Below are 57671 nucleotides of genomic sequence, written 5' to 3'. Positions count from 1 at the left end.
ATGACGAATGGCCACACCGCCCGGCGCCTTCGCGCACACGCTCCGGCTTTGGGTGACCGCCCTGCTGGTCGCCCTGACTTTCGCCGGCTGCGGCGGGGGCTCGTCCACCGCGCCCCCCGGGCCGGACGCCGCCATCAAGGCGCTGACGCCAGCCAACATCACCCCGCAGGACGGCATCTGGTGGAACCCCGCCGAAAGCGGCCGGGGCTACACGCTGGAGCTGCAGGGCAACCAGCTGATCCTGACCCTCTACATGTACGAGACCGGCGGGGTCTCCGTCTGGTACTCGGGCCTGCTCACGCAACAGCCCGACGGCGCGTTCACCGGCGCCATCCTGCGCTATTCCGGAGGCCAGACCCTGTTGGGCGCTTACAAGGCACCGACCGGCAACACCACACCAGCCAACGTTTCGCTGGCGTTCAGCTCGGCCACCAGTGGCGCGCTGACGATCCAGCCCACCAGCGGCGCGGCGCAGACCGTCGCCATCCAGAAATTCAGTTTCGGCACTGGCGGCACGGCCGCCGGCTTCCAGAACGGCGTGTGGTGGAACTCGGGCCAGAGCGGCCGCGGTTTCTACGTGGAGGCGCAGGGCGGCCAGCTCTCGATCGGCACCTATCTTTACGACGCCAGCGGCCAGCCCGTCTGGTACACCGCGGTCGCGCCCCTGGCCAGCGATGGCATGTCAGGCTCCGGCCAGCTGCTGCAGTTCGCGAATGGCCAGACGCTCACGGGCGCCTACAAGCCGCCGGCGCAATCGGCCAGCCATGGCACCGTGACCTTCGCCGCCTCGTCCGGGAACACCGCGCAGCTGACCCTGCCCGACGGCAGCAAGGTCGCCCTGCAGCGCTTCGTGTTCGGCGGCACCACGCCCACGGGCCGCGACCTCGCCTCGCTGCCCAGCCTGGACCTCACGCCCATGCTCACGGCGGCGGGCAGCTGGGTGCCCACGAGCACCACCTCGTCGTCACTCATCCCCTTCTGGGGCAACATCCGCACCGGCAGCAACCAGCTGGAAGGCGTGGCGATGGCGGGCTGGGCCTACTCCGGCTTCAGCAACACCGCGACCAGCGTGACGACCGTGCGGGCCGTCTTGCTGCAGCAGCAGGCTGACGGCCGCCTGCTCGAGGCATCGACGGCGGTCCTGGGGAACCCCGACACCAACGGCGCGGGCAGCGTGCTCACCGCCGACTTCAACGGCGATGGCCGCGAAGACCTGGTCTTCCCCGCCCACAATGAAAGCCCCTTCCTCTGGCAGGCGAGCACCGCGTTCATGTCGCGCGCCGACGGCGGTTTCAACCGCATCGTGTTGCCGGACGCCGTGATGAACCATGACTCGCGCGTGGTGCAGCTCGGCGGCCAGACCCGCATCATCGCCCGCTCGTTCGGCGGCAGCGGCCAGAACGGCCAGGGCGCCGGCTTCAACGTGGTCTACACCTGGAACGGCAGCAATTTCACCGTGGACGAGGGCATCGGGGACCCCGGCGGCATGTCGGTGGTGGCGGGCAAGTTCGGTCCCGATTCGCAAGACTGGGTCGCCATCGGCGACAGCAGCTTCGGCGCCACCCCGCCGACGAGCTGGTCGCCGACGAACCCGATGCTGAACTACATCTTCCGCTACGATGGCACGAAGCTGGTGACCCCGGGCATCCTGCTGCCCAAGCCCTACTTCAACGACAAGGCGGAATACGCCGGCTTCAGCAGCCAGTGGGATCCGCATTCGAAGACGCACACCTCGCGCCTGTACACCACCGACCTGAACCAGGATGGCCGGCCCGACATCATCGCGGGCCAGGAGATCTGGAGCGGCGCCGGCGGCCTGCAGCGCTCCGCGCTGCAATTGCTGGTGAACCAGGGCAACACCGTGTTCCACGACCAGACCGACGTGCTGGCGCCCGAATACGACAAGCAGTCGCGCCATATCGACTACACACTGCGGCTGGTCGACCTGGACGGCAGCGGCATCGATTCCATCGTGATGGTCAACACCTTCGGCTTCACGGTGACCCTGACGCAGCCGAGCGGCAACTTCCTGCTGGTGAACGACGGCACGGGGCGCCTCTATGCGGCGATGGGCAACGCGCAGTTCAGCGGCATGGCGCCCAGGATCATCGACTATGCGAACGCCAACGTCGGCGGCAACCGTTCCACCGGCCAGGCAGTGCCTGCGTTCATGCCGTATCGCACGCCCAATGGCCTGATCAACTACGTGGCGATGGTGAGCACCGTCTTGAAGGCGGCGCCCTTCCCCTTCGCGGGCTACTACTTCGTCAATGTCCCGCTCCAGATCAACCTGGCCACCGACTTCCGCCGCAGCCTGACGATCCCGACCCGCAACGGGAGCAAGAACATCCGCACCTGGGCCGGCAACGACACCATTCACCGCGCGCTGAGCGATCCGGATTGCAAGATCGATGGCGGGCTCGGGGTGAACACGGTGGTGTATCCGGGGAAGCGGGCGGATTGGGTGATTGCGCGGGTGGGGTCGACCTTCACCGTGCGGCCGGCGCAGGGCGGCGGGGGGACGGATACGCTGACGCGGGTGCAGAAGGCGCAGTTCGACGACCTGGCGGTGGAGCTGTCTTCGGTGCCCTGAACCGGTACTGATATGGCGCTTTGGATGCCGGTAGAATCTGCTCCTGCGCGGGTGTAGTTCAATGGTAGAACGGCAGCTTCCCAAGCTTCATACGAGGGTTCGATTCCCTTCACCCGCTCCAGATTTCCGCGGCTAGACGCCGGAAATCTTCCGCTCCCCCACCCCGGCCCGCAGGCTCATCGCCACCCCCGCGCTGTAATCCCGCGTGAGCACGGTGCTCACCTGGATCCAGTCCCCGCGCGCCTCGGTCGGCGTGAGCGTCACCAGCAGGTAGCCACGCTTGCTGGTTTCGGCATAGCGCAGGTCCGGCACCATCTCGGGAAACGCGTCTTCGAGGATGGTCGAGGAGATCAGGGGCAGCAGCCGTTCGAACCCCGGTGAGCTGACGGAGGCCGTCGCGAATTCCACACCCACGTTCGCACCAGTGGCGTCCGTCAGGTCACTGGCCCAGGCGTTGTGCGTGTCGCCAGCCAGCGAGATGAGATTCTTGTTGCGGCTCTTCGCCACGGCCAGCACCGACTCGCGGGCCGCGGGGTAGCCGTCCCAGGCATCGAGGTTGTAGGGCACGCGGCGCTGCTGCACCAGGGCGCGCTGGTTGTCGCTGCGCAGGTTCTCGGGGGTGGCCTTCGCGAGCAGGTATTCCGTCAGCGTGGCCAGGTCGAAGGTGCTCGCCACGGTCAGCGGCACCTCCATGCGGGCCATCAGCACCTGCTGCCCCAGCACCTCCCACGTGGCTGGCGAGGCCTGCATCTGCGCGGTGAGCCAGGCCGCCTGCTCCACGCCGAGCAACTGGCGGTCCGGGCCTTGCGCCTTGCCATCGACGAACTCGGCCAGCGTCTGCTGCTGGTCGCGGCCCACGAGCCGGGTGTCCAGCATGTGCAGCGACGCGAGCTTGCCGAAGCTGAAGCTGCGGTAGATCTTCAGCGGGTTCGACGGGTCGGGCAGGCGCGTGGGCAGCCACTCGTGAAAGGCCTGGACGGCCGCGGCACGGCGGGCCTCGAAAACGCCTTCGCCGTCGGAATGGTTCTCGGCCCCGCGCAGCCAGGTGTTGTTGGCGACGTCGTGGTCGTCCCACAGCGCGATCATCGGCAGCGTCGCGTGGAAGGCGCGCAGGTCCGGGTCACTCTTGTACTGCGCATGTCGCTTGCGGTAGTCGTCCAGCGTCAGGGTCTCGTGGCTCGGCTCGGACACGCGGTCGATCGCGATGGCGAGCTGCGAGGCATAGCCGAGCACCCCGTACTCGTAGATGTAGTCGCCCAGGTGCAGCGCATAGTCGATGTCGCCGCGGCGCGCGGCGTGGCCATAGGCGTTGAAGTAGCCCGCCGGGAAGTTGGCGCACGAGAACACGCCGAGCCGCAGGCGATCGATGGCGTCGGCGGGCAAGGTGCGCGTGCGGCCCTTGTTGGAGAAGCTCGTGCCGACGGCGAAGCGGTAGAAGTAGGTGGTCCCGGGCTGCAGGCCCGTGGCGTCGACCTTGACGGTGTAGTCCAGCTCCGGGCCGGTGGCGACGGTGCCCTGCTTGACGATGGCGCCGAAGTTCGAATCCAGCGCGAGCTCCCACGTGACGTTCACCACGCCGGGGGCGGCCATGCTGGCGCGGGTCCAGAGCATCACGCGGTCCTGCAGCGGGTCGCCGCTGGCGACGCCATGCGCGAAGGGCGCGCCGGCCGCCATGGCCGATTCGACGAGGGCATCGTTGCTGTCGCCGGCGCCGCCACCAGGATCGCCGCCGCCACCACCGCCGCAACCGACCAGGGCGCCGCCGGAAGCCACACCCACCGCCAACAGGAAAGCGTCACGGATCAGTGATCTTCGCGAGAGCCGGACGATGCGTTCTGCCGCGTCCTGCGTTTGCGCCTGCTGCTGGGTTGCCGCTCTCGTACCTGACGCCATCGCTTTCCTTCCGGCAAGCGACAGGCCTGCGGCTCAGGCATTTGAGCGTGTGCAAGGCCTTCGAACCGGTAGGAGAGGATGCAAGCGACGCGTCGGTGTCAGCCTACGAGAGTGCTGATTGGCGCGCCGCCGCGGCGCCCTCACCCCGGCCCTCTCCCGGAGGGAGAGGGAGGAAGGCACGACTATCTGAGCGTGGCCAGGTAAGCGGCCATGTCGCGCGCATCCTGCGGCGCCACGCCCAGCTCGGGCATCGCGGTACCGGGCTTCACTTTTTGCGTTTCCATGATCCAGCGGGCCATGTTCTCCGGCGTGTTGGCGAGGGTGCCGGCGATCAGCTGCCGCCGGCCCATGCCTTCCAGCGTCGGCCCCACATGCGGTGACGAGCCGGTGATGCCGGGGACGACGTGGCAGGCAGTGCAAGCGAATTGGTGCAATGCCTGGCGGCCGCGCTGCACGTCCACGGCCACCATGGGCATGGCCGTCGCGGGCCCCCGGCCACAGGATGGAGCGGCGGGTGAACGCTGGATCCACGCCGCGTAGTCCACCGCGTTCAGCTCCGGCAGGCGCTGCATGAAGGCGACCACATCCCACAGTTCGCTGTCGGCCAGCCGGTATTCCCAGGCAGGCATTCCACTCATCTTGATGCCGTGGCGCGTCACCCAGTACAACTCGCGCGGGCGCCAATGCTGCTTCGCATCGACCAGCGGCCCGGGCAGCGGCTGCATGCTCTTGCCGATGTCGCCCTGCGCGACGCCTGGCGCGCCGTGGCACTGCACGCACTTGTCGCGAAAGCAGGCGGCGCCGCGCAGGGCCATGCGCTCGTCGCTCAAGGGCGGCTCCTCGATGTCGCGGGCGCGCAGCCGCACCGACTGGCGCATTGCCAATTCCAGCATGGTGTGCGTGGGCTGCAGGTGCTGGCGCGTCGAGGCCACGTTGTAGAGGCCCCCGTAGACCACCACCGCGGCGGCCAGCGCGGCGGCGACGGCCAGCGCGGCCGTGGTGGCGGCGGCGGTCAGCAGCACTGTTCTCTTGCTATGCATGCGCCGCCGATTCTGGCCCACGGAAAGCGTCTGCGGGCCAGAATGCCAGGATGCCTTGCGATTTCCGTGCCGTTGCCGCGTGGCTCGCGCTACTGCCGAGTTGCGCCCTTGTGACCGCGCAGCCATCCGATCCGCAGCGCATCGAGCGCGGGCGCGCGTTGCTGACGCAATACCAATGCGGTTCCTGCCACACCATCCCCGGGGTGGCCTCCGCGGGCGGCGGCGTCGCGCAGCCGCTGCAGCGCTGGGGCCGGCGCAGCTACATCGCGGGCCGGCTGCCCAACCGTGCTGAAGTTCTGGCGCAGTGGATCGCCGCACCGCAGGCACTGGTGCCGGGCACGCTGATGCCGAGCATGGGTGTCGCGCCGGCCGATGCGCAGGCGATGGCGGCCTACCTGCTCTCGCTGGAATGAGCGCGCAGGGCGGTGTGCTGCAGGCCGCGGGAGAAGCTGCCGCCGCGATCCAGACGGTGAGCTGGGTCCTGATCGCCGGCGGCACGGTCATCTTCGCCGGGGTCATGTTCCTGCTGGCGTGGGCGCTGCGCCGGCGGGGCGGCCCCGTCCGGCCCGCCGTCTGGGTGCTGGGTGGCGGTGTGCTGTTTCCCGGGGTGGTGCTGGCCGCCCTGTTCGCCTGGTCGTTGCCACTCAGCCCGGCCTGGAAACCGGCGCCCCCGGCGGGCGCACTCGTGGTGGGTGTCACCGCGCACATGTGGTGGTGGGAAGTGCGCTACCGCGATCCGTCCACCGGCGCCGAGGTGTTCACCGCCAACGAGATCCGCATCCCCACCGGCCGGCCCGTTTACCTGGCACTCGCCAGTGCCGACGTCATCCACAGCTTCTGGATCCCGCAGCTCGCGGGCAAGATGGACATGTTGCCGGGCCGCATCCAGCACTTGCTGCTGTCGGCTTCGCAACCTGGTGTCTACCGCGGCCAGTGCGCGGAGTTCTGCGGGGAGCAGCATGCGCTGATGGCCGTCCACGTGGTGGCGCAGGAGCCGGCGGCGTTCGATCTGTGGCTGGCTGCGCAGGCGCGTCCGGCCGCGTCGCCAGCCACGCCGCGCCAGGCCGCGGGCCGGGATGCGTTCCTGGCGCAGCGATGCGATGCCTGCCACTCGGTGCGCGGCGTGGGTGCGGACAGCCGGCTGGGGCCGGACCTCACGCACCTCGGCGGCCGCATGCACCTGGCGGCCGGCACCCTGCCGAACACCGCGCAGGCGCGCGAACATTGGCTGGCGCACGTGCAGATGGTGAAGCCGGGCGCCCGCATGCCTTCCTACGACCGGCTCGATACGGAGACGCTGGGCGCGCTCGCGGAATGGCTGGGGGCGCTGCAGTGACCGGGTTGCCGAACGCTCTTCCCCGTCCCAACGGCGAACTCGAAGCCCTCGAGCGTGCCTGGCAGCCGCCGACCGGCTGGCGGATGCTGGCCGCGGTGAACAACAGCCACATCGGCCCTTACTACATCGCCACCGCGCTGCTGTTCTTCGTGCTGGCGGGCGTGCTCGCGCTCATCATGCGCGCGCAGCTGGCCGTGCCGGAGAACAGCCTGGTCTCCGCCGCCACCTACAACCAGCTCTTCACCATGCACGGCACGGTGATGATGTTCCTGTTCGCCGTGCCGGTGGTCGAGGCGATGGCGGTCTGGCTGCTGCCCAACATGCTGGGCGCGCGCGACCTGCCCTTCCCGCGGCTCTCGGCCTATGCCTTCTGGGCCTACGCCATCGGCGGGCTGGTGTTCTTCTGCACCATCTTCTTCGGCGCCTCGCCCGACGGCGGCTGGTTCATGTACCCGCCGCTGACGAGCAAGGCGCACTCGCCGGGCATCGGCGCGGACTGGTGGCTGCTCGGCATCGGCTTCATCGAGATCTCGGCGATCGCGGGCGCCATCGAACTGATCATCGGCATCCTGTTCACGCGCGCGCCCGGCATGACGCTGCGCCGCATGCCGGTGTTCGCCTGGGCGATGCTGGTGTCGGCGGTGATGATCGTCTTCGCCTTCCCAGCCATCATCGCCGGCACCATCCTGCTGGAGCTGGAACGCGCGTTCGACTGGCCCTTCTTCATTCCCGCGCGCGGCGGCGACCCGCTGCTCTGGCAGCACCTGTTCTGGTTCTTCGGCCACCCCGAGGTCTACATCATCTTCCTGCCGGCGGCCGGCATGGTGTCGATGATGGTGCCGACGATGGCGCGCACCACGCTGGTGGCGCGCCATGCCATCGTGTGGGCGCTGGGTGGCGTGGGCGTCATCAGCTTCCTGCTGTGGATGCACCACATGTTCACGGCGGGGCTCGGGCCTCTGGCGCTGCATCTCACGTCGGCGGCGAGCTTCCTGGTGGCGATCCCGAGCGCCGTGCAGGTGTTCGCCTGGATCGCGACCTTCTTCAAGGGCCGGGTGCAGCTCACGGCGCCCTCGCTTTTCCTCCTCGGCTTCCACTTCATCTTCGTCCTGGGCGGGCTCACCGGCGTGATGGTCGCGGTGCTGCCGTTCGACTGGCAGGTGCACGACAGCTACTTCATCGTGGCCCACCTGCACTACGTGCTGATCGGCGGCATGGTGTTCCCCCTGTTCGCCGGCATCTACTACTGGGCGCCCGCCTTCAACGGCCACCAGTTGTCCGAGCGGCTGGGGCGCCGGGCCTTCTGGCTGATGTTCGGCGGCTTCAACCTGGCCTTCTTCCCCATGCACATCGCGGGCCTGCAGGGCATGCCGCGCCGGGTCTACAGCTATGCCGACGGACTGGGCTGGAACCTGTGGAACGCGCTTTCGACCGCCGGCGCCTTCGTGCTGGCGGCCGGGGTGGCACTGTGCCTGGCGGACCTGGTCCGCACCTTGCTGCGCGTGAAAAAGCCGCACGGCAACCCGTGGGACGCCGCCTCGCTCGAATGGTTGCCGCAGGACAGCTATGGCGCACGCAGCATCCCGCAGGTCGGCTCGGGCGATCCGCTGTGGGACCGGCCAGCATTGTCGATGGAAGTGGAGTCCGGCCGGCACTGGCTCCCCGGCACGGTCTTCGGCGGGCGCGAGACGCTGGTGACCAGCCCGGTCAAGGCGGAGCTGCGGCACCTGTTGCGGTTGCCGGGCGACGGCTGGCTGCCTTTCGTGGCCGCGGCCGGGACAGCCGGCTTTTTCCTGCTGCTCACCGTGTCGTGGGTGTTCACTGCTTTCCTGTTCGGCGCCGTGTCCCTCGTGGCGATCATCGCGTGGTTGTGGGGCTCGGACCAGCCGCCGCCGGCCGCGCTGGCAAGGATCGGCGACAGCATCCGCATTCCCGCCGTGGCGACCGGCCGCGACTCGCATTCCTGGTGGGCCATGGTCGTCCTGCTGGTGGTGGACGCGAGCATCTTCGCCTCGCTGGGCTTTGCGCACATCCATGTGAGCATGGCGCTCGACGTGTGCCCGCCGCCCGGCGCGCGCCTGCCCACCGGGGGCTGGCCACCGGCGTTGCTGCTGCTCGCCGGTTCGGCGGCCATGGCGTGGGCCGCGCGGCGGCGGCTGGGCGTGGGCGGCCAGGGCTGGTTGCAGGCCGCGGTCGGACTGGGCATGGCGTGTTCCGTCGCCGCTTTCGGCCTGGACCTCGTCAGCCACCTGCAAGCCGGGCTCTCCCCGCGCGACCAGGCCTGGAGCGCCACCGTCGGCGCCTTGCTGGGCTGGCAGGCGTTGCATGCCTTCCTGCTGCTGTTGATGGGCGGCTACGTCATCGCGCGGTCGCTGTCCGGTGCGCTGCGGCCCGATGCGCGTGCCACCTTGGACAATACCGCTCTGATGTGGCACTACGTCAGCATCCAGGGCGTCGCCGCCATCGCGCTCGTGCGGTGGATGGCCCATTGAGGCGAATGCTCTTGTCCGCGCAGTCTGTTGGCTTTAGCCTAGCGGGATGAGCAGCAAGCCGGTCTGGGTGTGGTTGCCGGGCCAGTCGCAGCCCGTGCGTGCGGGCGTCCTGACGCTGGAGAACAAGATCGCCAGCTTTGGATATGACGAGGCCTATCTCGAAACCGCCGGCGCCCTGCCCCTGGACCCCGCCCACCTGCCCTTCACGCGCGCGCAGCGTGGCGCCAGCCCGTTGCGCCAGATGGGCATCTTCGGCGTGTTCCGCGATGCGCGGCCGGAAGGCTTCGGCCTGGGCCTGCTCGAAGCCGCCACGCAGGTCCACCGCGACGATCCGCTCGCGCTGCTGGAAGCGTCGGCCGGCGACGCCGTCGGCGCCCTGGCCATTTGCGAAGACATCGAAAGCAAAGTGGGTTTCACGCCACCCAGCAGCGCGCAGTTGTTGGCCGCGCTGGCAGCGCTGCCACGGGAGGCGCCCAGCTCGCGCGCAGCCGGCGACCCGGCCCTGGTCGCCGGCACCAGCCTCGGCGGGGAGCGTCCCAAGCTGACCGTGCTGCACGAAGGCCGGCTCTGGGTGGCCAAGCTGCAGAAGGCCAGCGACCCCGCGCACACGCCCGTGCGCGAGCACCTGGCCATGGAGGCAGCCAGGGCCGCCGGACTGCGGGTGGCGCCCACCTTGCTCCTGCGCGCGGGCGACCGCGAGGTGCTGCTGGTGCGCCGCTTCGATCGCGGCATCAGCGCCGAAGGGGCCATGCGCCGCCGTCTCTATGCCAGCGCGCGCAGCGTCTTGCGCCGCGGCCCGGGTGACCCGCGTTCCGGCGCCTCACGCTCCTACGTCGCCCTGGCGCTGCAGCTACGCCGCTGGTGCGGGGTGACCGGTTTCGACGCCGTCGAGGAGCAGCGCGAGCTGTTCCGGCGCATGGCTTTCAACGCCATCTGCGCCAACGGCGACGACCATCCGCGCAACCACGGGCTGCTGCGCCATTCCGCCGGCTGGCGGCTGGCACCGGGCTTCGACATCCTGCCCTGCAACGCATTCCATGGCCGGCAGGCCATGGCGGTCAATCGCGCGGGCCAGACCATTTCCACGGCGGAGGCCCTGGTCGCGGACTGCGACGTGTTCGGCTACAGCCGCGACGAGGCGCTGGCCTTCATCGACGAAGCCACCCGGGTGCTGCTGGAGACGTGGCCGCGACTCGCGGAGCGTGCCGGGTTCTCCAGCGAGCAATTGCCTGTGCGCTCGCCGATCTGGCTGCGGCGCGACGCCGTGCAAGCGGCGGCGCCAGGGCGGCAAAGCGAGCTGTCCCTCGCGTGGCGCTAGTCGCCTACGGCCGCGATCCGTCCTCCCGCTCACGCGCGAACTTCATCTGGTTGCTTTCGCTGGTGGTCGCGCCGATGGTGCGCGCGAGCTGCCGGCTGGTGCTGATGTACGCGTGGCCCATGCGGCTGTCGAAGTAGAGCGAATCGCCGCGCGCGAGGTGCACCACGTCCCCGGTTTCGAAGTGCACGTCGATCGCCCCACTCAGCACATAGACGAATTCCTCGCCTTCATGCCGGGCGAAATCCTCCGGCCCCTGGATGGCACGGGCATGCACGGTCCCGAGGATCGGGCTCATCTGCTTGCCGGCCGCCTGCGTGGCGAGGAACTCGTAGGTGAAGGAGAGGCCCCGGTAGGTCACGCCCTCGCCTGACCGGGTGACGATGGGCCCACGCAACGCCGCATCGGCCTGGCCCGCTTCGGAGAACAGCGTGCCCATGTCGATGCGCAGCGCGCGCGCCAGGGCCGAGAACTTCTCATAGCTCAAGGCCAGCTGGCCGCGCTCGGCCCGCGAGATGGTGGTGATGGAGACGCCCGACTTCTCGGCCACGTCGGCCAGCGTCCAGCCGTATTTCTTGCGCGCGGTGCGCAGCCGCCGGCCGAAGGTTTCGCGGTCCAGCGTGTGCGGCTGCGCGGGGGCAGGCGCGGGCGCGGACGGCTTCTTCCTGGCGGCGCGCTGGCGGGCAACGGTCATGGCGTGCATTTTGCGTGAACGCAAAATCGAGCGCCACCACTTTCGTCTACAACAGTGGCGTTCCGCACAAATAATTTGCGGATACGCAAATTGTGTTCTAGCATGGCCGCCATGGTTCACAAGGCCGACTACATCGTGGTGGGCGCCGGCATTGCCGGCGCGTCGGTCGGCTACTGGCTGGCGCCGCATGGCCGCGTGCTGCTGCTGGAGCGCGAATCGCAGCCGGGCTATCACTCCACCGGCCGCTCCGCCGCGCTCTTCATGGAAAGCTACGGCACGCCGCAGGTCCGCGCGCTCACCATGGCGAGCCGCGCCTTCCTGTGGGCGCCGCCGGAGGGCTTCACCGAGCATCCCCTGGTGTCGCCGCGCGGCGCCATGATGGTCGCCACGCAGGGGCAGGAGCACGAACTGCAAGAGCACTGGGACATCCTGCGGCCGATTTCGCCGCGCGGTCGATTGCTGGACGTCGCCGCGGCCTGCGAACTGACGCCGGTGCTGCGCCGCGAGAAGGTTCTGGGTGCCGTCTACGAACCCGACGCGGCCGACATGGACGTGCATGCCATCCACCAGGGCTACCTGCGCGGCGTGAAGCGCGCGGGTGGCCAGGTGATCAACGATGCGGAACTGCGCAAGCTCCAGCGCGTGGGCGGTGCGTGGCGCGTGACGGCCGGCCAGGACACGTATGAGGCGCCGGTCGTGATCAACGCGGCGGGTGCGTGGGCCGACGTGGTCGGCGCCATCGCCGGCGCCAGGCCCATCGGCCTGCAACCCAAGCGGCGCTCCGCTTTCATCTTCGCGCCGCCGGCTGGTGTGCCCAGCGCCGCCTGGCCCATGACGGCCAGCGTGACGGAAGACTGGTACTTCAAGCCCGACGCCGGCATGCTGCTCGGCTCGCCGGCCAACGTGGACCCGGTGGATCCGCAGGACATCCAGCCCGAAGAACTCGACATTGCGATTGCCATCGACCGCATCCAGTCCATGACGACGCTGGAGATCCGCCGCCCCACGCGCACCTGGGCCGGCCTGCGCTCCTTCGTCCCCGATGGCGACCTGGTCGGCGGCTGGGACGTGCAGGCGCCCGGCTTCTTCTGGGTGGCGGCCCAGGGCGGCTACGGCATCCAGACTTCGCCGGCGATGGGTGAGTCATGCGCCGCCCTGGTCCGAGGACTGCCGCTGCCGGAACGCATCGCCGGCTTCGGGCTCACCGCCGCGATGCTCGCGCCCGACCGCCTCCACCCACCCACCAAGGCCTGACCCCCAACATGCGCGTCTTCAGCGGCGGCATCGCCACCGAAACCAACACCTTCGCGCCCATGCCCACCGGCATGGCGTCGTTCAAGGACCGCGGATACTTCCCCGCAGGCAAGCATCCCGACCACTTCAACTTCTTCGCCGGTCCGCTGTGGGCAGCCCGGCTGCGCGGCAAGGACCGCGGCTGGGTGCTGAAGGAAGGCATGATCGCCGCCGCCCAGCCGAGCGGCACCACGACCCGCGCTGCTTACGAAGCGCTGCGCGCCGAACTGCTGAACGATTTGCGCCAGGCGTTGCCGGTCGACATGGTGGTGCTGGCCCTGCACGGCGCGATGGTGGCGGACGGCTACGACGACTGCGAGGGCGACCTGCTGATGCGGGTGCGCGAGATCGTCGGGCCTGACGTGGTGCTGGGCGCCGAGCTGGATCCGCACTGCCACCTGACGAGCGCCATGGTGGAGACGGCCGACGTGTTGGTCTGCTACAAGGAGTACCCGCATACCGATGTGCTCGAACGGGCGCTCGAGCTCGTCGATCTCTGCGCCGCGCGGGTCGAGAAGCGCATCCGGCCCACCGCCGCGCTGGTGGACCTGCAGATGTGCATCACCATGCACACCTCGCGCCAGCCAGCGCGCGGCTTCGTCGACCGCATCCAGGCGATGGAGGGCAAGGACGGCGTGCTGTCCATCTCCGTCGCGCACGGTTTCCCCTGGGGCGACGTCCCGGACATGGGCACCCGCATGCTGGTCTACACCGACGGCGATGCGGCCAAGGCGCAGTCGCTGGCTCGCCAGCTGGGTGACGAACTGATCGCGCTGCGCGACCAGCTGGCGCCGCCCAATCCGGACATCGACCGGGCGCTGGACGAGGCGCTTGCCTTCGACGGCAGCCCGGTCATCATTTCCGACGGCGCTGACAACCCGGGCGGCGGTGCGGCGAGCGACGCGACCTTCTTCCTCCAGCGGATGGTGGAGCGCGGGATCACCAACGCGGCGATCGGCCCGTTCTGGGACCCGGTGACGGCGCGCATCGCCGTCGAAGCGGGCGAAGGCGCGCGCCTGGCGCTGCGCGTCGGCGGCAAGGTCAGCCCGCTTTCCGGCGCGCCGCTCGACCTGGAGTGCACCGTCAAGCACGTGCGGCACGACCACATGCAGACGGGCCTGTCGAACACGCCGACGGCCATGGGCGAGAGCGCGCTGGTCGAATGCAACGGCATCGAAATCCTGCTGTGCAGCATCCGCAACCAGGCCATGGGAACGGACCTGTTCACGGGCATCGGTTGCGACCTCGCGGCGAAGAAGATCATCGTGGTGAAGTCGTCGCAGCACTTCCACGCCTCGTATTCCAAGGTCGGCCGCCACGTCATCTACGCCGCCGCGCCCGGCGCCGTGACGCTGGATCTCACCACCCTGCCCTACCGCAAGGTCCGCCGCCCCAAATGGCCGCTGGACGCCTGAACGCCTGACCACCTCGTCCCCACCCGGAGAACCGCCATGCAACGCCGCACCCTCGCTCCCCTCGCCGCCCTCCTGCTGGCCGCGGGCCTCGCGCTCGCACCCGCCGTCTCGCTGGCCCAGGCCAAGACCCTCAAGGTGGTCGCGCACGCCGACGTGAAGATCCTCGACCCGAGCTTCACCACGGCCTACATCACGCGCAACTTCGGCTACATGGTGTACGACATGCCGTTCGGCCTGGACGAGAAGGGCGCGCCCAAGCCGCAGATGGTGGACAAGTACACGACCTCCAAGGACGGCAAGCTGTGGACTTTCACGCTGCGGCCCGGGCTGAAGTTCTCCGATGGCTCGCCAGTCACCGCGGCCGACGTCGTCGCTTCGATGCAGCGATGGACGTCGAAGGACAGCATCGGCCGCGCGATGACGGCCATCTCCGCCGCCGAATGGAAAGCGGAGAACCCGACCACCTTCACGCTCACCCTGAAAGAGCCCTTCGGCATGGTGCTGGAGGGCATGGCCAAGCCCTCCGGCTTCCCGCCGATCGTGCTGCCCGAGCGGCTGGCCAAGCTGCCGACCACGACGCCGCTGACCGAGGTGATGGGCTCCGGCCCCTACATGTTCAAGCGCGACGAATGGGTGCCGGGCAACAAGGCGGTGTTCGTCAAGAACCCCCACTACGTGCCGCGCGCCGACGCGCCCAGCGGGCTGGCCGGCGCCAAGAAGGTGCAGTTCGACCGCGTCGAATGGCTGTACATTCCCGACGCCAACAGTGCCGTTGCCGCGTTGAAGAAGGGCGAGGTCGACCTGATCGAGCAGGTACCGCCCGACTACATCAACCCGCTGCGCGCCGACACCAACATCAAGCTCGCGCCGTCCGGCTCCTGGCAGGGCTGGATGGTGATGAATCAGCTGCACCCGCCGTTCAACAACCCGAAGGTGCGGCAGGCCGTGCTGAAGGCGGTCAACCAGGATCGCTTCATGGCGGCCATGGGCTACCCCAAGGACTTGCGCGTGACGCATTGCGCCACGTTCTTCATCTGCGGCAGCGCCAACGACACCGTGGCCGGTGCCGAGCCGTGGCGCACGCCGGACGTCGCCAAGGCCAAGGAGCTGCTGGCCGCCTCGGGCTACAAGAACGAGAAGGTCGTGCTGCTGGTGCCCAGCGACATCACCTACCTGAACGCCGAAGCGCTGATGGCGGCGCAGACGATGCGCAGCATCGGCATGAACGTGGACATGCAGACGTCCGACTGGGCGTCGATCGGCGCGCGGCGCGCCAAGCGCGACGCACCGGAAGCCGGCGGCTGGAACATGTACGTGACGGTGGCCGGCAGCTTCGACGCCGACTCGCCCATCACCAACGCCTACCTCAGTGCTTCCTGCGGCACCAGCCTGCCCGGCTGGCCCTGCGACAAGCCGCTCGACGAGCTGCGCAACGCCTGGCTGAAGGAAAGCAACCCGGCCAAGCGCAAGCAGCTGCTGGACGAATTCCACACCCGCGCCTACGAAGCGCTGCCCTACATCAACGTGGGCCAGTATTCGCCGGCCATGGCGATCCGCAAGGAGATCAAGGGCGCCGAGAAGATGTGGGGCGGCCTGCCGCTGGTCTGGCACCTGTCGAAGTAAGGCCGGGCCGTGGGCTACCTGCTGCGGCGCCTGGCCGCCACGCTGCCGGTGATGGCGGTGGTGGCCGTGGTCGTGTTCCTGCTGATCCACCTGTCGCCCGGTGACCCGGCGGCGCTGATCGCGGGCGATCTCGCCACGGCGGACGACATCGCCAAGCTGCGCGTCGCGCTGGGGCTCGACCAGCCGTTGTGGCAGCAGTTCTTCCTGTGGCTGGGGCGCATCCTCACGGGTGACCTGGGCACTTCGATCTTCACGAATGTGCCGGTCACCGAACTGCTGGCACAGCGGCTGGAGCCCACGCTCTCGATCGCCTTCTTCACCATGACGTTGGCCGTGCTGCTGTCGGTGCCCCTGGGTACGCTGGCGGCGCACACCGCCGGCAGCCTGCTGGACCGCGCGGTGATGCTGTTCGCGGTGCTGGCGTTCTCGGTGCCGGTGTTCCTGGTGGGTTACCTGCTGATCTATGGCTTCGCGATCCAGCTGGGGTGGTTTCCGGTGCAGGGTTATTCCCGCTTCGCCGATGGCGTCGGGCCCTGGCTGCGCAGCCTCGCGCTGCCTTGCATCAACCTCGCGCTGCTGTACATGGCGCTGCTGACGCGCATGACCCGCGCGACCGTGCTGGAAGTGCTGCAGGAGGACTACATCCGCACGGCCCGGGCCAAGGGGCTGGGCGTGCTGGCCGTGCTGGGGCATGCATTGCGGAATGCGGCGGTGCCGATCGCGACGACGGTCGGTGTCGGCATCGCGTTGCTCATTGGTGGCGTCGTGGTGACGGAAACCGTGTTCGCGATCCCGGGTGTGGGCCGGCTGGTGATCGACTCGGTGCAGCGGCATGACTACCCGGTGATCCAGAGCGTGCTGCTGCTGTCGGCGGGGGTGTATGTGCTGATCAACCTGCTGATCGATTTGAGTTACCGGTTCTTTGATCCGCGGATCAGTTATTGATGATGACGAGCCGCGCGCTGGATAAAAAACTCCTTCCCCCTCCGGGGGAAGGTTGGGATGGGGGCGCAGCGCCCCCATCCCAACCCTCCCCCAGAGGGGGAGGGAGCAATACCGAAGACCAGGCTCCTCCCCGCAAACGGTTCCGCTGGCTCCGCAAGAACCCCACCCTCATCCTCGGTGCGATCCTGCTCACTGTCGTCACCATCATCGCGCTCTGCGCGCCCTGGCTGGCCAGCCACGACCCGCAGGAGATCGACCCCAGCGTGCGCTTGCTCCCGGCATCGGCCGAACACTGGTTCGGCACCGACGCGCTGGGCCGCGACGTCTACAGCCGGGCGCTGCTGGGCGGCCGCATCTCGCTGGTCGTGGGGTTGACCGTGGCCGCGTTGGCCACCGTGTTCGGCGTGCTGCTGGGCCTCATCGCGGGCTTCGTGCGCTGGGCCGACGGGCCGATCATGCGGGTGATGGACGGCTTGATGGCGATCCCCGGCATCCTGCTTGCCATCGCCCTGATGGCCGTCACGCGGGCCAGCCTCACGACCGTCATCGTGGCCATCACGGTGCCGGAGATTCCGCGCGTCGTGCGGCTGGTGCGTTCGCTCGCGCTGACGCTGCGGGAACAACTGTTCGTCGAGGCGGCGCACGCCGTCGGCACGCGGCTGCCCGCGATCCTCTGGCGCCACGTGCTGCCCAACATGATGGCGCCGCTGATGGTGCAGGCAACCTTCGTCGCCGCCTCGGCGGTGCTGATCGAAGCGGCGCTGTCCTTCCTGGGCGTGGGCGTGCCGGCGCAGACGCCCAGTTGGGGCAACATGATGGCGGAGGGCCGCAACACGGTCGCCGTGGCCTTCCACATCATCCTGTACCCCGGCATCCTGCTGGCCGTCACGGTGCTCTCGATCAACATGGTGGGCGACGGCCTGCGTGACGCGCTCGATCCGCGGCTGGCGAGGCAGCTATGACAGTCCAGGCGCCTCTCCTCGAACTCGACAACCTGCGCACGTACTTCGACACGCTGGCCGGCACCGTGCGCTCGGTCGACGGCGTCTCGTTCACGGTGAACGCGGGCGAGACGCTCGGCGTGGTCGGCGAATCCGGCTGCGGCAAGAGCGTCACCGCGCTGTCCATCCTGCGGCTCGTGCCCCGGCCGCCGGGCCGCCACATGGGCGCGGTGCGCTATCGCGGCCAGGACCTGTTGCAGCTCACCGAGAAGCAGATGCGGCAGATCCGCGGCAACCGCATCTCGATGATCTTCCAGGAACCCATGACCTCGCTGAATCCGGTGCTGAGCGTCGGGCGGCAGATCGCCGAGAGCGTGCAGCAGCACCAGGGCCTGGGCCGCGCCGCCGCGATGCAGCGCGCGGTGGAGATGCTGAAGATCGTGCAGATCCCCGAGGCGGAGCGGCGCGCCAGCGAGTACCCGCACCAGCTGTCCGGCGGCATGCGGCAGCGCGTGATGATCGCCCTCGCCCTGGCCTGCAATCCCGAGCTGCTGATCGCCGACGAGCCGACCACGGCGTTGGACGTCACGATCCAGGCGCAGATCCTCGACCTGATCAAGCGCCTGCAGAAGGAGCTGGGGATGGGCGTGATCATGATCACGCACGACCTGGGCGTGGTGGCCGAAAGCTGCGACCGGGTCGTCGTGATGTACGCCGGGCGCAAGGTGGAGGAAGCCACGGTGTTCGACCTGTTCGACCGTCCGCGCCACCCTTACACCCGCGCGCTGATGGCGTCGATGCCGTCCATGAACGCGAAAGCGGCGCGGCTCACCGAGATCCCGGGCATCGTCCCCGCGCTGCACGACCTCGGCCGCGGCTGCGCGTTCGCGCCGCGTTGCGCTTACGCGATGGAGCGCTGTCGCCAGGAAGCGCCGCCGCTCGTCGCGCAGGGCGCTGGCCACATGGCCGCCTGCTTCGCCGTCGAGGAAGGCCGCGTTCCGGAAGCCGCGGAGGTGACCGCATGAGCGCCGTGCCCGTCACAACCGCACCGCTGCTCGTCGTCGACAACCTGCGCAAGCACTACGTCTCACCGCGCCAGTGGCTGCGCAAGCCGCGCCCACCCATTCAAGCGGTGGATGGCGTTTCGTTCACGGTGGCGAAAGGTGAAACCCTGGCCCTCGTCGGCGAGTCCGGCTGCGGCAAAACCACGACCGCCAAGTCCGTGATGCGCCTGATCGAGCCGACCTCCGGCTCCGTCCAGCTGGATGGCGAGGAACTGCTGGGCCTCACGAAGGAGCAGATGCGGCTGCGCCGGCGGGACCTGCAGATCATCTTCCAGGACCCCTACGCGTCGTTGAACCCGCGCCTGCGAGCAGGCGACATCGTGGCGGAGCCGCTGCGCAACTTCGGCGGCCCCACCGGTCCCATGTCACCGGCCGAACGGCGCGAGCGCGTGCAGTGGCTGTTTGCGCGGGTCGGGCTGCGCCCCGAGTCCGCGGCGAAGTACCCGCACGAGTTCTCGGGCGGCCAGCGCCAGCGCCTGGGCATCGCGCGCGCCCTCGCACTCAATCCGAAGCTGATCGTCTGCGACGAACCGGTGTCCGCGCTCGACGTGTCGGTGCAGGCGCAGGTGGTGAACCTGCTGATGGACCTGCAGGCCGAGTTCGGCATGGCCTACCTGTTCGTCGCGCACGACCTGGCCGTGGTGCGGCACATCAGCCACCGTGTGGCCGTCATGTACCTGGGCCACGTGGTCGAGGTCGCCGACCGGGCGACACTGTTCGCGGCGCCGCGCCATCCCTACACCGAGATCCTGCTGTCGGCCGTGCCGGTGCCGAACCCCCGCACGCCGGCCAAGCGGATCCTGTTGCAGGGGGACCCGCCCAGCCCCGCGAATCCGCCGACCGGCTGCCGCTTCCACACGCGCTGCCCGCTGGCGCAGGAAATCTGCAAGCAGCAACGGCCCGAGCTGACGCCACGCGACACCTCTGGCGGCACGCAGTGGGTCGCCTGCCATTTCCGCTGAACCCGCCTCCTTCACGAGAACGCCATGACACAGACCGAGCACTACGACCTGCTGATCCGCGGCGGCACCGTCATCGACGGCACCAAGGCACCGCGTTTCGACGCTGACGTGGCAGTCCAGGACGGCTGCATCGCCGCGGTCGGGGACCTGACCGGGGCGACCGCGGAGCGCATCCTCGATGCGAAAGGGCTGATCGTCGCGCCCGGCTTCATCGACTCGCACACCCACGACGACCAGGCCCTGCTCTCGCAACCCGACATGAGCTTCAAGGTCTCGCAAGGCGTCACCACCGTCATCGCCGGCAACTGCGGCATCAGCGCCGCACCGCTGAAGCGCGACATGGACCTGCCGATGCCGCTCAACCTGCTGGATTCCCCGGCCGAAGCGCGCTTCACCACCTTCGCGGCCTACCTGGACGCGCTGCGGCGCACCCCTTCCACCTGCAACGTGGCGGCGCTGGTGGGTCACTCCACCCTGCGCGCCGTGACCATGGGTTCGTTGGAACGCGAAGCCGACGCGAGCGAGATCGCCGCCATGCAGGCCCTGCTGGAGGAGTCCCTGGAAGCCGGCGCCATCGGCCTGTCCACGGGCACCTTCTACCCGCCGGCCGTCAAGGCCACCACCGAGGAGATCATCGAAGTCGGCCGGCCGCTGACGGCGCGCAACGCGCTGTATGTCACGCACATGCGCGACGAAGCCGCGCAGGTGATGGACGCGCTGGAAGAGACCTTCCGCATCGGCCGCGAGCTCGGGATTCCGGTGGTGGTCTCCCACCACAAGGTGCAGAACAAGGCGAACTTCGGCCGTTCGCAGGAGACGCTGCCCTTCATCCGCGAGACGATGGGCAAGCAGACGGTCTGCCTCGATTGCTATCCCTACACCGCCGGCTCCACCATGATCCGCACGGACCGCGGCATGCTGGATGGCCGCGTGCTGATCGCGTCGAGCGAGCCGCACCCCGAATGCGCGGGCCGCGACCTGGGCGACATCGCCAAGGAGTGGGGAGTCGACGAACCCGAAGCCGCGCGCCGCCTGCAGCCCGGCACCGCCATCTATTTCCTGATGGACGAGGCGGACGTGCAGCGCATCCTGGCCTTTGACGAAACCATGGTGGGCTCGGACGGCATTCCCGTCGGCGAAAAGCCGCATCCGCGCCTGTGGGGCACCTTCCCGCGCGTGCTGGGCCACTACAGCCGCGAGGTGGCGCTGTTTCCGCTGGAGACGGCGGTGTGGAAGATGACGGGGCTGACGGCGCGCAACTTCGGCCTGGCCGGCCGCGGCACCATCGCGGCGGGGCAGCACGCCGACCTGGTGCTGTTCGACGCCGGCACCATCCGCGATGCGGCGACCTATGACGAACCGACGCGCCTGGCGGAGGGAATCCACGCCGTCATCGTCAACGGCAGCGTCGCCTGGACCGGCGGCCGGCATACCGGCGCGCGCACCGGGCAGGTCCTGACCCGGGAACCGGAAGCACCCGGCGCTACCGCACCTGCAGAGCCTCCAGCACGGGGAGGCGCGCGCGCATGAACTCTTCCGCCTGACGCACCAGTTCGGCCAGGCTTTCGTCCGCGGAGGCGATCGGCCGGCCTTCCTTGACGATCTTCTCGCGGTTGGCCTGCAGGATGTCCAACGCGTATGCGGCGAGTCCGGCGGGCTCCTGCCGCCCCGCGTTGCGCGCCAGCATGAACAGCTGGTGGAAGCGTGGCATGGGCACGCCCGTGCCCGTCACCGGGCTGGCGAGGAAGAGCCCCTCCTCGGTGTTGCAGGAGCGCTTCATCAGGTGCGCGTTCAGGCGGTGGCAACGCTCCGCCACCTGGGTTTGCAGCGCTTCGTCCTGCGCGAACACGAGATCGCCCTTGGCATAGAGCATGCGCACGGCCTGCAGGAGCTGCGGCAAGCCCAGGCCCTTGGGCGCGAGCGCCTGCTCCAGTTCGGCAACGCTGTGAACCTGGTGGTCGGCCAACGCGTCCAGCACGGGCGCATAGAGCGCGGGCTGCAGTTCCACGTCCCCCACGGGCGCCTTCATCTTGAGCGCGACTTCGGCGCGCGGCACCACCAGCACGGGACGCATGCCACGCCATTGCTCCATCTGCTCCACCAGGCCGATGCGGCGCGCGCCCTTGACCCAGTAGTCGCGCCGGAACTGCTGGTCGACGAAGTAGTCCCGGGCCGTCTGCTTGAGGTTGGCATGCGGGATGGCACGCAGGAACGCCAGTTGCGCCGGCGTGAAATTGACCTCGTCGATATGGTCGCGGATGTACGCGGAACATGCGAACTCCAGCTTCGCGGGAGCCAGCCACTCCGCCAGGTCCGCGAACGGCATCGCGTTCCAGTTGCGGTTGAAGTATTCGTGCGCCAGGTAGGCGCGGTCGTGCGACCTGAGTTTCGCGAAGCGCGCTTTCACCTCGGGGTTGGCCTGGGCATAAGCCGGATTCAGCTCCAGCAGCTTCTCGCCGAACTCCAGCGCGCCTGCGATGCGCGCCGAGATGCCTTGTCCCGGCGAGCCCATCACGCGGGCGTGCTCGGCGATCAGGTGGCGCATCGGAACCATGTTCGCCCAGCCCGGCTGCGTGTTGTAGCTGATGTAGGCGACGCCGCCCGGCTTCAGCTTGCGCCGCAGGAAATCGACGATGACGCTCCGGTTCTCGTCGTTCACCCAGCTCCAGGTGCCGTGCAGGCCGATGAAGTCGAAGTCCGGCAGGTCCTCACGCAGGCAGAACTCGGCGAAGCCCTGGTCCTGCAGTTGCGCGCCGTGCCCGGCAATCGCGGTCAGCTCCTGGGCGTAGGCGGCCTGGGCCGGCAGGAAATCGGTGCCGTACCAGCGGGTCAGCGTGGCCGCGGCGTTGATGTTGGCGCCCAGCCCCTGGCCGTAGCCCAGTTCGCATGCGGTCCCCAGCGGAGGCAGCGCGAGGCCCGCACTGAGGAAGGCCAGGCGCAGGCGCTCCGCGCTGAGCTCGCCGTAGCAGCCGTACGTGTATCCAACTTCGGCCATGTAGCCGGAGGTCCAGTCACTCATTGTTCAGTTCACCTGAAAAGTGGCAGCCGGCCATTATTCCCATTCTTCGCGCTTAGAACGGACGTGCTCGTTTGGCTTTCACCCGTACACTCGTTCGCGTCGTTCCGGAAGCCCCCTTGAAACTCTTCTACGGCTGGCGCATGGTGGGCGCCGGCGCCATGATCCAGTTCCTCCACGCCGGCCTGTTGATGCAGGCTTTCGGCGCCTATGTCGCGGTGCTCTCGGAAGAACGCGGCTGGAGCAAGACGGCCCTGTCCGGCGGCGCCGCATTGCAATCGCTGGAAGGCGCCGTGCTCGGGCCCGCCCTGGGCTGGGCGATGGACCGCTTCGGCGCGCGCTCGATGGTGCAGGCGGGCATCCTCATCTTCGGCGCCGGCTTCCTGGTCCTCAGCCAGGTCGACACCCTCATGGGATTCTATGGCGCCGTGCTGCTGCTGGCACTCGGCACCTCGCTCTCCGGCTATTTCCCCCTCACGGTCACGCTGGTCCACTGGTTCCGCAAGCGCCGCGCCCGCGCGCTGTCGACCATGGGCCTGGGCCTCGCGCTCGGCGGCGTGGTGGTGCCGGCGGTGGCGTGGACCATGCAGGCCTATGGCTGGCGCACCACCGCCTTCGCTTCCGGCGTGCTGTCCATCGTGGTGGGTTGGCCGCTGGCGCGTGTACTGCGCCGGCATCCCTCCGACATGGGCGAAACGGAGGACGGCATCCCGCCCCAGCCCGCGGTGCCCGGCGCGTCCGCGGCCGACTTGCCGGAACGCCATTTCACGGCGCGCGAGGCGCTGCGCACGCCGGCTTTCTGGCTGCTGGCGCTGGGCCACGGCTTCGCGCTGCTGGTGGTGACGGCGGTGAACGTGCACGCGATCTCGCACATGAAGGAGGGGCTGGGCTACACACTGGGGCAAGCTTCCTTCGTCATCACGCTCATGACGGTGGCGCAGGTGGGCGGCGTGCTGCTGGGCGCGGCGGTGGGCGACCGCTGGGACAAGGCCCACATCGCCGCCGGCTGCATGCTGGCGCATGCGGTGGGGCTGTTGATGCTCACCTTCGCCGTGCATCCGGCGATGCTGGGGGCCTTCGCCATCCTGCACGGCATGGCCTGGGGCCTGCGCGGCCCGCTGATGCAGGCGCTGCGCGCGGACTACTTCGGCCTGCAAGCCATCGGCATGATCATGGGATTGTCGGCCTTCATCATCTCGGTGGGCCAGGTGGCCGGGCCGATGGTGGCGGGGGCGTTCGCGGACGCGACGGGGAGTTATCGCTGGGGCTTCACGGCGCTGGCGCTCGTGGCGGGGTCGGGGTCGCTGTTGTTCATGTTGGCGAAAAAGCCGAAGTAGGCGATTGCCGAAGCAAAAAAAAGAGCCCCTTGCGGGGGCTCCTTTTCGCGTGGGGCCGGCATGACTGCACCAGCCCTGCGACAAACCTGGATCAAGTTGGCATCAACGTGCGGGAGCCGGCACCACGACGATGGTGTCGCCGGTCTTGCCGCGCTGGCCCGTGGCGCCGGTGTCACCCGTGTTGCCGGTCGCGCCCATGGTCCCGGTGGCGCCCGTCGAGCCCGTATTGCCGGTATTGCCGGTGTTGCCGGTCGCGCCGGTGGCGCCGGTGAACCCCGTCGAACCGGTGCTGCCCGTGTTTCCGGTGCTGCCCGTATTGCCGGTGGCCCCGGTCTCGCCGGCAGGGCCGGCCGGGCCCGGAACGGCGACCGGCACGGGAACGGCGACCGTCGCGGGCGGCGTCACCACCACTTCGCGCTGGCAACCGGCGAGGCCGAGGGCAAGGATGGCGGCCGAGATGGCGAATGCGTATTTCATGAGATTTCCTGTCGAGTGTTGAAAGCGAAGCCACTGGCCTGGACAGAACATCTGCACGAGCGGGGTTCACCGGCGGAGACTAAGGGGCCGGACTCGAAACGAATGTGCGCTGGCGAACAGAAGGGGGTTGCGAGGAGCAGATTGCGGCATCGGCTTACACCGGCTTGTCAGTGAAAGTCCCGGCTCTTGTTGCCTTGCTGTCCCAGCCGGCCCAACAGCGGCGTGAGGTCGGTCATCCTTTGGGCGATCAAGTGCCGGACTTCGCCACCGCTGTCGACGTCCCGCTGCCAGATGCCGTGCACCGCCAGCAGGCGGGCGCGCAACAAGGCCTCACGCTGCGCCTCGCGGACGTGCTTCCAGACGATCACGTTCACCGGGCCGGTCTCATCCTCGAGCGTGACGAAGATCGTGCCCTTGGCCGTCTGCGGCTGCTGGCGCACGGTGACGATGCCGCAAGCGGCCACGCGGCGACCATGGGGCAGGTCGCGCAGCTGGTCGGCGCTCAGCAGCTTCATGCGGGCCAGGCGTGGCCGCAGCAACGCCAGGGGATGGCGCCGCAAGGTGAGTCCCATGGAGGCGTAATCGAAGACGATCTCCTCGCCCTCCCCCGCCGCCGGCAGCAGGAGCGCCTGCTCGTTCACGGGGGCGTCACGCAGCAAGGCTGGCGCCCTGCGCTGCGCCGAGGCGTCCCACACCTGCTGCCGTCGGTGGCCGGACAGGGAGCGCAGGGCATCGGCGGCGGCCAGGGCGTTCAGGTCCTTCAGGTCGAGGCCGGCACGCAGGGCCAGGTCTTCGGTACTGCGGAAAGCGCCATCGGCCGCCCTGGCCTCCGGGATGCGCTTTCCAGCGGCTTCGCTCAGGCTGCCCACCATCCGCAGGCCGAGTCGTACGACGGGCCGGCACATCTCGCCCGTGGCCGATAAATTGGAATCTGACCCCAATTCAAGGGTGCAGTCCCAGTCACTGTGGGAGACATCTGCGGGCAGGACTTGCACGCCATGCCGGACGCCATCCTGGATCAGTTGCGACGGCGAATAGAAGCCCATGGGCTGCGAGTTGAGCATCGCAGCCAGAAAGCACTCGGGCTCGTGGCATTTGAGCCAGCTGCTCTTGTAGGCCAGCAGGGCAAAGCTGTACGCATGGCTTTCGGGGAAACCGTAGTCGCCGAAGCCCTTCACCTGCTGGAAGATGCGCTGGGCGAAATCGAGGTTGTAGCCGTTGTCCAGCATGCCCTGGATCAGCATTCTTTCGAATTTGTCGACTCCGCCGGTGCGCTTCCAGGCGGCCATGGCGCGGCGCAGGGAGTCGGCTTGCGTCGCGGTGAAGCCGGCCGCGATCATGGAGATCTCCATGACCTGTTCCTGGAAGATGGGGATGCCGAGGGTGCGCTCCAGAGCCTTTTTCAGGCGTGGCGGATTTCCTGGCAGATCGAGCGAGGAGCGTTCGTACTCGATCGCTTCCTTCCTGGCGAACTTCTCCCGGGCCTTGAGGTACGGATGCACCATGCCCCCGGTGATCGGACCCGGCCGCACGATGGCGACTTCAACCACGAGGTCGTAGAAGGTGGTGGGCTTGAGGCGAGGCAGCATGGACATCTGCGCCCGGCTTTCGATCTGGAACACCCCCACGGTGTCGGCCCGCCGGATCATCTCGTAGGTCTTGGCATCCTCATCGGGAATGTCGTAGCGCGTGAAGGGCGTTCCCCGCCGCAGGCTCACCAGGTCCAGGCAGCGCTGGATGGCGGTCAGCATCCCGAGCGCCAGCACGTCCACCTTCATCAGCCCCATGTCTTCCAGGTCGTCCTTGTCCCACTGGATGACCGAGCGGTCTTTCATGCTCGCGTTTTCCACCGGCACCAGCCGCGTGAGCGTGGTCTGCGTGAGAACGAAGCCGCCGACGTGCTGGCTCAGGTGGCGAGGAAAGCCCTTGAGGCCGCGCGTGAGTTCCAGCCACAGGCGCGCCTCGTGAGGACGGATGCTGACGCCAAGCAATTGCGCGAGCTCCCCCAGCCGGTCTTCGGCCAGGTCGTCGTCGAACCAGTGGTGGTCCTTGGCGAACGCATCCACCAGCACGGCCGGTATTCCGATCGCCTTGCCGGCATCGCGGATGGCGCTGCGCGTGCGGTAGCAGATGACCACCGCGGCGATGGCGGCACGATCCCGCCCATACTTTTCATAGATGTACTGGATGACCTGCTCGCGCCGCTCGTGCTCGAAATCGACGTCGATGTCCGGCGGTTCCTCCTTGCGGTCCATGCTGATGAAGCGCTCGAGCAAAGGGTCGGTGATGGCGGGGTCCATCGCCGTGATGCCCAGGCAATAGCAGACCGCGGAATTGGCCGCCGAACCCCGCCCCTGGCAGAGGATCTTCCGCTCGTTGGCGAAGCGCACGATGTCGTGCACCGTGAGGAAGAACATCTCGTACTTGCACGCCGCAATGAGGGCGAGCTCTTTCTCGAGCAATCCGCTGACCTTGGCGGGGATGCCTGCGGGGTAGCGCTCCGCGGCACCGAGCATCGTCAGGTGCCGCAAGCCCTGCGTCGGCGTCATGCCGGCAGGCACCGTCTCCAGCGGGTAGTTGTACTGGACCTCCGTCAGGCTGAAATTGCAGCGCTCGGCCACCTCCAGCGTCCTCGCCATCAGCGCATGGGGGAAAGCTTCGGCGATGCGTTTGCGCTGCCGCAAATGGCGTTCCGCGTTGCCTTGCAATTCCTGTCCGCACTCCGCCACGGTGCGGCCCAGCCGCACTGCGGTGATGACGTCCTGCAGCGGCTTGCGCGAACGCACGTGCATGTGGACGTCGCCCGCGGCCACCAGGGGAACCTGCACCCGAGCTCCAGCGTCGGCTAACGTAGCCAGCCACAGGTCGTCGTCCTGCCCGAACGGCAGTTCCACGGCCAGCCAAAGGTGTCCGGCGAATCGTTCGCGCAACCAGGCCAGGCGTTCACACAGGGCGTCGAGTTCGAAACCGTTGCCTCGCTTCGGCGCGTACAGGATTTCGCAGCCGGTGAGCAAACTGAAATCGCTGGAGTCCCAGCCCACCCGGTATTCGCCCTTGGGCGCTTTCGTCGTGCGCGCATTGGTGATGAACTGGCACAGCCCACCCCAGCCATCGAGGTGCCGGGCGATGGCGACCAGCCGTCCGCCCGGCAAGTCGAACTCACTGCCGAAAAGCAGGCGGAATGGCCTGAGCCGAGCCTGCCCCAGCTTCTTTTCCATCGCGCGGACGAACTCCTCGTACTGCTTCCAGCCGGACCATGCACGCACGACCCCGGCGACCGAACATTCGTCGGTGATGGCCAGGGCCTCGTAGCCCAGGTTGTAGGCGCGGCGCACCAGTTCCTGCGGATGCGAAGCGCCGCGCTGGAAGCTGAAGTTGCTGATGCAATGCAGCTCCGCGTAGCGCGGCAGATCACCTGCCTCCGACAAGACAGGTGGCCATTCCTTGTCTTCGTCCAGCACGGGGCCGGGCTTGACCTGGTACTCAGGCATACAAGCCCTGCAGGAACCAGCGGAATTTCTGGGTGTGCTCCAGGTCGGCGGCAAGTGAAACGGGCCGCTCGCGGTAGATCCAGAGCAAGCCTGCCTCCTGGCTGCGAGCGACGAAGTAGTCGCGCAAAGCCGGCTCGCCGTTTTCCCACCAACCGGTTTCCACCCGGTAGAGCCGCGTCAAGCGCTCGAGCGGGCCGCCGAAATGCGGCTTGTCGTTGCGGACCTCCAAGGCCAGGGGTTGCGGCAACAGCCATGGGGGATACAGGGCGTCGGCCTGGGTGGCCGTTTGGGCCTCCGAATCCCGCGCTGGGGCCCATTGCTGCATCCGCTCAGGCCGCCAATCCGCATGTGCCATCGGCACCACGACGTTCTGCGGACCCAACCGCGCACTGAGGCGTTCGATGAACTGGTGCAGCTTCTCGCCCTGCCGGTTGTCTTCCGGCAGGAAGCCGCGGCTGTCGCCGTGCCAGGGTTGGGTTTCGAGCGACCGCAGTCGCAGATGATTGGCTGGCGCGGCGAGTTGCGCGCGTCCCAGGTGCTCGTTGACCAGCCGCCTCAGGTGCGTGATGTCCTGGGTGGGTTCGGCGGTGCGGACCGGCAGGCGCTCATGCGAAGGCAGCCGCTTGCCGTTCAACCGGCGCAGGTCGAGCGTCCACTCCAGTTCCAATGCCAGCACGCCCCGGTGCCTTGCCTGCAGCCACACCTGAAGCTGGGTCAGCAGCCGCTGCGCAGACCACATCAGTTCCGGTGCGGTGGTTGCCAGGGACACCAGTTCCAGGTTCATGTCGAAAGATTCGGGCAACGTGATCCACGCATACCTCTCCGGCCGTTCGGCATAGCCTGCATCGAGGGCGTCCAGCAAGGCGGAGCCGAAGCGCCTGGCCAAGCCTCCACGCGGGAGCGATCGCAAATCCCCCCAGGTGCGGCAGCCGATGCGCTCGAGAGTCGGCAGGTGTTCGGTGGCCGCAGTGAGTACGTCCAGCGGGAGACCATCCACGTTTTTCGGCCGCTCAATTCCTCGAGCCTGCAACCGCAGCGAGGCCAGTGCCACCAGTGCGGTTCGGCCTCGCGCCCAGGACACTTTGGACAAGGGGGTCTCTTCCACCAGGAAGCGCAGCAAAGCCTGGCGCCCGCCAAACAGCCGCTCGCTGGCCGAGACTTCGAGCAGCAGGGCTTCATCCACCCACGCCACCCGGGGAGTCACCTGCAGCGCGCGCCAGCCCCAGGCCTGTCGCTCGTCAGCCAGCGAGGGTGAGAGTGCGATCCAGTCCATGCGATCGGATGGGAGTGGGTGGTGCCGGCACAGTCCGGCGCTTCCGGGCTGCCAGCAGAGCGGCCAAACGGGCAGGATGAGCAGGCAGCGAGATCGGCTCCTGCAGCGGAGGCCCCTGCCGCTTGAAGACTTCCACCTGCATGTCCAGCGTGCCAACCACTTGCAGCCGCAGGCGTGCTGGCGACGCCTCCTGCCGTGACTGCAAGCCACGAAACACGAACAGCAATTTCCCATGCTGGTGAGCGGCCAGGTGCAGGCGGCGCAATTCAGGACTGCGCGCCTGCGGCAGCCAGGCCAGCACCGCGACCACGTCGGCGCAGCGCAAGGCCTGTTCCGTGGCCCAGAGACGGGCGGCACCTTTCTCGGCCTTGACCCACAGCAGGCGCTCGGCCGGCAGTCCCTGCCCCTGCAGCGCAGGCCCGAAAGGCTGGTATGGCGCGCCGACCAGGACGGTGGGGCCAACCTGTTGCCGGGAGGCTTGCGACAAGGCGGGCAGCAGGAGTTGCCACGCATGCTGGGCCGGTTGCGACTGCAGGATCTCCACCAGGCTCCCCACGGGCCAGCCGCCCCCCGGGAGTTGCGCATCCAGCCTGGGGTGCCCGGTGGCCACAACGGCTTCCTGCACGGCAAAGTCATCCGAGCTCCACACATCGGGGAGCTGAATGGAGGAAGCGGCAAGCCGCAGGCGAGGGGAAGACACGGGAAAAGTTGAGGAGAAAGAGTGGCTAGAATACTGTTCTTTTATACAGCACCTTCCCCTTCGATTTCAAGCTTCCGGCTTTTTCTTTGCCTCCGCCCTGCTCGGGTATGGGAAGCTCATTAAGATCGCCAGCCCATTCGCGAAAGCCGCCGTTGTTCAGCCGCTTCGAAAAGCTCGTCCACCCCTATCCGGAAGTCGAGCCGCCTGCCCTCCCGAAGGGCTTTTTCGCCTTCCTCTGGGCTTGCACGGAAGGCATGCGCAGCTACATCCTGGCCCTCGCACTGCTGAGCGCGGGCATCGCCGCCTACGAGGCCTGGCTTTTCTCCGTGCTCGGCCGCATCGTCGATTGGTTGTCACAGACTGCCCCTGCCGAGCTGTTCCAGACCCACCGCGGCGCATTCACCACCTTCGCGGTGATCCTCGTCGCCAGCATCGCGCTGATCGCCTTCGAAGCCTTGATGAAGCGCCAGACGCTGGCGATGAACTTCCCGTTGCGGCTGCGCTGGAACTTCCACCGGCTGATGCTCGGCCAGAGCATGTCGTTCTACGCCGACGAGTTCGCCGGCCGGCTCACCACCAAGGTGATGCAGACGGGTTTCGCCGTGCGCGAAATCATGTTCACGGGCACCGAAGTCGTGATCGGCATCAGCGTCTACTTCCTCACCATCATCGTGCTGGCCGGGGGCTTCGACGCCCGGCTGATGCTGCCCTTCATCGCCTGGGCACTGCTGTACGCCGGCTCCATCGCTTACTTCGTGCCGCGCCTGGGCAGGATCGGCAAGGCCTACGCGGATGCCAAGGCGATGGTCACGGGCCGAATGGCCGACGCCTACACCAACATCTCCACGGTCAAGCTGTTCTCGCATACCCACCGCGAGTCGGTTTTCGTGCGGCAGGCCCTGAGCGAGACCGCGCAAGTCGGGTATTCGCAGATGCGGCTGATCACCAGCTTCGAGATCCTCAACCACGCCCTGATCGTCGGCCTGATCCTCTGCGTGGTCGGGCAATCCCTTTCCCTCTGGTCGCAGGGGCAGGTGGGCGCCGGCGCAGTGGCGGCCGTGACCGCCATGGCGCTGCGCGTGGGTGGCATGTCGCAATGGATCATGTGGTCGATGGCCGGGCTGTTCGAGAACATCGGCATCGTGCAGGACGGCATCGCCACCCTCACCCGGCGTCGCCAGGTGGTGGATGCCCCGGGGGCGCAGCCGCTGGCGGTGACACGGGGCGAAGTGCGCTTCGAGAACGTGACCTTTGCCTATGGCGGCAAGACGCCGGTGGTGAAGGACCTCGACCTCACCGTTCGTCCTGGCGAGAAGATCGGTCTGATCGGCCGCTCCGGCGCCGGCAAGTCGACACTGGTGAACCTGCTGCTGCGTTTCTACAACCTGGACGGCGGCCGCATCCTGATCGACGGCCAGGACATCGCAGCGGTCACCCAGGACAGCCTGCGCGCCAACATCGGCATGGTGACGCAGGACACGTCGCTGCTGCACCGCTCGCTGCGCGACAACATCGTGTACGGCCGGCCGGGCGCCACCGAGGACGAAGTGGTGGCCGCGGCCCGCCGCGCCCAGGCCGACGGCTTCGTCGCGCACCTGCGCGACCCGCAGGGCCGCACCGGCTACGACGCGCATGTGGGCGAGCGCGGCGTCAAGCTGTCCGGCGGGCAGCGCCAGCGCATCGCCATCGCCCGCGTGATGCTGAAGGATGCGCCCATCCTGCTGCTGGATGAAGCCACCAGCGCGCTCGATTCGGAGGTGGAGTCCGCCATCCAGGCGAGCCTGAAGTCGCTGATGCAGGGCAAGACGGTGATCGCGATCGCGCACCGCCTCTCCACCATCGCTGCGCTGGACCGGCTGATCGTGCTGGATCAGGGCCGCATCGTCGAGGAAGGCGACCACCGCTCGTTGCTCGCACAAGGCGGCTTGTACGCGCGGCTGTGGTCGCACCAGAGCGGCGGGTTCCTGGGCGAGGAAGAGGTCGCCGAGCCCGACTATGCCTAAGGCATTGGGGCCCGCGGATTTCGCCGGTGACGCGGCCGAAGTTGCGGTCACTCTGATCGGAGCCACGCTGCTCGTGGACGGTGTGGGCGGCATGATCGTCGAAACGGAAGCCTACGACCGCGAGGACGCCGCGTCCCACAGCCATTCCGGCCCGACCCCACGCAACCAGGCCATGTTCGGACCACCAGGACGGGCCTACGTCTACCGCTCCTATGGCATTCACTGGTGCCTGAATTTCGTGTGCCGCGCAAGTGGCCATGGCGCAGGGGTGCTGATCCGCGCGATCGAACCCTTGAAAGGCATCGCCGAGATGCGCGATCGCCGCGGCCTGGAGGATGTGAAGCTGCTTTGCGCCGGCCCCGGGCGGGTTGGCCAGGCGCTGGGGATCGTCCATGCCATGAACGGGATGCGGCTGGATCGCCAGCCGTTTCGCGTCCTGGCCGCTGAAGGCCCGCGCGATGTGGTGGTCGGCCCCCGCATCGGGATCAGCAAGGCGGCGGAGGTCCCCTGGAGATTCGGGCTGGCGGGATCGAAATTCCTGAGCAGGCGTTTCCCTTCCCACTCGGCTATCATCCGCGCATGAACCCCGCCGTTCATCGCATCGCACCTCCGACGAGCCCGCCCGCGGCCGTCCTGGCGCGCGCCGGCACTCCGCCGCCGCCTGCGCGCTAGACCCTCCCCTCGCCTTTTCTTTTCTTGTGCGCCGACCCGCGCCGGCGGGACGTTGCGCCGTTCTCGAGGTGCATGCGATGAATCGTTCTCCCAATGCCTGGGCGTTCGCGCCCACGGCCCTGTTCGTGCTGCTGTGGAGCAGCGGCGCCCTGTTTGCCAAATGGGGCCTGGCCCACGCCAGTGCGTTCGCCTTCCTGGCGCTGCGTTTCGCGCTGGCGCTCACCGTGCTGTCCCTGCTGGCCGGCCGGCGGGGCCGCTGGCTGCCGCGGCCGGGCACGCGCTGGCGTGTCGCCCAGACGGGCCTCCTGCTGGTGGGCAGCTACTCGGCCTGTTACTTCCTGGCGCTGGACCATGGCGTCACGCCGGGCGTCCTGGCGACGCTGCTGGGCGTGCAGCCGATCCTGACTTTGGTGATGACGGAGCCCGGTTTGGCGCCGCGCCGGTTGCTGGGGCTGGTCCTCGCGTTGGGCGGCCTCGCGCTGGTGGTCTACGACAGCTTGAGCGCTGCGCGCTTCGGTGGGGCCGGCCTGCTGTTCGCGCTGGCCGCACTGCTCTCGATGACCTGGGGCACCCTGCTGCAGAAAGGCAGCGACCAGGCGCCGCTGGACGTGCTGCCGTTGCAATATGCGGTTGGTCTGGGGGTTTGCGTCGCATTGCTGCCGGCGCAGCACCTCCGCGTCGAATGGTCCACCGGGCTCATGGTGTCCGTGGCCTGGATGGGCCTTGTCATCACCGGCGCGACGCTCCTGCTCTACCGGCTGATCCAGTCAGGCAACCTGGTGAATGTGACCAGCCTGTTCTACCTGGTGCCCGCGGGCACGGCCCTGCTCGACTGGCTGGTGCTGGGCAACCGGCTTGCGCCGTTGGCGCTGGCCGGCATGGCTGCCATCGTGCTGGGCCTGATCCAGGTGTTCCGCGGGCCCATGCCCAGACCTGGTTGAGGCCCGCCCTCAGTTGCGGTCGGGCTTGGCCCGTGTCCCGGTCGCCACGACCTGGCTGGTTTGAACCACGGTTGCGCCCTGGAGCGCGACCGGCGTGCAGATGTTCGAGTCGTCGAACACGAGGTGCGCGCCAGGATGGGTCCGGTCCAGCACCTGATGGAACTGCGGGCGCATGTCGATCGGGGTCGTGAGGCCCTGATAGATGACGCGGGCATTCCGGTCATAGAGGGTGAAGCAGGCCGACGCATTGAACGCGGCGAAGCTCAGAGCGCACAGCACGGCGATTTTCAGTTTCATGATCGGCTCCTTGGCGCCGGGCGCACCCCAGCAGTAGAGATCGCGATCATAAAGGCGCCAGGGCCTGGCTCTGCAGGCCAGGCAGCAATTGGCGTGTCAGCGGGGACCTCGCCCGCGCCGGCCGGCGCGGGCGAAGCGAACGGTCATCGCTGGGTGATCGCGACGTTCGGGCCGCGCTGCACGATGGTGATCGGCGGGTCGCGCATCTCGGTGATGACGACATCCTTGCTGGCCAGGGGGGCCGGGCCGGCGCCCATCACGGCGGTGGAAGCCGACGAAACAGGGGAAGTGGCCACGGCCGCGGGCACGACCGTCACGGTCGGCAGCCGCACCTGGGCCGCCGCCTGGGCGGGCACCATGACGATTTCGCCTTGCAACACGCTATGGGGCAGGTTGAGCGAGGAAGCGGTGCGACGGTCCGTCAGCAGCGGCGCGGTGCTGGGCTGCGCCGCCCGGGCGTTGCCCTCCCAGCGAATGGTGTTGGGCTGCGCGTCGGGCACGGCGCGACGCGCCACATCCGCCCTGGCCAGGGGGGCGCAGACGAGGGGTTGGTTCGCCGGCACGTCCAGCGCCTGGTAGGCGGCGCGGTTCTTCGTGTCGTCGGCGGTGTAGCAAGCCGATGCGTTGAAGGCGGCGAAGCCCAGGACGCACAGCGCGGCGATCTTGAATTTCATGGTGTCTGCTCCCTTTCACCGGACGCATGCCGGCATCGAATGGAGGCGATCATGGGCGGCCAGCCGATCCATGGCCGCAGGCCAAGCAGCCCACCAGGTGTCAGCGGGCTTCCCGGCTCGCTAGCGGCGGGCTACCACTGCGGGCGTGAGCTTCCCGGAGGTTCGGAAGCGCGCAGCCATGCGGCCGGCGTGCGGCTGAGCTGAGCGCTGTGGCGCAATGCTTGCAAAGTGCCGAAGCCCGACTCGGTGGTCTCCAGGTAGGGGGCCAGCGCCGGCTTCATCACCGCGAAACCATCCTCGACCCTGTTCAGCTGCCTGAGCCATTGGGCTGTTTGCGCCAACGACACCTCGACGTGCCAGCTGCCGCCTTCGCGTTGCTGCCGGTGGAGGGCTGCGGCCGCGCCGAAAGCGATGAGGTAGCCCGTGGCCTGGTCGAGGATCTGCATCGGCAGCGGCCGCGGCTTGCCAGGCTGGCCGGCCGCTTCCGCTTCCGCATGGTTGAAGCCCGTGGCCGTCTGCACCAGCGAATCGAAGCCGCGCTTGCCGGCCCAGGGGCCCTGCGTGCCATAGGCGGACAGGGAGACGGCGACGATGCCGGGCCGGCGCCGGGCAAGGGCCTTGGCGCCGAAGCCGAGCCCGGCCAACGCGCCCGGCCGGTAGCCCTGCACGAAGACATGCGCGCCCGCGGCCAGATGGTCCATGGCGTGCCGCCCTTCCGCCGTGCGCAGGTCGACATGCGCCGAGCGCTTGCCGCGGCTGGTGTCGGCGATGGCTTCGATGTTGGGCAGGTGCGGCGAATTCACCAGCAGCACGTCGGCACCGTACGCCGCCAGCGCCCTGCCGCCGACCGGGCCCGCGAGGATGCGGGTGAGATCGAGCACGCGGATGCCTTCCAGCGGGCGCTGCGTCTCGTGAAGACGAGGGAGCGCGAGCGGAGATGCATCGCCGATGCGCGTGAACGTCATCAAGGGCTGCGCCGCGATCGCGCGCCCGGCCTCCGATGCATCCCATTGCTCGAACGTGCGCAGCGCCGCGGTCACCAGGCCCGCCTCCGTGGCCGCGGTCTCGAAGTCCATCGCCGCCCATCTGGAGAATGCGCGCTCGGCATCCGTCCGTTCCGCGGTGGCGGGGTCCAACCCCAGCAGCCGCAAGGCGCCATCGCGATGGTGGGCAAAGTTCGCGTGCACGCGCACCCAGCCATCACGCGCCTGGTAGAGGCCGGAGAACTTGTCCCAGGGCTCGGGCACGACGCCGTCGATGCTGAACCAGCCCAGGCACTCCGCCGCGGCGTGCGTCATGTCGACCGCGACGTCTTGCCGCGGGACACCGCGCTGGTGCCCCAGCTCGCACGCGGCCAGCGCCGCGGCGGCGATCGTCGATTGCGCGGCGGTGCCGACGGCGAAAGATGAGGGGTAGACCGGGTCCTGCCCGGTCAGGGTGGCGCAGCCCAGCGCCTCGCCTGGCAGCCCGGCGAGCTGCCAGAGCGAAGCGAGCGCGTCGCCCGCGATCACTGCAGCAGCTGGACGCCTGTCTTGTTCTGCAACTGGTCGAAGCTGACGCCGGGCGCGAGCTCGACCACCTTCAGCCCCTGCGGCGTCACGTCCAGCACGGCGAGGTCGGTGATGATCCGGTCCACCACGCCCACGCCCGTCAGCGGCAGCGTGCACTGCGGCAGGATCTTCAGGTCTTCCGTCCCGTCTTTCTTCTTCGCGACGTGCTCCATCAGCACGATGACGCGCTTGACGCCGGCCACGAGGTCCATGGCGCCGCCCATGCCCTTGACCATCTTGCCGGGGATCATCCAGTTGGCCAGATCGCCCTTCTCGCTCACCTGCATCGCACCCAGGATCGAGAGGTTGATCTTGCCGCCGCGGATCATGGCGAAGCTGTCGTGGCTGCCGAAGATGGCGGAGCCCTTGATGGTGGTGACCGTCTGCTTGCCGGCGTTGATCAGGTCGGCGTCGACCTCGGCTTCCGTCGGGAAGGGGCCGATGCCCAGCATGCCGTTCTCGGACTGCAGCCACACTTCCTTGTCGCCGGTGAAGTTGGCGACCAAGGTTGGGATGCCGATGCCGAGGTTCACGTAGAAGCCGTCCTCGAGTTCCTGGGCCGCGCGCGCGGCCATCTGGTCTTGGGTCCAGGGCATATCAGTACTCCTTGCCTTAAGCGGGACGGGTGGTGCGCTTCTCGATGCGCTTCTCGGGCGTGGCATTCAGCACGATGCGGTGCACGTAGATGCCGGGCAGGTGGATGTCGTCCGGGGCCAGTTCGCCCACTTCGACGATCTTCTCCACTTCGACGATGCAGACCTTGCCGGCCATCGCGCAGGCCGGGTTGAAGTTGCGCGCCGTCAGGTTGAAGCGCAGGTTGCCGGACTTGTCGGCCACGGCGGCTTTGACCAGCGAGACGTCCGGCACCAGCGACTTCTCCATCACGTAGGTCTCGCCGTCGAACTCGCGCAGTTCCTTGCCTTCGGCCACGATGGTGCCGACGCCCGTCTTGGTGAAGAACGCCGGGATGCCGGCGCCGCCGGCCCGCAGCTTCTCGGCCAGCGTGCCTTGCGGCGTGAATTCCAGTTCGAGTTCGTTCGCCAGGTACTGGCGCTCGAACTCCTTGTTCTCGCCCACGTACGACGAAATCATCTTCTTGATCTGCCGCGTCTCCAGCAGCTTGCCGAGGCCGAAACCGTCGACGCCGGCGTTGTTGGAGATGACCGTGAGGTCCTTCGCGCCGCTTTGCTTCAGCGCTTCGATCAGCGCCTCGGGGATGCCGCACAGGCCGAAGCCGCCGACGGCCAGCAGCTGGCCGCTCTTGGCGACGCCGTCGAGCGCCGCCGCCGCGTTGGGGTAAATCTTGTTCACGAAGGAGCTCCTGATGCTGAGAAACCCGGGGTCCAGGCGCCGGATTGGCCGCTACGATACTACTTAACACGTTACGTAGTAATTCGTAGAGACTGACCCGATGGACGTCGATTACCGGCTTGCATTCGACCTGGCACCCGTGGGGCTGTGCCTGTCACGCAACCGCGCCATCGTCGACTGCAATGTCCAATTGTGCGAGATGTTCGGCTGGGAAAGGGAGGCGCTCGTCGGCCAATCGTTCATGGTGCTCTACCCCACCGTGGATGAGTACGAGCGGCTGGGCGCGCGCATGGCGCCCATCCTGAACGCCAAGGGGCACTATGCGGACGACCGCATCATGAAGCGGGCGAGCGGCGAGGTGTTCTGGTGCCACGTGAGCGGGCGCGCGCTGAACCGCGAGGACCCGCACGAGTCCGGGATCTGGTCGTTCGAGGACCTGAGCGCGCAACGGCCTGTGAAGGCCGAGCTGACCGCCCGCGAGCGCGAAGTGGCGGCGCGGCTGCTCGACGGGCTCACCTCCAAGGAGATCGGCAAGTCGCTGGCCATCAGCCACCGCACGGTCGAGATCTATCGCGCGCGGCTGATGCGCAAGTACAAGGCCAACACCACGGCCGACCTGGTGCACAAGCTGATGGCCGGGGCCTGACTCACTTTCCGTCGATCACTTCGGCCGCGTTGCGGAATGCATCCACCGCGGCGGGGAAGCCGCAGTAGACCGAGGCGTGCAGGAAGATCTCCTGCAGCTCCGCCGGCGTCACCCCGTTGTTCAGCGCGCCGCGCACGTGCGTCTTCAGTTCATGCATCTTGCCGAGCGCCACCAGCATCGAGACCGTGACGATGCTGCGCGTGCGCAGGTCGATGCCGGTGCGCTGCCAGGTGTTCGCCCAGGCATGGCGCGTCACGGCTTCCTGCAACGGGGCGGTGAAATCGGTCGCCTTGTCCAGGGCCGCCTGCACGTAGGGCTCGCCCAGCACCGCACGGCGGGTGGCCAGGCCGGCCTGGAATTCGGGGTCTTGCGGGAGCTGCATCGGTGCCTCCGGGAAATGGAAGCCGCGAGCATAAGGCCGCCGGGTCCACGGCAAAAGCACGCTACGCTAGCGTCATCGAAGGAGACGCCATGACCCGCTACCCCGCCCCCGAACTGAAGGACCTGCCCGACGACATGCGCGAGCGCATCCTGGCCGTGCAGGAGAAAAGCGGCTTCGTGCCCAACGTGTTCCTGGGGCTGGCCCGCCGGCCGGCCGAATGGCGCGCGTTCTTCGCGTACCACGACGCCTTGATGACGCCCGAGGTGGTCGGACGCGAGAGCGGCCTCACCAAGGGCGAGCGCGAGATGATCGTGACCGCCACCAGCGCCGCCAACGAATGCCTGTACTGTGTGGTCGCGCACGGCGCCATCCTGCGGATCTACGAGAAGAAGCCGCTGGTGGCCGACCAGGTGGCGGTGAACTACCGCAAGGCTGACATCCCGCCGCGCCAGCGCGCCATGCTCGACTTCGCGATGAAGGTCTGCCTGCGCTCGCACGAGATCGAGGAGGCCGATTTCGCCGCGCTGCATCCCCATGGGTTCTCCGACGAGGACATCTGGGACATCGCGGCGATCACGGCGTTCTTCGGCATGTCGAACCGCATCGCCAGCTTCTCAGGGATGATGCCGAACCCCGAGTTCTACCTGATGGGGCGCGTGCCCAGGGCGAAGTGAACCCCGGCGTGCCTGAATCCAGCCAGCCATGCGCTGCGTAGGGTTGGCTGGGCGGAATTTTTTTGGAGAGTCCTGGATGTCTTTGGATTTCTATCCGCGCAAGGGTGCCGACGGGCAACCGGTCAAGGTCGACAGCGGCTTCGGCCCTTCGAGCCATCCTGCGCCCTCCTTCATCGGCACCCTGAAGGACGAGCACGAGGACCGCTGGCTGGTGAACACGCCCCTGCTGCTGCACGACCACCCCAAAATCCGGCTGCTGGCCAAGCGGCTCACCTCGCTCAAGGCCACCCCGCGCGACCAGGCGCTGGCGTGCTTCGCCCACCTGCGCGCCATGCCTTTCGGCTGCATCGCCGACAGCACCGGGACCTCAGCGGTCGGTGTGCTGCGCGCCGGCAAGGGCGACTGCCACACCAAGAGTACGCTCATGCTGGCGCTGCTGCGGTCGTTGCGCATCCCGTCGCGCATGCGCTTCGTCACGATGAAGCCCGACTTCCTGTACGGCATCGCCGACCTGGGCGGCCATCCGATCGAGCACGCCTACATCGAGGTCTTGCTCGACGACGAATGGCTGGCGCTGGACAGCCATGTGGTGGATCCGCGACTGGCCATGGCGGCGAAGGCGCGGCTGAAGATCGAGGGCCGCAAACTGGGCTATGGCATGCATCGCGACGGCAGCATCCAGTGGGACGGCCGCACCAGCTCGTTCGGCCAGTTCACGGTGAGCGACCCGGACAGCATGCCCTTGCACGACTGGGGCGCTTTCGACGACCCCTACCAGTTCTATTCGTCCGTGGCCTACGTGCGCCAGCGACTCAGCCTGGCTGGGCGCGTGAAATGGATGATCGGCGCGCGCCTGGTGAACCGGCGCGTTCATGCGCTGCGTGACAAACCGGTCGAGGTGCCCGCGCAGGCGGGGCATGGCGCCACACCCGACTTCGAGCCGACTGCCGCGCCGGAAAACTGACCGGCCATGGCGCCGCCGCCCGCGGTGCAGGCCGCGGCTTGGTCCCGCGGTGCAGGCCGCGGCTTGGTGTTTGCCCGCGTACCGGTCCGTGCGCGACTCCCTAGACTGGCCTCTGACAAACAGGCAGGAGGCCACCATGACCCACACCCATCCCTCGCGCCGCCGCGCATTGCAGGTTCTCGGCACCGGCGCTGCACTGGTCGCTGTCCCCCACGTGGCCGCCCAGGGCGCCTGGCCCAACAAAACCATCCGGATCATCGTGGGCTTTCCCCCCGGTGGCCTGACCGATGCCTACGCACGCCTCTACGCCGATCAGGCATCGGCCGCGCTGAAGGTGCCGGTGGTGGTGGAAAACAAGCCGGGGGCCGGCGCCATGATCGCCATCGACACCATGGTCAAGGCGCCCGCGGACGGCTACACGCTGCTCATGACCACGTCGGGCACCGTCTGGCAGAACCGCGTGCTCTACGCCAAGCTGCCCTACAACCTGGACAAGGACATCACACCGGTGGCCGTGTTCCCATCGGGGCCCCTGATCATGGGCGTCACCGAGAAAGTGACGGCGAAGAACATCAAGGAATTTGTCGAGCAGGCGAAGCGCTCCCCCATGTCGATGGGCACCTACGCGCCGGGCTCGTATCCGCACATGGTGGCCGACCAGCTCAACCGGTCGGAAGGCACCAAGCTCACTTCGGTGCACTACCGCGGCGAATCCCCGATGTGGATCGACGTGGCCTCCGGCCTGGTCCAGACGGCCATCGGGAGCTACCAGGCCTTCAACACCGTCCAGAGCCGGGGCGTGCGTGCGCTCGGGGTGACGGGTTCCTACCGCTGCCCCAAGCTGCCCGACGTGCCGACACTGACCGAGCAGGGCATGACGTCCCGGCTGGTCACGCTGGAAGGCGGCCTGCCGCTGGTCGCGCGCAGCGGCACGCCTGAAAAGGTCTTGCAGGCTTTGTCCAAGGTGGCGGTGGACGGCGCGAACACGGAGCGCTCCGCCAAGCTGCGCGAGTCGTTCGCCATCCCCAACAAGCCCAAGAACCTCGTGGAAACGCGCAGGGACTGGGAGCGGGATGTTCCGCTGTGGATCAAGACCGCCGTCGATCTGGGGGTCAAGCTGGACTGAGGGACTCGCTCACGTCAGATGGGCGTGCAGCCACTGCGGGATCGGCACGGACTTCTGTGCGGGGAAATCGACCCACACGGTCGTGGCGCCACCCGAAGTGCAGATCACGCCGGGCTGGTCCACGCGCTCGATCGTCGCCCAGCTCTCGAAGCTGCTGCGCCCCAGGTCGCTGGCATACATCTTCACCAGCGCGTCGCCGGGGTATTCCAGCTGCCTGTGGAAGGTGCAGAAGGCATTGATGATGAGGAAACCCTCCCCCTTGGGATCGATCTCGCAGCCGATGGAGCGCATCCAGTCGATGCGGCAGGTCTCCAGGTAGCGGAAATACGTCGTGTTGTTGACGTGGCCCATCGCATCCATGTCGCCCCAGCGGATGGGGATGCGCGTCTCGTACACCAGCTTCTTCTTTTCCGGGATGTCGAACTTCATCGGTGGGCCTTGATGGATGCGAGGATGCCGAGCGTGAACAGCACGCAGGCGGCCGCCTGGGCCGGGGTCGGCCAGCGGGCGTCCCAGGCGAAAGAATAAGCGAGCGCGAAGAGGGTTTCGCTGACGATCAGCTGTCCGCACAGGCTGGCCGACAAGCGCTGGCTCGCGACGTTCCAGAGGATGGTGGCGAGCCAGGCCGAGCCGAAGCCCGTGGCGATGCAGAGGAACACGAACAAGCCGAAGTCGGGCTGCGCGGCGATCGCCTGCGCGGGTGACCCGGCCGCCATCCAGAGCAGCAGCGCGCCGGCGCCCGTGGCCAGGCCGAGCCAGTTGGCCCAGTCGGTGGCGTTCACCTCCGGGTGGCGCTTCAGCCAGGCGGAATTCAGCAACGCGAAAGCCGTCCAGCACGCGAGCGACGCGGCTGCCAGCAACAGCCCGCGCAGGTAGTGCGGCTGCGGCGCCGGGCCGGCCGCTTCGTGCGGCGACGCCATCATCAGCACGAGGCCACCCACGGTGAGCAGCAAGCCGGGCACGAGCGCGGCCCAACGCAGGTGCCCGGGCTTGCCGAGCAGCATCACCCAGAGCGGGATCGTGCCGATGATGAGGCTGGGCACTTCGGTGCCGGCGTCGCGGATCGCCAGCACCAGCAGCAGGTAGTAGCCCGTGAAGCCGAGCACGCTCATGCCCAGGGCGGACAGCGCCTGCCCCGCGGTCGGCCACCGGCGCCGGGCCAGCAGCATCACCATCAGTGCCACCGCGCCATAGGCCAGGAAGCGGCCCGCCGTGAGATCGACCGATGAAGGGCCCTGCACCATGCGCGGCGCGACGAAGACGAGGCCCCACAGGGCGCCGGCCGCGAGGCCGGCGAGGATGCCGCCAAACACGGACGGGGTCTAGACCGCGAACCCGTCGTCCGCCGCGATCACCGCGCCGTTGACGAAATGGCTCTGGTCGGACGCCAGCAGCACGATGAGCGCGTCCAGGTCTTCCGGCTTGCCCACGCGCTTGCGCGGCAGCATGTTCACCAGCTTCTGGCCCTGCTCGGTGGACCAGTGGTGGTGGTTGATCTCGGTATCGATGTAGCCCGGGCAGATGGCGTTGACGTTGATGCCGAAGCGGCCCCACTCCAGCGCCAGCGCGCGTGTCATGTGCACCACCGCCGCCTTGCTCATGCAGTAGACGCCGATCTGCGGCAGCACCCGCAGGCCCGCCATCGAGGCGACATTGATGATGCGCCCGCCGGTGTAGGTGCCGGGTGCCGAACCGCGCGCCCGCGCCAGCATCCGCTTGCCGACCTCCTGCGCGACGAAGAAGGCGCCCTTGGTGTTCGTGTCGAACATGAAGTCGTAGTCTTCTTCCGTCACGTCCTGGATGCGCTGCGTGGTGCTGACGCCGGAGTTGTTGACCAGGATGTCGATGGACCCCACCTCGGTCTCGGCGTGGGCGACGGCGGACTTGATGCTGTCGAGGTCGGTGACGTCGAGGGCGAGCACGTGCGCATCGCCCCCCTCGCCTTCGATCTGCGCGCGCAGGTCCTTCAGCTTCTCCACGCGGCGCCCGGTGAGGACGACGGCGGCGCCGGCCCGTGAAAGCACGCGCGCGAATTGCGACCCCAGGCCGCTGGAGGCGCCTGTAATGAAGGCGACTCGCCCGGACAAATCGATGCTGTAGGCCACTGACTTTCCTCTCTAGAATTCCATGGGATGGTGCCGCGCCTGTGCGTGCGCGCCGAATAGAATTCACAGCTCCATCCAGCCGACCACGCCGTGCGACCGCACTGCGGAACCATTATCAGCGAGACCCCATGACACAAGAAGAAATCCTGGCGAAGTTCGGCCCACGCGAAGCCATGGAGTACGACGTGGTGGTCGTGGGTGGCGGCCCTGGCGGGCTGGCGACGGCCATCCACCTGAAGCAGCTGGCGGCGCAGCACGAGAAGGAGATCTCGGTCGTCGTGCTCGAGAAGGGCTCCGAGCCCGGCGCACACATCCTTTCCGGCGCCATCATGGATCCGCGCGCGCTCTCCGAGCTGATCCCCGACTGGAAAGCCAAGGGCGCGCCGCTGAACCAGCCCGTGACCGACGACGCGATGGTGTTCCTGCTCGGCGAGAAGATGGCCGCGCGCGTGCCCAATTTCTTCCTGCCCGAATGCTTCCAGAACCACGGCAACTACATCGTGAGCCTGGGCAACGTCACGCGCTGGCTCGCCCAGCAGGCCGAGGCGCTGGGCGTGGAGATCTTCCCCGGCTTTCCCGCGGCGGAAGTGCTCTACAACGAGAACGGCTCGGTCAAGGGCGTCGCCACCGGCAACATGGGCGTGGGCAAGGACGGCGAGCCCACCGACAGCTTCCAGCTGGGGATGGAGCTGCACGCCAAGTACACGATCTTCGCCGAAGGTTCGCGCGGCCACCTCGGGCGGCAGTTGATCGCGCGCTTCAAGCTCGACGAAGGGCGCGACCCGCAAACCTACGGCCTGGGCGTCAAGGAACTGTGGGAGATCGACCCCAAGCGCCACCAGCCCGGGTTCGTCATGCACACGGCCGGCTGGCCGATGGAGAACGACACCTACGGCGGCGCCTTCCTGTACCACATGGAAAACAACCAGGTGGTGCTGGGCTTCATCACCGGCCTGGACTACCAGAATCCGTACCTGAGCCCGTTCGAGGAGATGCAGCGCTGGAAGCTGCACCCGAACGTCCGCTGGTACCTGGAAGGCGACGAAGAGAAAGGGATCAAGCCGGCCAAGCGCGTTTCGTACGGCGCGCGCGCCATCACGGCAGGCGGCTTGATGAGCCTGCCGAAAACGGTGTTCCCCGGCGGCGCACTCGTGGGCTGCGATGCGGGCTACCTGAACGTGAGCCGCATCAAGGGCAGCCACGCCGCCATCAAGACCGGCATGCTTGCCGCTCGCGCGGCCTATGACGCCGTCACGGCGGGCCGTCAGCACGACGAACTCACGGCCTACCCGGAAGCTTTCGAGAAGAGCTGGCTGCACGAAGAGCTGAACAAGTCGCGCAACTTCAAGAGCTGGTTCAAGAAGGGCCTGTGGCCGGCGACGCTGATGAACGGCATCGAGCAATGGCTGCTGCGCGGCAAGATGCCCTGGACGCTGCGCCGCGACAAGCCCGACCACGCGTACCTGAAGCCCGCGGCGGAGTGCAAGCCCATCGTCTACCCGAAGCCCGATGGCAAGCTGACGTTCGACCGCCTCTCGTCGGTGTTCATCTCCAACACCAACCACGCGGAAGACCAGCCGGCGCACCTGACGCTGAAAGATGCGTCGGTACCGGTGAACGTCAACCTCGCGAAGTACGCCGGCCCCGAGTCGCGCTATTGCCCGGCCGGTGTCTACGAGTTCGTCGAAGCCGAGGGCGGGGCCGGACAGCGCCTGCAGATCAACGCGCAGAACTGCGTGCACTGCAAGACCTGCGACATCAAGGACCCGACGCAGAACATCGTGTGGGTGACGCCGGAAGGCGGTGGCGGGCCGAACTACACGAACATGTAGCGATGACAGAGCCGACCGCGCTTCACGACCCCATCGCGGCCGAAGCTCACGCGGCAACGGCACGGCCCGCAGCCGTGGCCGTGGTCGTGCCGACTTTCAACGAGGCCCCGAACATCGGCCCCCTGGTGGACCGGCTCGAACGCGTGCTCGCCGGCCGGCAGTGGGAGGTGGTCTTCGTGGACGACGATTCCGCCGACGGCACCGCGGCCGTCGTGCAGGCGCTGGCGCGGGACAATCCCCGCGTGCGGTGCCTGCTGCGACTGGACCGGCGCGGCCTTTCGCGCGCGGTCATCGAAGGCATCCTCAGCACCTCGGCGCCGCTCGTGGCCGTCATGGACGCCGACCTGCAGCACGATGAAGCCATCCTGCCGCGCCTGCTCGAAGTGCTCGACGCGGGCCAGGCCGATGTCGCCGTGGGCAGTCGCTACACCGAGGGTGGCGGCGTGGGTGCAGGGTTCGGCGCCCAAAGGGAGGCGATGAGCCGCTTCGCCACCTGGCTGGCGGGCACGGTGTTGCGCGTGCGCCTGCGCGACCCGATGAGCGGCTTCTTCGCCTTGCGCCGCGACCTGTTCGACGGCGTCATGCGCCGGCTCTCCGGCGAGGGCTACAAGATCCTGCTCGACATCCTTGCATCCGCCCGCGAGCCGCTGCGGGTGACGGAGGTGCCCTACCAGTTCCGCCCGCGCGTGGCCGGGGAGAGCAAGCTCGACTCCGCTGTCGCGTGGGAGTACGCGCTGCTGCTGATCGACAAGCGCATCGGCAGGTGGGTGCCGGTTCGTTTCGTGATGTTCGCGCTGGTGGGAGCTTCGGGCGTGCTGGTGCACCTGGCCGTGCTGTGGGCCCTGTTCCGCGGCATGGGCGAAAAATTCGCCGCGGCCCAGACCATCGCGACACTGGTCGCGATGACCAGCAACTATGCGCTCAACAACGTGTTCACCTACCGGGACCGCCGCCATCGCGGCCTGGGCTGGGTCTGGGGCCTGCTCACCTTCTACGCGATCTGTGGCCTGGGCGTGATCGCCAACGTCGGAGTCGCCAGCGCGCTGTTCGACCGTTCGAACGAGGCCTGGCTGCTCGCGGCATTGGCGGGCGCGCTCGTCGGGACGGTCTGGAACTACGGGGCCAGCAGGGTGGTGACATGGCGCCGCGCGTGAGCGGGTCGGAGGCACCCTTGAGCGCGCCCGCGACACCTGCGGGTGCGCCGCCAGCGGGTTCGCCGCGGCGCGGTCCGCTGGCCATCGCGTCCCTGGTCCTGGCCCTCGTGCTCGTCCTGATCGCGACCAGCGTGCCGATGGAGAGCAACGACTTCTGGCTGCAGGCCCGCATTGGCCGGATGATCGCGGAAACCGGGGAGATCCCCCGCACGCTCCTGTTCCCCTTCACCGAAGTCCGCGACCGTGCATTCAACATGCACGAATGGCTGCCGTCGGTGCTGTTTCACCTCTTCGTCAGCACCGTCGGGGAAGACGAGCTCCGGCTGGTGCTGGGCGGCTTCGGGCTCCTGCTGTTCGCCCTCGCGGCCAGCCTGGCCTGGCGCCTCACCCGCAGCTTCGGCGCCAGCCTGCTGCTTGCGCTGCTGGCAATGGCCGTCGCCAACTACCGCCACTACCTCCGGCCGGAGATCGTCGCGCTGGTGTTCCTGCTTGCGCTGCTGCACCTGCTGGTCGCCTTCCAGCAGGACGGCCGCCGGCGGCGCCTGCTCTGGAGCGTGCCGCTCGCCGTCATCTGGGCCAATTCGCACGGGTCCTTCCTGCTGGGCCCGGTGGTCGCGGGGATCTTCGCCGTTGGCGAGGCTGCCCAGGCGGCGTGGCCGCGGCGCTCGCACGGGATGGCCGCCTGGGCAGGCGCCGCCAGGCAGGCCGGCGGTCCCTACGCCGCCGTGGCGGCGGCCATGGCACTCGCGAGCCTGCTCAACCCGCTGGGATGGGGCATGTACCAGTTCGCTTTGCAGCTGACGACTTCGGAGGCGGTGCGCACCATCCTCACCGAATGGCAGCCGACGCTGTCCCCCAAGTACCTGGGCAGGCGCTATATCGTGCTTTTCCTTGGCGTCCTGGCGGCCGCGCTCGCGCTCGTGCTCGTGCGTCGCGACCGCCTGCGCTGGACCGACTGGCTGCTGCTGGCCGCCTTCGGCCTGCTGGCCTTCCGGGCGCTGCGCTTCCCGGTGCTGTTCGGCTTCGTGGCCATCGTGCCCTGCGCCCGCGCCATCGGGCTGCGCCCCCCGGCGCAGGTCGAGCGGCGGATGGTGGGCGCCGCCACGGTCCTGGCCGCCTGCGCCCTGCCGCTGGTCCTGAAATTCGGCAATGGCTACGGTGCCTGGCCGTATTACGCGCCGTCCGCCAATTTCACCCTGATGATGCGCGAGCGCATCGAGGATCCCGACCTGCGGGGCAACGTGTTCAACCACGCCGTGCTGGGCCCCGAACTCATCTACCGCGCCTGGCCGCGCCTGAAGCCGGTGGTGGACACCCGTGCCGATTCGTACGGCGACGCCTACTATGTCGCCGTCATCGACCTGCTGAACGACGAAACCCGCTTGCGCGCGTTCCTGGACGAGTACGACGTCAACTACATGTTGCTGATGCGTGAGGACTTCGACGACACCGTGCGGCACATGAAGGCGCTGCGGCAGGACGGCTGGAGAGGCTACTTCCAGGACCACAAGGCCGTGCTGCTGTACCGGTCGAAGCCGAAGGCGCCGGCGCGGCCCTGAGCGACTCAGGACGGCTAGACGCGTCGAGCCTCCAGGGGCCCGCCTTCTCAGGGACGTTGCTGGTCGCGGTGGCGGTCGCCTTGCCCGCGGCGGACTTGTCGCCCTTGGCCATCTTGGCGTCGGCCTTGGCCGATTTCCTCGCGGCCTTGTCGGCCGCCTTGTCGGTCGACGAGGTCGTCGTCGGTGCCGGCGAGTTTGCCTGAAGCCGCCGGCACCGACAAATCCCCTTCGTCCTGCCACGCATTTCCGCTATAAGGAAAGCGAGACGAGGAGGAGCGATTTGGCGGCGGCACGCATCTACCGGCGCAAGTGGGTCCTGATCCGCCTGCCCATCGCGGTGCTGGCGGTGGCGGCGATGGCGTGGCTGTGGCAGGCCGTGCTGCCGATGCCGCCGACCGAACTCACGCTCAGCTCCGGGGGGCCGGAAGGCGTCTACCACGCCTATGCCCAGCGCTACGCGGCGCGCTTCGCCGAGCACGGCGTGATGCTGCGCATCGCGTCGTCCGGCGGCGCCGAAGAGAACCTCCGGCGCCTGCGCGGCCAGGCGGCGCCGGAGGCGCAGCTGGCTTTCGTGCAGGGTGGCGTCAGCAGCGCCGGCAGCGCGGAAGCGCGCTCCCGCGTCCAGACCATCGCCCGTGTGGACGTGGAGCCGTTGTGGATTTTCTCGCGCGTGGCGGGGCTCGATTCGCTGCAGCAGTTGCAGGGCCTTCGTGTTTCGCTCGGGCCCGACGGCAGCGGCACCCGGCAGCTGGCCACTGCGCTGCTGGCGCAAGTGCGGCTGCAGCCGTCGGACCTCGCGACGGATTCGAAGCTCACCGGGCCCGGTGGGGTCGAAGCCATGCGCCAGGGCAAGCTCGACGCCGTGCTGCTGGTGATGTCGGCAAGTTCTCCGCTCGTCAAGGCCTACCTGCAGGTGCCGGGCGTGCACCTCGTGCAATTGAGCCGCGGCGCGGCCCTGATCGAGCGCATGCCCGCGCTGCAGGCACGGCTGCTGCCGGCGGGCGCCATCGACCCCGTCGCCCGGCTGCCCGCGCGCGACACGACCGTGCTGGTCTCGACGGCCAGCCTGCTCGCGCAGGCCGAGCTGCACCCGGCACTGCAGCGGCTGGCGGCTTCCGTGGCGCGCGAAGTGCACGAGCCGCCGGGCCTGTTCCATCGGGCCGGTGAGTTTCCTTCGCTGCGCCGCATCGAATACCCCGCATCGGCCGAAGCCAGGCGCACGCTGGCGCGCGGCCTGCCGTGGCTGGAGCGGCAACTGCCCTTCTGGTGGGCGCAGTTCACGCTGCGGCTGCTGGTCATCTGCCTGCCGATCGCGCTGGTGGCTTGGTGGCTCGCGCGCCTGGTCCCTGCCTGGCTGCGCTGGCTGATCGACAGCCGGCTGGTCCGCTGGTACGGCGAGCTCAAGTACATCGAATACGACCTGGAACAGGACACGGTGTCGGGTCTCGACGCATCGCGGCACATCGCACGCCTGCGCCAGATCGACGAGCGCATGAAGGCATTCACCCCGCCCGACGACCTGCTGGCGCGCTGGTTCACCTTGCGCAAGCACATCTGGCTCGTGCAGCTCGGCCTGCTCAAGCGGAGGGGCCGGTGATCTTCCTCTACCGGCGCCGCTGGGGCATCTTCTACCTGCCCGTGCTGCTGTTGGCGGCATGCGCGGTGTGGCTTCTGTCGAACACGCTGCTGACCCTGCCGCCGCGCGCGCTGGCCATCGCGGTGGGCGTGCCCCAGGGTGGTTATGCGCAGGCCGGAGAGCGCTACCGCAGCGAGCTCGAGCGGCTGGGCATCGCGGCGGAACTGCTGACCACCGAGACGGGTGCTCTCGGACCGTTGCAGCGCCTGGCGAACCCGCGGGACGCCGCGCAGGCCGGCTTCGCGCACGGGCTGCTGGCCGAGCGCGGGCCCGAAGCACCGGTCACCGCCCTCGCGCTGGTGGGGCGCCAGCCGCTCTGGGTGTTCACGCACCACGCGGGCGTGCTGCAACTCGGGTCGCTGCGCGGGCTCAAGGTGGCGGCCGGGCCGCCGGGCAGCGCTGCGCGCGACATCGCGGAACAACTGCTCGCGCAGTCGCAGGTCCTGGCGCGTGACGTCACCTGGGTGCCACTGCAGGGCCTGCCCGCGGCGAACGCGCTGCTGGAACAGCAGGTCGACGCCATGATCACCATCGGCAGCAGCGACGCCCCGACCGTGCGGCTGCTCACGCGCTCGCCTGGCGTCACGATGGTGGGCCTGGACCGCGCCAACGCCCTGGCCACGCGCGAGCCGCGGCTGCGTCCCTTCGTGTTGCCGCAAGGCGCCATCGAACTGCGCGGCAACGTCCCGCCGCGCGACTTGACGCTGTTGTCCACCGGCACGCACCTGCTCGTGCGCGAGACGGCGCACCCTGCCCTTCAGCGGGCGCTGCTCGACGCCGCCACCGAAATCCATGGCACGCCCAGCTTCCTGCAGCAGCAATCGGAGTTTCCTGACTTCCAGACCGACTTCCTGCTCTCCCCCGTGGCGCGACAGTACGCCCTCGGCGACCGCCCCGTGCTGGAGACCGTGCTGCCGTACTGGTGGGCGCAACTGGCCGAGCTCCTGCTCTTCGGCGTGCTGCCGATCCTGGTGCTCACGGCGCTGGCGCTGATGTGGATCCCGCGCCTGTTCAGCCTGCGCGTGAACACCGTGCTCGCCCACTACTACGGCGAACTCAAGTTCCTGGAGCAGGAACTCGACACGGTGAGCGACAACCCCATCACCCTCAAGCCGCTGCTGCAGCGGCTGGACCAGATCGAGCTGGAAGTCGCCTGCCTCGACCTGCCCGACCGCTACGCCGACCGGTGGTACACGCTGCGCGAGCACCTGGGCGCGGCGCGCGAGCGGCTGCTGAAGATGCGCGGGCGGTGATGGTTACAATCGCCGCCGTCAGGAGAGAGTTTCCCCGTGAAACCGCCGAAGGCGCAGGCCCCAGCCGAACGCTCAGGCACCCAGGACTGACAAGCGCTTCCATCGCGGGGCGTCACCTTGCTGGAGAGAGGGAAATTGGGGTCAGATTCCAATTTCTCCACCGAAGGAGCAAACCCCGCAAGGGGTGAATCTCTCAGGTAAAGCGGACAGCAGGGGCCAGACCATGGTTGCAGTACCATGGCCCACAGCCCCTTTGGAGCGTCCGTTGTCCGACTCGCCAGTTGAGCTTCTGAAGACCCCTTTGCATGCCTTGCACCTCGAGCTGGGTGCGCGCATGGTCCCCTTCGCCGGCTACTCGATGCCGGTGCAATACCCCACCGGCCTGATGGCCGAGCATCACCACACACGCGCTTGCGCCGGTCTGTTCGACGTGTCGCACATGGGCCAGTTGCGGCTGGTGGGACCCGACGCCGCCGCCGCCCTCGAAACATTGATGCCGGTCGACGTGATCGGCCTCGCGCCGGGGAAGCAGCGCTACGGCCTGCTGCTGACCGACGAAGGCACGATCATCGACGACCTGATGTTCGTGAACCGCGGCGGCGACTTGTTCGTCATCGTCAATGGTGCGTGCAAGGTGGGCGACATCGCGCACATCCAGGAAAGGATCGGCGCACGTTGCCAGGTCATCACGATGCCTGACCATGGGCTCCTTGCCCTGCAGGGCCCGAAGGCGGTGGACGCGCTGCAGCGCGTGGTGCCCGGCGTCGAGAAGCTGGTGTTCATGACCGGCTCGCCCTTCGCCTGGCAAGGCGCGGACCTGCACATCACCCGCAGCGGCTACACGGGCGAAGACGGCTTCGAGATCTCTGTGCCCGGCGCGCAGGCCGAGGCCTTGGCGCGCGCCCTGCTCGCGCAGCCCGAAGTGAAACCCATCGGCCTGGGTGCACGCAATTCGCTGCGCCTGGAAGCCGGGCTTTGCCTCTACGGCAACGATATCGACACGACCACCACCCCGGTGGAAGCCGGCCTGAACTGGGCCATGCAGAAGGTGCGGCGTACCGGCGGTGAACGCGCGGGCGGGTTCCCCGGTGCGGCACGTGTGCTCGGCCAACTGGACGGCACGGTGCCGCTCACGCGCAAGCGCGTGGGCCTGGTCGCGCTGGAGCGCGTGCCCGTGCGCGACCACACGGAACTGCAAGACCCGCAAGGCGCGCGCATCGGCGAAGTCACCAGTGGCTTGCTGGGCCCGAGCATCGACAAACCTGTCGCCATGGGCTACGTGCCACCGGCGCAAGCGGCGCCGGGCACACGCGTGCAAGCCATCGTGCGCGGCAAGCCCGTGCCGATGGAAGTCAGCGCCATGCCATTCGTCCCCAATCGCTACCACCGCGGCTAGGCCGCCCGCAAAAGGAGAAGACCATGACCGTCAAGTACACCAACGACCATGAATGGATCCAGCTCGAAGACCACGAGGCCGCCGTCGTCGGCATCACGCTGCATGCGCAGGACGCGCTGGGCGACGTGGTCTTCGTCGACCTGCCCGAAGTCGGCAAGGTCTTCGCCAAGGGCGAGGTGGCCGGCGTCGTCGAATCGGTGAAAGCCGCCGCCGACATCTACATGCCGATCGCGGGCGAAGTGACCGAAGTCAACGAGGACCTGCGCGAGAACCCGTCCCTGGCCAACAACGACCCGATGGGCAATGGCTGGTTCTTCAAGATCCTGATCAAGGACATGGCCGAGTTCGACGTGCTGATGGACGAGCCCGACTACCAGAAATTCCTCAAAGAAAGCACCTGACTCCTCCATGCTGATGCAATCCGCCCGGCCGCTCGGCGAGCTGGAAAACCCGACTGAGTTCATTCCGCGCCACATCGGCGTCTCCGAGGCCGACGAGAAGCTGATGCTCTCGGCCGTGGGCGAAGCTTCGCGCCGCGCGCTGATCGAAAGCATCGTGCCGCGCTCGATCGCCCGGTCGCAGGCCATGCAGCTGCCCCCGGCCGTGACGGAAGCCGCCGCGCTGTCCGAGCTCAAAGCCATCGCCAGCCGCAACCGCGTCTTCAAGAGCTTCATTGGCCAGGGCTACTACGGCACCCACACGCCGGGCGTCATCCTGCGCAACATCCTGGAGAACCCGGCCTGGTACACCGCCTACACGCCCTACCAGGCCGAGATCAGCCAGGGCCGCATGGAGGCGCTGGTGAACTTCCAGACGATGGTGTGCGACCTGACGGGCATGCCGATCGCCAATGCTTCCATGCTCGACGAAGCGACAGCCGCGGCCGAGGCCATGACGCTCGCCAAGCGCAGCGTGAAGAGCAAGAGCAACCGCCTGGTCATGGCGGCGGACTGCCACCCGCAGGTGATCGAGGTGGTGCAGACCCGCGCGGAGCCGCTGGGCATCGAGGTCGCCCTGGCCGGGTCGGCCGGGGAATGGAACACACTGCTGCAAGGCGACTACTTCGCCGTCATCGCGGCCTACCCTTCCACCAGCGGCCGCATCGACGACCTGCGCGCCGACGCCGAGCGCATCCACGCGAAGCAGGCCGCGCTGATCGCGACCTCCGACCTGCTCGCGTTGACCCTGATCACGCCGCCCGGCGAATGGGGCGCCGACATCGTCGTCGGTTCCACGCAGCGTTTCGGCATGCCCATGGGCGCCGGTGGCCCGCACGCCGCCTTCATGGCTTGCCGCGATGAATTCAAACGCTCGATGCCCGGGCGGCTGGTCGGCGTCAGCGTCGACTCGCACGGCAATCCGGCCTACCGCCTGGCGCTGCAGACGCGCGAACAGCACATCCGCCGCGAGAAGGCCACCTCCAACATCTGCACGGCGCAGGTGCTGCCGGCCGTCATCGCCAGCATGTACGCGGTCTACCACGGGCCGCAGGGCCTGAAGCGGATCGCGCAACGGGTCGCGAGCTACACGGCGATCCTGGCCAAGGGCCTGGAGCAGCTGGGCCACGCGCCACGCGAGCAGGCCGTGTTCGACACGCTGTCGCTGCACGTGGGCGACGCCGCCCCTGCCATCATCGCCCGCGGCCATTCGATGGGCGCCAACCTGCGCCTCTACTACGGCGAGTACATCCTGGTCTCGCTCGACGAAACCACGACGCGCGCCGAGGTGGAGCTGGTCTGGAAGATCTTCGCCAAGGCCGGTCAGCCGCTGCCAACCTTCGACGCGTTCGAGAAGGGGATCGAGCCGCTGATCCCGACGGAACTGCGCCGCAGCAGCGACTTCCTCACGCACCCGGTCTTCAACACGCACCACAGCGAGACCGGCATGCTGCGCTACATCCGCGCGCTGTCCGACAAGGACCTGGCGCTGGACCGCAGCATGATCCCGCTGGGCAGCTGCACGATGAAGCTGAACGCCACCAGCGAGATGATCCCGGTGACCTGGCCGGAGTTCGCGCACGTGCATCCGTTCGCGCCGGCCGACCAGCTCCAGGGCTATGCCGAACTCGACGAACAGCTGCGTGCCTGGTTGTGCCAGGCGACGGGCTACGCCGGGATCAGCCTGCAGCCGAATGCAGGCTCACAAGGCGAATACGCCGGCCTGCTGGCCATCAAGGCCTGGCATGCCAGCAAGGGGCAGGCGCATCGCAACGTCTGCCTGATTCCGTCATCGGCGCACGGCACCAATCCCGCCAGCGCGCAGATGGTCGGGATGCAGGTGGTGGTGACGGCCTGCGACGACAACGGCAACGTGGACATGGCGGACCTGCAGGCCAAGTGCGAGAAGCACAGCGCCAACCTCGCCTGCATCATGATCACCTACCCCAGCACGCACGGCGTTTTCGAGACGCAGGTGAAGGAGCTGTGCGCACTCGTGCACAGTCACGGCGGGCGGGTCTACGTGGACGGGGCCAACATGAACGCGCTGGTGGGCGTGGCCGCGCCGGGCGAGTTCGGCGGCGACGTGAGCCACCTCAACCTGCACAAGACCTTCTGCATCCCGCACGGCGGCGGCGGGCCGGGTGTCGGCCCCGTGTGCGTGGTCGAAGACCTGGTGCCGTTCCTGCCCGGCCACGTGACCGGCGGCCTGCCATCGCATGGCGTGGGCGCGGTGTCCGCCGCACCGCTGGGCAACGCCGCGGTGCTGCCCATCAGCTGGATGTACTGCCGCATGATGGGCGCCGAGGGCCTGCAGCAGGCCACCGAGGTCGCCATCCTCAGCGCCAACTACATCAGCAAGCGCCTGGGCGAGCACTACCCGACGCTCTACGCCAGCAAGAACGGCCACGTGGCGCACGAGTGCATCCTGGATCTGCGGCCGCTGAAGGAGACCAGCGGCGTCACGGCGGAAGACGTGGCCAAGCGCCTGATCGACTACGGCTTCCACGCGCCCACGCTCAGCTTCCCGGTGCCCGGCACGCTGATGGTGGAGCCGACGGAGAGCGAGACGCTGGAGGAGATCGACCGCTTCATCGCGGCCATGATCGCCATCCGCGAGGAAATCCGCCGCGTCGAGCAGGGCGAATGGCCGCAGGACGACAACCCGCTGAAGCATGCGCCGCACACCGCGTCGGCCTTGCTGAAGGGCGAGTGGACGCATGCGTACCCGCGTGAAGTGGGCGCGGCCGTGCTCGACGAACGCCGGCACGCCAAGTACTGGCCGCCGGTGGGCCGGGTCGACAACGTCTACGGTGACCGCAACCTGTTCTGCAGCTGCGTGCCGATGTCGGCCTATGAGTGAAGGTTCCGGCCGCTCCCCATCCGCGGGGAGCACGGCCTGGAACTGATCCTCCTCGTCGCCGCCGGCGCCGCGCTCGCCGGCTTCGTCCAGGGCCTCTCGGGCTTCGGCTTCGGGCTCACGGCGATGGCCTTGTGGGCGTGGACGCTGGAGCCGCGCCTGGCCGCCGCGCTGTCAGTCTTCGGCTCCCTCACCGGCCAGATCGTCGCAGCCATCACCGTGCGCCGGGGCTGGGACCTGCCACGCCTCGCCCCCTTTCTTCTCGGCGGCCTGGCCGGCCTGCCGCTGGGCATCTACCTGCTGCCCCAGCTCGACATCCCGATGTTCAAGGCGGTCCTGGGCACGCTGCTCGTGATCCTGTGCCCCCTGATGTTCCTGGCCCCGAAGCTTCCGCGCATCCGGCACGGCGGCCGTGCGGCTGACGGTGCGGCCGGCGCCATCGGTGGCGTGCTGGGCGGCCTCGGTGGCTTCAGCGGCGTGGTCCCGACGCTGTGGTGCACCCTGCGCGGCTGGCAAAAGGATGAGCAGCGTGCCGTCATCCAGAACTTCAACCTCGCCATGCAGGTGGTGACCTTCGCCAGCTACCTCGCCACGGGCATCGTCGACGCAAGCATGCTGCCGCTCTTCGCCGTGGTGGCGCCCGCGATGCTCATCCCGGTGCTGCTCGGCGCCCGGCTGTACATCGGCATCAGCGAAGCGGCATTCCGGCAGGTCGTCCTGGGCCTGCTCACCCTCTCGGGCATCGCGATGCTGGCGTCCTCCGTTCCGGTTCTCCTGATGCGTTGAACGCGGGCCCTTGAAACGGCGGGAGACGATCCCTAATTCGGAATCGCTCACCGTTCCGACCAGAAAGGAGACCAGCCATGAACGGGATCTACCAGCCCTCCGCGGGCCTGTTCGCGGACCTGCAGCGCATGCAGGGCCTGCTCGACGAGGTGTTCCGCCCGGCCAGCGGACGCAACAGCATCCGGCCCGCCGCCGCCGGCGGCTTCCCCAGCCTGAATGTGGGCACCACGCCGACTTCCATCGAGGTGATGGCCCTGGCACCGGGACTGGACCCCGCAAGCCTCGACATCACCGTGGACCGGGGCCTGCTGATCGTGGCGGGCGAGCGCAAGAGTGACCTGCCCCCGGAAGGCGAGCGCACCAGCGTGTATGCCCGCGAGCGCTTCACCGGCCGCTTCCGCCGTGTCGTGAGCCTGCCCGAGGACGCCGATCCGGCGCGCGTCGACGCGAAATACCGGGACGGCGTGCTTCGCATCAGCGTGGCCAAGCGCGAGTCGTCGCAGCCGCGCCGCATCGACGTGAACTGAGGAGAACGTCATGAACGACAAGCAGCAGCAATCCACCCAGCCCGAGCCGCAACCCCATGTGGTGCCGCCCGTGGACGTGTTCGAGGACGAGAACAGCATCACCCTGCTGGCTGACCTGCCGGGCGTCGCCCGCGAGCAGCTGGCGGTGCGCGTCGACGGCGACAGCCTCGTCATCGAAGGGACGGCCGCGAGCGCGGCGCCCGAGGCCATGCAACTGGTCTACGGCGAAGCCCAGTTCGCCGCCTATCGCCGCCAGTTCACGCTGAGCCGCGAGCTCGACGCCTCGCGCATCGAGGCCCAGCTGCGCGACGGCGTCCTGCGCCTGACCCTGCCAAAAGCGGAGGAAGCCCGGCCCCGCCGAATCCAGGTGAACGTCGGCTAATTCGCCACACCACGCCCGCCGCGCCGCGCCGCCGCACCCCGGGCGGCGGCGCTTCGGTGCAAAATCACCAGGCCCCGCACGGGTAGGAGACTTGGTGTTGAAGGCGTTCCTGGTGGAAGACAACCCGCAGATCCGGGACAGCATGATCGAGGCGCTGGCCGAACTCGGCAACATCGAGACGGCCGGCAGCGCCGCCAACGAGAAGGCCGCGGTCGCCTGGCTGCGCGACCCGGCCAACCACTGGGACATCGCCATCGTCGACCTGGTGCTGGAACCCGGCGGCAGCGGCTTCGGTGTCCTGATGGCCCTGCGCGACCGGGACCCCGTGCGCAAGGTGGTGGTGCTCACCGGGTCGGCCAGTCCCGACATCCGCAAGCGCTGCGAGTCGCTGGGCAGCGACGGCGTGTTCGACAAATCGATGGAAACCGAGGCCCTGCTCGACTATTGCGCGGCCCTGCGCCGTGCGGCCGGCGGGCACTAGGAGCCTGGGCGGCAGAGAAACGGGCCTGCGCCGGCACCTGAATCAGCGCCAGGCTAGGCGCGGCCGACGCCGTGTGCTTTCGCACTCAAGGAGGCCGTAACGACGCATGGCGCTGATTCAGGT

General features: G+C 68.3%; 50 protein-coding genes, 1 tRNA gene and 2 riboswitches. Of the genes, 34 read left to right on the top strand and 17 right to left on the bottom strand.

Annotation, left to right across the window (positions count from 1 at the left end; translation table 11 throughout):
• Positions 1–7: 7 nt before the first annotated feature.
• Complete coding sequence (locus FN976_RS20145) at positions 8–2593, top strand: hypothetical protein (RefSeq protein ID WP_145894861.1); 2586 nt, start codon at positions 8–10, stop codon at positions 2591–2593.
• Positions 2594–2640: 47 nt separating this feature from the next.
• Positions 2641–2714: transfer RNA gene (locus FN976_RS20140), tRNA-Gly, on the top strand.
• A gap of 11 nt (positions 2715–2725) precedes the next feature.
• On the opposite strand, the gene FN976_RS20135 is transcribed toward FN976_RS20140, so the two are convergent.
• Both FN976_RS20135 and FN976_RS20130 read right to left on the bottom strand, forming a co-directional pair.
• Positions 2726–4486, bottom strand: a complete 1761-nt coding sequence (locus FN976_RS20135; RefSeq protein WP_145894860.1) for an alkaline phosphatase D family protein — start codon at positions 4484–4486, stop codon at positions 2726–2728.
• Between the two features lie 182 nt (positions 4487–4668).
• Positions 4669–5526: a c-type cytochrome gene (locus FN976_RS20130; RefSeq protein ID WP_145894859.1), complete on the bottom strand. Its 858-nt coding sequence runs from the start codon at positions 5524–5526 to the stop codon at positions 4669–4671.
• Between the two features lie 110 nt (positions 5527–5636).
• Between FN976_RS20130 and FN976_RS20125 the strand changes: the two genes are divergently transcribed.
• From FN976_RS20125 to FN976_RS20110, 4 genes are read left to right on the top strand one after another with little or no spacing between them, the layout of a single operon-like run.
• Entirely contained in the window at positions 5637–5939 is a 303-nt protein-coding gene (locus FN976_RS20125; protein WP_255440618.1) for a c-type cytochrome, read from the top strand.
• Positions 5936–6862 (top strand): cytochrome c oxidase subunit II, encoded by a 927-nt coding sequence (locus tag FN976_RS20120; protein WP_145894857.1) that lies wholly within the window; start codon positions 5936–5938, stop codon positions 6860–6862. The genes FN976_RS20125 and FN976_RS20120 overlap by 4 nt, the downstream gene beginning before the upstream one ends.
• A complete protein-coding gene (locus tag FN976_RS20115) occupies positions 6841–9354 on the top strand; it encodes a cbb3-type cytochrome c oxidase subunit I (RefSeq protein WP_145894856.1) in 2514 nt (837 codons plus the stop codon). Before FN976_RS20120 ends, FN976_RS20115 begins: the two co-directional genes overlap by 22 nt.
• A gap of 46 nt (positions 9355–9400) precedes the next feature.
• The gene (locus FN976_RS20110) at positions 9401–10672 is read left to right on the top strand and encodes a type II toxin-antitoxin system HipA family toxin (protein ID WP_145894855.1); all 1272 of its coding nucleotides are present in this window, start codon (positions 9401–9403) and stop codon (positions 10670–10672) included.
• A 4-nt stretch (positions 10673–10676) separates the two neighbouring features.
• Here FN976_RS20110 and FN976_RS20105 read toward each other — a convergent pair whose 3' ends face one another.
• Entirely contained in the window at positions 10677–11363 is a 687-nt protein-coding gene (locus FN976_RS20105; RefSeq protein ID WP_145894854.1) for a helix-turn-helix domain-containing protein, read from the bottom strand.
• 111 nt (positions 11364–11474) lie between these two features.
• Between FN976_RS20105 and FN976_RS20100 the strand changes: the two genes are divergently transcribed.
• From FN976_RS20100 to FN976_RS20065, 8 genes are read left to right on the top strand one after another with little or no spacing between them, the layout of a single operon-like run.
• A complete protein-coding gene (locus tag FN976_RS20100) occupies positions 11475–12617 on the top strand; it encodes an NAD(P)/FAD-dependent oxidoreductase (RefSeq protein ID WP_145894853.1) in 1143 nt (380 codons plus the stop codon).
• Between the two features lie 8 nt (positions 12618–12625).
• A complete protein-coding gene (locus FN976_RS20095) occupies positions 12626–14071 on the top strand; it encodes a M81 family metallopeptidase (RefSeq protein ID WP_145894852.1) in 1446 nt (481 codons plus the stop codon).
• Between the two features lie 36 nt (positions 14072–14107).
• Positions 14108–15694: an ABC transporter substrate-binding protein gene (locus FN976_RS20090; protein WP_145894851.1), complete on the top strand. Its 1587-nt coding sequence runs from the start codon at positions 14108–14110 to the stop codon at positions 15692–15694.
• A gap of 9 nt (positions 15695–15703) precedes the next feature.
• Positions 15704–16639: an ABC transporter permease gene (locus FN976_RS20085; RefSeq protein WP_145894850.1), complete on the top strand. Its 936-nt coding sequence runs from the start codon at positions 15704–15706 to the stop codon at positions 16637–16639.
• Entirely contained in the window at positions 16639–17601 is a 963-nt protein-coding gene (locus tag FN976_RS20080) for an ABC transporter permease (RefSeq protein ID WP_255440617.1), read from the top strand. The genes FN976_RS20085 and FN976_RS20080 overlap by 1 nt, the downstream gene beginning before the upstream one ends.
• Positions 17598–18605: an ABC transporter ATP-binding protein gene (locus tag FN976_RS20075; protein WP_145894849.1), complete on the top strand. Its 1008-nt coding sequence runs from the start codon at positions 17598–17600 to the stop codon at positions 18603–18605. The genes FN976_RS20080 and FN976_RS20075 overlap by 4 nt, the downstream gene beginning before the upstream one ends.
• Positions 18602–19606, top strand: a complete 1005-nt coding sequence (locus tag FN976_RS20070) for an ABC transporter ATP-binding protein (RefSeq protein ID WP_145894848.1) — start codon at positions 18602–18604, stop codon at positions 19604–19606. Before FN976_RS20075 ends, FN976_RS20070 begins: the two co-directional genes overlap by 4 nt.
• Before the next feature lie 24 nt (positions 19607–19630).
• On the top strand, positions 19631–21136 hold the full coding sequence (locus FN976_RS20065; protein ID WP_145894847.1) for an N-acyl-D-amino-acid deacylase family protein: 1506 nt from the start codon (positions 19631–19633) through the stop codon (positions 21134–21136).
• Here the strand turns inward: FN976_RS20065 and FN976_RS20060 are convergent.
• Positions 21090–22625 (bottom strand): class I SAM-dependent methyltransferase, encoded by a 1536-nt coding sequence (locus tag FN976_RS20060; protein ID WP_145894846.1) that lies wholly within the window; start codon positions 22623–22625, stop codon positions 21090–21092. The genes FN976_RS20065 and FN976_RS20060 overlap by 47 nt on opposite strands.
• A gap of 116 nt (positions 22626–22741) precedes the next feature.
• On the opposite strand from FN976_RS20060, the gene FN976_RS20055 reads away from it, so the two are divergent.
• Positions 22742–23959, top strand: a complete 1218-nt coding sequence (locus FN976_RS20055; RefSeq protein ID WP_145894845.1) for an MFS transporter — start codon at positions 22742–22744, stop codon at positions 23957–23959.
• 102 nt (positions 23960–24061) lie between these two features.
• Here the strand turns inward: FN976_RS20055 and FN976_RS20050 are convergent, their stop codons facing one another.
• The 4 genes from FN976_RS20050 to imuA form a co-directional block, all read right to left on the bottom strand.
• Entirely contained in the window at positions 24062–24436 is a 375-nt protein-coding gene (locus FN976_RS20050) for a collagen-like protein (RefSeq protein ID WP_145894844.1), read from the bottom strand.
• Between the two features lie 167 nt (positions 24437–24603).
• Entirely contained in the window at positions 24604–27927 is a 3324-nt protein-coding gene (locus FN976_RS20045) for an error-prone DNA polymerase (RefSeq protein ID WP_145894843.1), read from the bottom strand.
• Positions 27920–29200 (bottom strand): Y-family DNA polymerase, encoded by a 1281-nt coding sequence (locus tag FN976_RS20040; protein ID WP_145894842.1) that lies wholly within the window; start codon positions 29198–29200, stop codon positions 27920–27922. The genes FN976_RS20045 and FN976_RS20040 overlap by 8 nt, the downstream gene beginning before the upstream one ends.
• Positions 29166–29849, bottom strand: a complete 684-nt coding sequence (gene imuA, locus FN976_RS20035; protein ID WP_255440641.1) for a translesion DNA synthesis-associated protein ImuA — start codon at positions 29847–29849, stop codon at positions 29166–29168. The genes FN976_RS20040 and imuA overlap by 35 nt, the downstream gene beginning before the upstream one ends.
• Positions 29850–30052: 203 nt before the next feature.
• Here imuA and FN976_RS20030 point away from each other — a divergent pair, with 203 nt between their 5' ends.
• From FN976_RS20030 to FN976_RS20020, 3 genes are all read left to right on the top strand, one after another.
• Entirely contained in the window at positions 30053–31903 is a 1851-nt protein-coding gene (locus FN976_RS20030; protein ID WP_186511040.1) for an ABC transporter ATP-binding protein, read from the top strand.
• Positions 31896–32486 carry a DNA-3-methyladenine glycosylase gene (locus tag FN976_RS20025; RefSeq protein ID WP_145894840.1) on the top strand — a complete coding sequence of 197 codons (591 nt, stop codon included), beginning with the start codon at positions 31896–31898 and terminating at the stop codon, positions 32484–32486. Before FN976_RS20030 ends, FN976_RS20025 begins: the two co-directional genes overlap by 8 nt.
• Positions 32487–32652: 166 nt before the next feature.
• Entirely contained in the window at positions 32653–33516 is an 864-nt protein-coding gene (locus FN976_RS20020) for a DMT family transporter (RefSeq protein ID WP_145894839.1), read from the top strand.
• A gap of 9 nt (positions 33517–33525) precedes the next feature.
• Here the strand turns inward: FN976_RS20020 and FN976_RS20015 are convergent, their stop codons facing one another.
• The 5 genes from FN976_RS20015 to FN976_RS19995 form a co-directional block, all read right to left on the bottom strand.
• A complete protein-coding gene (locus FN976_RS20015) occupies positions 33526–33813 on the bottom strand; it encodes a hypothetical protein (protein ID WP_145894838.1) in 288 nt (95 codons plus the stop codon).
• Positions 33814–33956: 143 nt separating this feature from the next.
• On the bottom strand, positions 33957–34487 hold the full coding sequence (locus tag FN976_RS20010; RefSeq protein WP_145894837.1) for a hypothetical protein: 531 nt from the start codon (positions 34485–34487) through the stop codon (positions 33957–33959).
• A gap of 131 nt (positions 34488–34618) precedes the next feature.
• Positions 34619–35998, bottom strand: coding sequence for a CoA transferase (locus FN976_RS20005; RefSeq protein ID WP_145894836.1), 1380 nt, complete (start codon positions 35996–35998; stop codon positions 34619–34621).
• Positions 35995–36633 carry a 3-oxoacid CoA-transferase subunit B gene (locus FN976_RS20000; RefSeq protein WP_145894835.1) on the bottom strand — a complete coding sequence of 213 codons (639 nt, stop codon included), beginning with the start codon at positions 36631–36633 and terminating at the stop codon, positions 35995–35997. The genes FN976_RS20005 and FN976_RS20000 overlap by 4 nt, the downstream gene beginning before the upstream one ends.
• Before the next feature lie 16 nt (positions 36634–36649).
• Entirely contained in the window at positions 36650–37348 is a 699-nt protein-coding gene (locus FN976_RS19995) for a CoA transferase subunit A (RefSeq protein ID WP_145894834.1), read from the bottom strand.
• Positions 37349–37448: 100 nt separating this feature from the next.
• Here FN976_RS19995 and FN976_RS19990 point away from each other — a divergent pair, with 100 nt between their 5' ends.
• Positions 37449–37994 (top strand): PAS and helix-turn-helix domain-containing protein, encoded by a 546-nt coding sequence (locus FN976_RS19990; RefSeq protein ID WP_145894833.1) that lies wholly within the window; start codon positions 37449–37451, stop codon positions 37992–37994.
• A gap of 1 nt (position 37995) precedes the next feature.
• On the opposite strand, the gene FN976_RS19985 is transcribed toward FN976_RS19990, so the two are convergent.
• Positions 37996–38376 (bottom strand): carboxymuconolactone decarboxylase family protein, encoded by a 381-nt coding sequence (locus FN976_RS19985; protein WP_145894832.1) that lies wholly within the window; start codon positions 38374–38376, stop codon positions 37996–37998.
• A gap of 89 nt (positions 38377–38465) precedes the next feature.
• Here FN976_RS19985 and FN976_RS19980 point away from each other — a divergent pair, with 89 nt between their 5' ends.
• The 3 genes from FN976_RS19980 (at position 38466) to FN976_RS19970 (ending at position 41140) form a co-directional block, all read left to right on the top strand.
• Positions 38466–39050, top strand: coding sequence for a peroxidase-related enzyme (locus FN976_RS19980; RefSeq protein ID WP_145894831.1), 585 nt, complete (start codon positions 38466–38468; stop codon positions 39048–39050).
• Positions 39051–39126: 76 nt separating this feature from the next.
• Positions 39127–40014 (top strand): transglutaminase-like domain-containing protein, encoded by an 888-nt coding sequence (locus FN976_RS19975; RefSeq protein WP_186511039.1) that lies wholly within the window; start codon positions 39127–39129, stop codon positions 40012–40014.
• A 136-nt stretch (positions 40015–40150) separates the two neighbouring features.
• Positions 40151–41140, top strand: a complete 990-nt coding sequence (locus tag FN976_RS19970; protein WP_145894829.1) for a Bug family tripartite tricarboxylate transporter substrate binding protein — start codon at positions 40151–40153, stop codon at positions 41138–41140.
• 9 nt (positions 41141–41149) lie between these two features.
• Here the strand turns inward: FN976_RS19970 and FN976_RS19965 are convergent, their stop codons facing one another.
• From FN976_RS19965 to FN976_RS19955, 3 genes are read right to left on the bottom strand one after another with little or no spacing between them, the layout of a single operon-like run.
• On the bottom strand, positions 41150–41569 hold the full coding sequence (locus FN976_RS19965) for an acyl-CoA thioesterase (RefSeq protein ID WP_145894828.1): 420 nt from the start codon (positions 41567–41569) through the stop codon (positions 41150–41152).
• Positions 41566–42453 (bottom strand): DMT family transporter, encoded by an 888-nt coding sequence (locus FN976_RS19960; protein WP_145894827.1) that lies wholly within the window; start codon positions 42451–42453, stop codon positions 41566–41568. Before FN976_RS19960 ends, FN976_RS19965 begins: the two co-directional genes overlap by 4 nt.
• 9 nt (positions 42454–42462) lie before the next feature.
• Positions 42463–43245: an SDR family oxidoreductase gene (locus FN976_RS19955; protein WP_145894826.1), complete on the bottom strand. Its 783-nt coding sequence runs from the start codon at positions 43243–43245 to the stop codon at positions 42463–42465.
• Between the two features lie 128 nt (positions 43246–43373).
• Here FN976_RS19955 and FN976_RS19950 point away from each other — a divergent pair, with 128 nt between their 5' ends.
• The 12 genes from FN976_RS19950 (at position 43374) to FN976_RS19895 (ending at position 57548) form a co-directional block, all read left to right on the top strand.
• The gene (locus FN976_RS19950; protein ID WP_145894825.1) at positions 43374–45077 is read left to right on the top strand and encodes an electron transfer flavoprotein-ubiquinone oxidoreductase; all 1704 of its coding nucleotides are present in this window, start codon (positions 43374–43376) and stop codon (positions 45075–45077) included.
• A gap of 2 nt (positions 45078–45079) precedes the next feature.
• The gene (locus tag FN976_RS19945; RefSeq protein ID WP_145894824.1) at positions 45080–46231 is read left to right on the top strand and encodes a glycosyltransferase; all 1152 of its coding nucleotides are present in this window, start codon (positions 45080–45082) and stop codon (positions 46229–46231) included.
• Positions 46232–46248: 17 nt separating this feature from the next.
• On the top strand, positions 46249–47790 hold the full coding sequence (locus FN976_RS19940) for a hypothetical protein (RefSeq protein ID WP_145894823.1): 1542 nt from the start codon (positions 46249–46251) through the stop codon (positions 47788–47790).
• A 280-nt stretch (positions 47791–48070) separates the two neighbouring features.
• Positions 48071–49387, top strand: coding sequence for a TAXI family TRAP transporter solute-binding subunit (locus tag FN976_RS19935; RefSeq protein ID WP_145894822.1), 1317 nt, complete (start codon positions 48071–48073; stop codon positions 49385–49387).
• Positions 49384–50679 (top strand): ABC transporter substrate-binding protein, encoded by a 1296-nt coding sequence (locus FN976_RS19930; protein WP_186511038.1) that lies wholly within the window; start codon positions 49384–49386, stop codon positions 50677–50679. Before FN976_RS19935 ends, FN976_RS19930 begins: the two co-directional genes overlap by 4 nt.
• Positions 50680–50688: 9 nt before the next feature.
• Positions 50689–50778, top strand: a riboswitch (glycine riboswitch).
• A gap of 11 nt (positions 50779–50789) precedes the next feature.
• Positions 50790–50899, top strand: a riboswitch (glycine riboswitch).
• A 3-nt stretch (positions 50900–50902) separates the two neighbouring features.
• Positions 50903–52075 (top strand): glycine cleavage system aminomethyltransferase GcvT, encoded by a 1173-nt coding sequence (gene gcvT / locus FN976_RS19925; protein WP_145894820.1) that lies wholly within the window; start codon positions 50903–50905, stop codon positions 52073–52075.
• A gap of 23 nt (positions 52076–52098) precedes the next feature.
• Positions 52099–52476, top strand: a complete 378-nt coding sequence (gene gcvH / locus FN976_RS19920; RefSeq protein WP_145894819.1) for a glycine cleavage system protein GcvH — start codon at positions 52099–52101, stop codon at positions 52474–52476.
• A 7-nt stretch (positions 52477–52483) separates the two neighbouring features.
• Positions 52484–55375, top strand: coding sequence for an aminomethyl-transferring glycine dehydrogenase (gcvP, locus tag FN976_RS19915; RefSeq protein ID WP_145894818.1), 2892 nt, complete (start codon positions 52484–52486; stop codon positions 55373–55375).
• 36 nt (positions 55376–55411) lie between these two features.
• Complete coding sequence (locus tag FN976_RS19910) at positions 55412–56158, top strand: sulfite exporter TauE/SafE family protein (protein ID WP_145894817.1); 747 nt, start codon at positions 55412–55414, stop codon at positions 56156–56158.
• Between the two features lie 77 nt (positions 56159–56235).
• Positions 56236–56685, top strand: coding sequence for an Hsp20/alpha crystallin family protein (locus FN976_RS19905; protein WP_145894816.1), 450 nt, complete (start codon positions 56236–56238; stop codon positions 56683–56685).
• Between the two features lie 10 nt (positions 56686–56695).
• On the top strand, positions 56696–57067 hold the full coding sequence (locus tag FN976_RS19900; protein WP_145894815.1) for an Hsp20/alpha crystallin family protein: 372 nt from the start codon (positions 56696–56698) through the stop codon (positions 57065–57067).
• 94 nt (positions 57068–57161) lie between these two features.
• Positions 57162–57548, top strand: coding sequence for a response regulator (locus tag FN976_RS19895; protein WP_349291389.1), 387 nt, complete (start codon positions 57162–57164; stop codon positions 57546–57548).
• Positions 57549–57671 lie beyond the last annotated feature (123 nt).

Origin of the sequence: Caenimonas sedimenti, assembly GCF_007833165.1 — a bacterium.
In the GTDB taxonomy this organism is placed as follows: domain Bacteria; phylum Pseudomonadota; class Gammaproteobacteria; order Burkholderiales; family Burkholderiaceae_C; genus Ramlibacter; species Ramlibacter sedimenti.
This window is presented reverse-complemented; position numbering and strand designations above follow the sequence as displayed.

Coding starts and splice junctions, on each gene's coding strand:
- FN976_RS20040 (WP_145894842.1), bottom strand. CDS start 29,200: ATGGACTGGATCGCACTCTCACCCTCGCTGGCTGACGAGCGACAGGCC.
- gcvH (WP_145894819.1), top strand. CDS start 52,099: ATGACCGTCAAGTACACCAACGACCATGAATGGATCCAGCTCGAAGAC.
- FN976_RS19945 (WP_145894824.1), top strand. CDS start 45,080: ATGACAGAGCCGACCGCGCTTCACGACCCCATCGCGGCCGAAGCTCAC.
- FN976_RS20105 (WP_145894854.1), bottom strand. CDS start 11,363: ATGACCGTTGCCCGCCAGCGCGCCGCCAGGAAGAAGCCGTCCGCGCCC.
- FN976_RS19985 (WP_145894832.1), bottom strand. CDS start 38,376: ATGCAGCTCCCGCAAGACCCCGAATTCCAGGCCGGCCTGGCCACCCGC.
- FN976_RS19900 (WP_145894815.1), top strand. CDS start 56,696: ATGAACGACAAGCAGCAGCAATCCACCCAGCCCGAGCCGCAACCCCAT.
- FN976_RS19965 (WP_145894828.1), bottom strand. CDS start 41,569: ATGAAGTTCGACATCCCGGAAAAGAAGAAGCTGGTGTACGAGACGCGC.
- FN976_RS20025 (WP_145894840.1), top strand. CDS start 31,896: ATGCCTAAGGCATTGGGGCCCGCGGATTTCGCCGGTGACGCGGCCGAA.
- FN976_RS20130 (WP_145894859.1), bottom strand. CDS start 5,526: ATGCATAGCAAGAGAACAGTGCTGCTGACCGCCGCCGCCACCACGGCC.
- FN976_RS19975 (WP_186511039.1), top strand. CDS start 39,127: ATGTCTTTGGATTTCTATCCGCGCAAGGGTGCCGACGGGCAACCGGTC.
- FN976_RS19990 (WP_145894833.1), top strand. CDS start 37,449: ATGGACGTCGATTACCGGCTTGCATTCGACCTGGCACCCGTGGGGCTG.
- FN976_RS20095 (WP_145894852.1), top strand. CDS start 12,626: ATGCGCGTCTTCAGCGGCGGCATCGCCACCGAAACCAACACCTTCGCG.
- FN976_RS20135 (WP_145894860.1), bottom strand. CDS start 4,486: ATGGCGTCAGGTACGAGAGCGGCAACCCAGCAGCAGGCGCAAACGCAG.
- gcvT (WP_145894820.1), top strand. CDS start 50,903: ATGGTTGCAGTACCATGGCCCACAGCCCCTTTGGAGCGTCCGTTGTCC.
- FN976_RS20000 (WP_145894835.1), bottom strand. CDS start 36,633: ATGCCCTGGACCCAAGACCAGATGGCCGCGCGCGCGGCCCAGGAACTC.
- FN976_RS20080 (WP_255440617.1), top strand. CDS start 16,639: ATGATGACGAGCCGCGCGCTGGATAAAAAACTCCTTCCCCCTCCGGGG.
- FN976_RS20065 (WP_145894847.1), top strand. CDS start 19,631: ATGACACAGACCGAGCACTACGACCTGCTGATCCGCGGCGGCACCGTC.
- FN976_RS20090 (WP_145894851.1), top strand. CDS start 14,108: ATGCAACGCCGCACCCTCGCTCCCCTCGCCGCCCTCCTGCTGGCCGCG.
- FN976_RS19950 (WP_145894825.1), top strand. CDS start 43,374: ATGACACAAGAAGAAATCCTGGCGAAGTTCGGCCCACGCGAAGCCATG.
- FN976_RS20070 (WP_145894848.1), top strand. CDS start 18,602: ATGAGCGCCGTGCCCGTCACAACCGCACCGCTGCTCGTCGTCGACAAC.
- FN976_RS20075 (WP_145894849.1), top strand. CDS start 17,598: ATGACAGTCCAGGCGCCTCTCCTCGAACTCGACAACCTGCGCACGTAC.
- FN976_RS19970 (WP_145894829.1), top strand. CDS start 40,151: ATGACCCACACCCATCCCTCGCGCCGCCGCGCATTGCAGGTTCTCGGC.
- FN976_RS20120 (WP_145894857.1), top strand. CDS start 5,936: ATGAGCGCGCAGGGCGGTGTGCTGCAGGCCGCGGGAGAAGCTGCCGCC.
- FN976_RS19980 (WP_145894831.1), top strand. CDS start 38,466: ATGACCCGCTACCCCGCCCCCGAACTGAAGGACCTGCCCGACGACATG.
- gcvP (WP_145894818.1), top strand. CDS start 52,484: ATGCTGATGCAATCCGCCCGGCCGCTCGGCGAGCTGGAAAACCCGACT.
- FN976_RS20010 (WP_145894837.1), bottom strand. CDS start 34,487: ATGAAATTCAAGATCGCCGCGCTGTGCGTCCTGGGCTTCGCCGCCTTC.
- FN976_RS20015 (WP_145894838.1), bottom strand. CDS start 33,813: ATGAAACTGAAAATCGCCGTGCTGTGCGCTCTGAGCTTCGCCGCGTTC.
- FN976_RS20115 (WP_145894856.1), top strand. CDS start 6,841: ATGGCTGGGGGCGCTGCAGTGACCGGGTTGCCGAACGCTCTTCCCCGT.
- FN976_RS20100 (WP_145894853.1), top strand. CDS start 11,475: ATGGTTCACAAGGCCGACTACATCGTGGTGGGCGCCGGCATTGCCGGC.
- FN976_RS20060 (WP_145894846.1), bottom strand. CDS start 22,625: ATGAGTGACTGGACCTCCGGCTACATGGCCGAAGTTGGATACACGTAC.
- FN976_RS20050 (WP_145894844.1), bottom strand. CDS start 24,436: ATGAAATACGCATTCGCCATCTCGGCCGCCATCCTTGCCCTCGGCCTC.
- FN976_RS20045 (WP_145894843.1), bottom strand. CDS start 27,927: ATGCCTGAGTACCAGGTCAAGCCCGGCCCCGTGCTGGACGAAGACAAG.
- FN976_RS20020 (WP_145894839.1), top strand. CDS start 32,653: ATGAATCGTTCTCCCAATGCCTGGGCGTTCGCGCCCACGGCCCTGTTC.
- FN976_RS20145 (WP_145894861.1), top strand. CDS start 8: ATGGCCACACCGCCCGGCGCCTTCGCGCACACGCTCCGGCTTTGGGTG.
- FN976_RS20110 (WP_145894855.1), top strand. CDS start 9,401: ATGAGCAGCAAGCCGGTCTGGGTGTGGTTGCCGGGCCAGTCGCAGCCC.
- FN976_RS19905 (WP_145894816.1), top strand. CDS start 56,236: ATGAACGGGATCTACCAGCCCTCCGCGGGCCTGTTCGCGGACCTGCAG.